Source organism: Paenibacillus sp. KACC 21273 (genome assembly GCF_028736095.1).
GTDB lineage: Bacteria > Bacillota > Bacilli > Paenibacillales > Paenibacillaceae > Saccharibacillus > Saccharibacillus kyungheensis.
On sequence record NZ_CP117876.1, the window covers coordinates 1067672 to 1125342 of the forward strand.

The 57671-nt window shown below is 39.5% G+C and carries 53 protein-coding genes (1 of these 53 cut by a window edge); 33 read left to right on the forward strand and 20 right to left on the reverse strand.

Features of this window, described 5'->3' with window-relative positions; translation table 11 throughout:
- Together PQ460_RS04985 and mqnE are read right to left on the reverse strand one after the other, a co-directional pair.
- A protein-coding gene (locus PQ460_RS04985; RefSeq protein ID WP_273613503.1) for an NAD(P)/FAD-dependent oxidoreductase crosses the window boundary here: on the reverse strand, positions 1-962 show its 5' portion. It extends 115 nt beyond the left edge of the window; only the first 962 of its 1077 coding nucleotides appear in the window; it begins with the start codon at positions 960-962; the stop codon falls past the left edge of the window.
- A 286-nt stretch (positions 963-1248) separates the two neighbouring features.
- Positions 1249-2355, reverse strand: a complete 1107-nt coding sequence (mqnE, locus tag PQ460_RS04990; protein ID WP_273613502.1) for an aminofutalosine synthase MqnE — start codon at positions 2353-2355, stop codon at positions 1249-1251.
- A gap of 456 nt (positions 2356-2811) precedes the next feature.
- Here mqnE and PQ460_RS04995 point away from each other — a divergent pair, with 456 nt between their 5' ends.
- Positions 2812-3174, forward strand: coding sequence for a HesB/IscA family protein (locus tag PQ460_RS04995; protein WP_204826821.1), 363 nt, complete (start codon positions 2812-2814; stop codon positions 3172-3174).
- A 346-nt stretch (positions 3175-3520) separates the two neighbouring features.
- Here the strand turns inward: PQ460_RS04995 and PQ460_RS05000 are convergent, their stop codons facing one another.
- The 3 genes from PQ460_RS05000 to PQ460_RS05010 all read right to left on the reverse strand — a co-directional run bounded on the left by PQ460_RS05000 (position 3521) and on the right by PQ460_RS05010 (position 4754).
- Positions 3521-3703 carry a hypothetical protein gene (locus PQ460_RS05000; protein ID WP_274171931.1) on the reverse strand — a complete coding sequence of 61 codons (183 nt, stop codon included), beginning with the start codon at positions 3701-3703 and terminating at the stop codon, positions 3521-3523.
- 34 nt (positions 3704-3737) lie between these two features.
- Entirely contained in the window at positions 3738-4118 is a 381-nt protein-coding gene (locus PQ460_RS05005; RefSeq protein WP_273613500.1) for a cupin domain-containing protein, read from the reverse strand.
- A 75-nt stretch (positions 4119-4193) separates the two neighbouring features.
- Positions 4194-4754, reverse strand: coding sequence for a TetR/AcrR family transcriptional regulator (locus PQ460_RS05010; protein ID WP_274171932.1), 561 nt, complete (start codon positions 4752-4754; stop codon positions 4194-4196).
- Positions 4755-4888: 134 nt separating this feature from the next.
- On the opposite strand from PQ460_RS05010, the gene PQ460_RS05015 reads away from it, so the two are divergent.
- The 3 genes from PQ460_RS05015 to PQ460_RS05025 all read left to right on the forward strand — a co-directional run bounded on the left by PQ460_RS05015 (position 4889) and on the right by PQ460_RS05025 (position 7610).
- On the forward strand, positions 4889-6136 hold the full coding sequence (locus PQ460_RS05015) for an acyl-CoA dehydrogenase family protein (protein WP_274171933.1): 1248 nt from the start codon (positions 4889-4891) through the stop codon (positions 6134-6136).
- 22 nt (positions 6137-6158) lie between these two features.
- Positions 6159-6710 carry an NAD(P)H-dependent oxidoreductase gene (locus PQ460_RS05020; protein ID WP_274171934.1) on the forward strand — a complete coding sequence of 184 codons (552 nt, stop codon included), beginning with the start codon at positions 6159-6161 and terminating at the stop codon, positions 6708-6710.
- Between the two features lie 126 nt (positions 6711-6836).
- Entirely contained in the window at positions 6837-7610 is a 774-nt protein-coding gene (locus PQ460_RS05025; protein WP_274171935.1) for a hypothetical protein, read from the forward strand.
- 100 nt (positions 7611-7710) lie between these two features.
- Here the strand turns inward: PQ460_RS05025 and PQ460_RS05030 are convergent, their stop codons facing one another.
- The 6 genes from PQ460_RS05030 to PQ460_RS05055 all read right to left on the reverse strand — a co-directional run bounded on the left by PQ460_RS05030 (position 7711) and on the right by PQ460_RS05055 (position 12010).
- Positions 7711-8535, reverse strand: a complete 825-nt coding sequence (locus tag PQ460_RS05030) for a hypothetical protein (protein WP_274171936.1) — start codon at positions 8533-8535, stop codon at positions 7711-7713.
- Between the two features lie 291 nt (positions 8536-8826).
- Complete coding sequence (locus tag PQ460_RS05035) at positions 8827-9423, reverse strand: hypothetical protein (RefSeq protein ID WP_274171937.1); 597 nt, start codon at positions 9421-9423, stop codon at positions 8827-8829.
- 199 nt (positions 9424-9622) lie between these two features.
- A complete protein-coding gene (locus tag PQ460_RS05040) occupies positions 9623-9850 on the reverse strand; it encodes a hypothetical protein (RefSeq protein WP_204826813.1) in 228 nt (75 codons plus the stop codon).
- Positions 9851-9999: 149 nt separating this feature from the next.
- Positions 10000-10632: a TraX family protein gene (locus PQ460_RS05045; protein WP_274171938.1), complete on the reverse strand. Its 633-nt coding sequence runs from the start codon at positions 10630-10632 to the stop codon at positions 10000-10002.
- Between the two features lie 18 nt (positions 10633-10650).
- Positions 10651-10848 carry a hypothetical protein gene (locus tag PQ460_RS05050; protein ID WP_069326228.1) on the reverse strand — a complete coding sequence of 66 codons (198 nt, stop codon included), beginning with the start codon at positions 10846-10848 and terminating at the stop codon, positions 10651-10653.
- A 163-nt stretch (positions 10849-11011) separates the two neighbouring features.
- A complete protein-coding gene (locus PQ460_RS05055; RefSeq protein WP_069326229.1) occupies positions 11012-12010 on the reverse strand; it encodes an NAD(P)/FAD-dependent oxidoreductase in 999 nt (332 codons plus the stop codon).
- A 564-nt stretch (positions 12011-12574) separates the two neighbouring features.
- Here PQ460_RS05055 and PQ460_RS05060 point away from each other — a divergent pair.
- Positions 12575-13768, forward strand: a complete 1194-nt coding sequence (locus PQ460_RS05060; RefSeq protein ID WP_274171939.1) for an NAD(P)/FAD-dependent oxidoreductase — start codon at positions 12575-12577, stop codon at positions 13766-13768.
- Position 13769: 1 nt separating this feature from the next.
- Positions 13770-14027 (forward strand): hypothetical protein, encoded by a 258-nt coding sequence (locus tag PQ460_RS05065; RefSeq protein WP_274171940.1) that lies wholly within the window; start codon positions 13770-13772, stop codon positions 14025-14027.
- Between the two features lie 67 nt (positions 14028-14094).
- Here the strand turns inward: PQ460_RS05065 and PQ460_RS05070 are convergent, their stop codons facing one another.
- From PQ460_RS05070 to hemQ, 3 genes are all read right to left on the reverse strand, one after another.
- Positions 14095-16116: a methyl-accepting chemotaxis protein gene (locus PQ460_RS05070; protein WP_274171941.1), complete on the reverse strand. Its 2022-nt coding sequence runs from the start codon at positions 16114-16116 to the stop codon at positions 14095-14097.
- Positions 16117-16404: 288 nt separating this feature from the next.
- Positions 16405-18426: a methyl-accepting chemotaxis protein gene (locus PQ460_RS05075; RefSeq protein WP_274171942.1), complete on the reverse strand. Its 2022-nt coding sequence runs from the start codon at positions 18424-18426 to the stop codon at positions 16405-16407.
- 305 nt (positions 18427-18731) lie between these two features.
- Positions 18732-19481, reverse strand: a complete 750-nt coding sequence (gene hemQ / locus PQ460_RS05080) for a hydrogen peroxide-dependent heme synthase (protein WP_273613488.1) — start codon at positions 19479-19481, stop codon at positions 18732-18734.
- A gap of 320 nt (positions 19482-19801) precedes the next feature.
- On the opposite strand from hemQ, the gene PQ460_RS05085 reads away from it, so the two are divergent.
- The 4 genes from PQ460_RS05085 to uvrC all read left to right on the forward strand — a co-directional run bounded on the left by PQ460_RS05085 (position 19802) and on the right by uvrC (position 25127).
- A complete protein-coding gene (locus PQ460_RS05085) occupies positions 19802-21364 on the forward strand; it encodes a replication initiation and membrane attachment family protein (RefSeq protein WP_274171943.1) in 1563 nt (520 codons plus the stop codon).
- A gap of 29 nt (positions 21365-21393) precedes the next feature.
- Positions 21394-22356 carry a primosomal protein DnaI gene (gene dnaI, locus PQ460_RS05090; protein WP_273613486.1) on the forward strand — a complete coding sequence of 321 codons (963 nt, stop codon included), beginning with the start codon at positions 21394-21396 and terminating at the stop codon, positions 22354-22356.
- A 184-nt stretch (positions 22357-22540) separates the two neighbouring features.
- Complete coding sequence (gene trxA / locus PQ460_RS05095; protein WP_069326237.1) at positions 22541-22858, forward strand: thioredoxin; 318 nt, start codon at positions 22541-22543, stop codon at positions 22856-22858.
- A gap of 199 nt (positions 22859-23057) precedes the next feature.
- Positions 23058-25127: an excinuclease ABC subunit UvrC gene (uvrC, locus tag PQ460_RS05100; RefSeq protein ID WP_274171944.1), complete on the forward strand. Its 2070-nt coding sequence runs from the start codon at positions 23058-23060 to the stop codon at positions 25125-25127.
- A gap of 138 nt (positions 25128-25265) precedes the next feature.
- On the opposite strand, the gene PQ460_RS05105 is transcribed toward uvrC, so the two are convergent.
- Complete coding sequence (locus PQ460_RS05105; protein WP_274171945.1) at positions 25266-27065, reverse strand: CPBP family glutamic-type intramembrane protease; 1800 nt, start codon at positions 27063-27065, stop codon at positions 25266-25268.
- A 234-nt stretch (positions 27066-27299) separates the two neighbouring features.
- Between PQ460_RS05105 and PQ460_RS05110 the strand changes: the two genes are divergently transcribed.
- Positions 27300-28640 carry a TrkH family potassium uptake protein gene (locus tag PQ460_RS05110; RefSeq protein ID WP_443147207.1) on the forward strand — a complete coding sequence of 447 codons (1341 nt, stop codon included), beginning with the start codon at positions 27300-27302 and terminating at the stop codon, positions 28638-28640.
- A gap of 11 nt (positions 28641-28651) precedes the next feature.
- On the opposite strand, the gene PQ460_RS05115 is transcribed toward PQ460_RS05110, so the two are convergent.
- Positions 28652-29569, reverse strand: a complete 918-nt coding sequence (locus tag PQ460_RS05115) for a LysR family transcriptional regulator (RefSeq protein ID WP_273613483.1) — start codon at positions 29567-29569, stop codon at positions 28652-28654.
- Between the two features lie 277 nt (positions 29570-29846).
- Here PQ460_RS05115 and PQ460_RS05120 point away from each other — a divergent pair, with 277 nt between their 5' ends.
- The 10 genes from PQ460_RS05120 to PQ460_RS05165 all read left to right on the forward strand — a co-directional run bounded on the left by PQ460_RS05120 (position 29847) and on the right by PQ460_RS05165 (position 38890).
- The gene (locus PQ460_RS05120) at positions 29847-30515 is read left to right on the forward strand and encodes a succinate dehydrogenase cytochrome b558 subunit (protein ID WP_204826800.1); all 669 of its coding nucleotides are present in this window, start codon (positions 29847-29849) and stop codon (positions 30513-30515) included.
- A gap of 178 nt (positions 30516-30693) precedes the next feature.
- The gene (gene sdhA, locus PQ460_RS05125; RefSeq protein ID WP_204826799.1) at positions 30694-32436 is read left to right on the forward strand and encodes a succinate dehydrogenase flavoprotein subunit; all 1743 of its coding nucleotides are present in this window, start codon (positions 30694-30696) and stop codon (positions 32434-32436) included.
- Positions 32437-32487: 51 nt separating this feature from the next.
- Positions 32488-33276, forward strand: coding sequence for a succinate dehydrogenase iron-sulfur subunit (gene sdhB, locus PQ460_RS05130; RefSeq protein WP_273613482.1), 789 nt, complete (start codon positions 32488-32490; stop codon positions 33274-33276).
- Between the two features lie 119 nt (positions 33277-33395).
- On the forward strand, positions 33396-34193 hold the full coding sequence (locus PQ460_RS05135) for an AAC(3) family N-acetyltransferase (RefSeq protein ID WP_274171946.1): 798 nt from the start codon (positions 33396-33398) through the stop codon (positions 34191-34193).
- A gap of 69 nt (positions 34194-34262) precedes the next feature.
- On the forward strand, positions 34263-35039 hold the full coding sequence (locus tag PQ460_RS05140; protein WP_273613480.1) for a DUF3891 family protein: 777 nt from the start codon (positions 34263-34265) through the stop codon (positions 35037-35039).
- Between the two features lie 408 nt (positions 35040-35447).
- The gene (locus PQ460_RS05145) at positions 35448-36275 is read left to right on the forward strand and encodes a metallophosphoesterase (RefSeq protein ID WP_274171947.1); all 828 of its coding nucleotides are present in this window, start codon (positions 35448-35450) and stop codon (positions 36273-36275) included.
- A gap of 34 nt (positions 36276-36309) precedes the next feature.
- Positions 36310-36504, forward strand: a complete 195-nt coding sequence (locus PQ460_RS05150) for a hypothetical protein (protein WP_274171948.1) — start codon at positions 36310-36312, stop codon at positions 36502-36504.
- A 51-nt stretch (positions 36505-36555) separates the two neighbouring features.
- Positions 36556-37299 carry a metallophosphoesterase family protein gene (locus PQ460_RS05155; RefSeq protein WP_274171949.1) on the forward strand — a complete coding sequence of 248 codons (744 nt, stop codon included), beginning with the start codon at positions 36556-36558 and terminating at the stop codon, positions 37297-37299.
- Between the two features lie 17 nt (positions 37300-37316).
- On the forward strand, positions 37317-37958 hold the full coding sequence (locus PQ460_RS05160) for a GNAT family N-acetyltransferase (RefSeq protein ID WP_273613477.1): 642 nt from the start codon (positions 37317-37319) through the stop codon (positions 37956-37958).
- Positions 37955-38890 (forward strand): DMT family transporter, encoded by a 936-nt coding sequence (locus PQ460_RS05165; protein ID WP_273613476.1) that lies wholly within the window; start codon positions 37955-37957, stop codon positions 38888-38890. The genes PQ460_RS05160 and PQ460_RS05165 overlap by 4 nt, the downstream gene beginning before the upstream one ends.
- Before the next feature lie 320 nt (positions 38891-39210).
- On the opposite strand, the gene PQ460_RS05170 is transcribed toward PQ460_RS05165, so the two are convergent.
- Together PQ460_RS05170 and PQ460_RS05175 are read right to left on the reverse strand one after the other, a co-directional pair.
- Entirely contained in the window at positions 39211-40020 is an 810-nt protein-coding gene (locus tag PQ460_RS05170) for a histidinol-phosphatase (RefSeq protein WP_273613475.1), read from the reverse strand.
- A 138-nt stretch (positions 40021-40158) separates the two neighbouring features.
- Positions 40159-41061 (reverse strand): LysR family transcriptional regulator, encoded by a 903-nt coding sequence (locus PQ460_RS05175; protein ID WP_273613474.1) that lies wholly within the window; start codon positions 41059-41061, stop codon positions 40159-40161.
- A gap of 406 nt (positions 41062-41467) precedes the next feature.
- Between PQ460_RS05175 and PQ460_RS05180 the strand changes: the two genes are divergently transcribed.
- Positions 41468-41926 (forward strand): chemotaxis protein CheX, encoded by a 459-nt coding sequence (locus PQ460_RS05180; RefSeq protein ID WP_204826789.1) that lies wholly within the window; start codon positions 41468-41470, stop codon positions 41924-41926.
- 117 nt (positions 41927-42043) lie between these two features.
- Here the strand turns inward: PQ460_RS05180 and PQ460_RS05185 are convergent, their stop codons facing one another.
- Both PQ460_RS05185 and PQ460_RS05190 read right to left on the reverse strand, forming a co-directional pair.
- The gene (locus PQ460_RS05185; RefSeq protein WP_274171950.1) at positions 42044-43180 is read right to left on the reverse strand and encodes a S1C family serine protease; all 1137 of its coding nucleotides are present in this window, start codon (positions 43178-43180) and stop codon (positions 42044-42046) included.
- A 12-nt stretch (positions 43181-43192) separates the two neighbouring features.
- Positions 43193-44506, reverse strand: coding sequence for a zinc-ribbon domain-containing protein (locus PQ460_RS05190; RefSeq protein ID WP_274171951.1), 1314 nt, complete (start codon positions 44504-44506; stop codon positions 43193-43195).
- A gap of 645 nt (positions 44507-45151) precedes the next feature.
- Between PQ460_RS05190 and PQ460_RS05195 the strand changes: the two genes are divergently transcribed.
- The 11 genes from PQ460_RS05195 to PQ460_RS05245 all read left to right on the forward strand — a co-directional run bounded on the left by PQ460_RS05195 (position 45152) and on the right by PQ460_RS05245 (position 57614).
- Positions 45152-45556 (forward strand): hypothetical protein, encoded by a 405-nt coding sequence (locus PQ460_RS05195; protein WP_274171952.1) that lies wholly within the window; start codon positions 45152-45154, stop codon positions 45554-45556.
- A 100-nt stretch (positions 45557-45656) separates the two neighbouring features.
- A complete protein-coding gene (locus PQ460_RS05200) occupies positions 45657-46436 on the forward strand; it encodes an SDR family NAD(P)-dependent oxidoreductase (protein ID WP_273616350.1) in 780 nt (259 codons plus the stop codon).
- A 206-nt stretch (positions 46437-46642) separates the two neighbouring features.
- Positions 46643-48124, forward strand: a complete 1482-nt coding sequence (locus PQ460_RS05205; protein ID WP_274171953.1) for a DEAD/DEAH box helicase — start codon at positions 46643-46645, stop codon at positions 48122-48124.
- A 10-nt stretch (positions 48125-48134) separates the two neighbouring features.
- Complete coding sequence (locus tag PQ460_RS05210; RefSeq protein WP_204826784.1) at positions 48135-48881, forward strand: ABC transporter ATP-binding protein; 747 nt, start codon at positions 48135-48137, stop codon at positions 48879-48881.
- The gene (locus PQ460_RS05215) at positions 48881-50110 is read left to right on the forward strand and encodes an ABC transporter permease (protein WP_274171954.1); all 1230 of its coding nucleotides are present in this window, start codon (positions 48881-48883) and stop codon (positions 50108-50110) included. Before PQ460_RS05210 ends, PQ460_RS05215 begins: the two co-directional genes overlap by 1 nt.
- 404 nt (positions 50111-50514) lie before the next feature.
- A complete protein-coding gene (locus PQ460_RS05220) occupies positions 50515-51729 on the forward strand; it encodes a PucR family transcriptional regulator (RefSeq protein ID WP_274171955.1) in 1215 nt (404 codons plus the stop codon).
- 232 nt (positions 51730-51961) lie between these two features.
- Positions 51962-53098, forward strand: coding sequence for an alanine dehydrogenase (gene ald / locus PQ460_RS05225; protein WP_274171956.1), 1137 nt, complete (start codon positions 51962-51964; stop codon positions 53096-53098).
- Between the two features lie 327 nt (positions 53099-53425).
- Entirely contained in the window at positions 53426-53698 is a 273-nt protein-coding gene (locus PQ460_RS05230) for a DUF6809 family protein (protein ID WP_274171957.1), read from the forward strand.
- A gap of 83 nt (positions 53699-53781) precedes the next feature.
- The gene (locus PQ460_RS05235; RefSeq protein WP_274171958.1) at positions 53782-54942 is read left to right on the forward strand and encodes a winged helix-turn-helix domain-containing protein; all 1161 of its coding nucleotides are present in this window, start codon (positions 53782-53784) and stop codon (positions 54940-54942) included.
- Between the two features lie 65 nt (positions 54943-55007).
- Positions 55008-56273, forward strand: a complete 1266-nt coding sequence (locus PQ460_RS05240; RefSeq protein ID WP_274171959.1) for an MFS transporter — start codon at positions 55008-55010, stop codon at positions 56271-56273.
- A 189-nt stretch (positions 56274-56462) separates the two neighbouring features.
- A complete protein-coding gene (locus tag PQ460_RS05245) occupies positions 56463-57614 on the forward strand; it encodes a YhgE/Pip domain-containing protein (RefSeq protein ID WP_274171960.1) in 1152 nt (383 codons plus the stop codon).
- The last annotated feature ends 57 nt before the right edge of the window (positions 57615-57671 follow it).

Below are 57671 nucleotides of genomic sequence, written 5' to 3' on the forward strand. Positions count from 1 at the left end.
TTACCTAGAGCACCCAGTGTACCTTTTAATTTCAATGGATGTACTTTTGGTTGTTCACCTTTCCAACCTGCGACGATTACATTAGCAATCTGTTCTGCTTGAGCTTCAGCTGCCTGTGCACTAGCTGCGAAAGGAAGAGAAGCACAATCTCCGCATACGAATACTTCAGGACGACCTGGAATCCGGTAAAATTCATCCAAAATTACACGTCCAGAGTTATCTTGGTTGACATTCAATTCATCGATCAATGGAACAGGACGAATACCTGCTGTCCAGACTGTTACATCCGCAGTAATACGCTCGGATTCACCGTTGTAGACACAAGTCCCTTCAACACGACTAATATTGATATGATTGCGAACTTCTACATTATGCTCGCGGAACCATTCTTCTACGTATTTAGATAGACGTGGAGGAGAGGAAGACAATAGACGCTCACCACGATCCAGAATACGCACATTTAGATCTTCACGACTTTCGCGAATCTCTGCTGCAATTTCTATTCCGCTTAATCCTCCACCTACGATATTCACAGTAGCTTGAGGTGGTAAATTATTAATTTTTAAGTACGTATCACGAGTAGCTGTGAACGATTGAATCGTACTGGTATATTCAGCAGCACCAGGGACACCGTGGAAATTATCGGTACAACCTAAAGCGATCACCATTTGATCATAAGTCAGCGGTTCGCCATCTTCAAATGAAATGACTTTATCTTCTAAATTAATCCCTGTTACATCACCATAACGAGTAGTGATTTTGGCATGTGTAGGGAATTTTACTCGTAATTCAAGATCAGAAGCAGTACCTGCTGCCAAAGCATAATATTCTGTTTTAAGCCCCTGGAAAGGCATACGGTCTACTAAAATAATTTGTGTGTCTGCTGGAATCTTGTGATCTAATAATTCGTGGGCTAGTGTAACTCCACCGTAACCTGCACCGAGTATAACTAAACTTTTCATGATATCTTCTCCTTCTGGTAGATAATAAATAGATGAGAATCGTACATGATCCCCGTAGTCATAATGATTTCAAAAATCATAAACATAGAGGCAAGTCATCCGGCGCAGAGAAGGCAAAGCGGTGAGCCGGGTGATGCCTTTTTTGCCCTAAAAGCCACATATTGCCAGCTTCAAGGCGTATAAACGGGCTTTACTTCTAAGATACAGCGATAGGATATATAGTAAGTATCCACTGTATGATTAAGTAAAGCCCGGGGTATGATGAAATGTTGAATAGACGTAAAGACTATTCGTATACTTGAATTTCGTTGTAGAAAGTATCACGTTCTACAGGAATACGTCCTGCACCTTTGATAAGCCAGATCAACTCTTTACGAGTTAGACCTTCTGGAGTCAAAGCACCTGCTGCATGACTGATACGTTCTTTGATAATGGTACCGTGAGCATCGGAAGCACCGAAAGTCAAAGCCATTTGTGTTAACTGAGTACCAATGTTGATGAAATATGCCTTGATATGATCGATATTGTCAAGCATCAGACGGCTGATCGCGATTGTTTTCAAATCTTCATAAGCCGAGTTACGACGCATAATACTTGCATTTTTACTTTTCGGTTGCATAGACAATGGAATAAAGACCAAGAATCCATTCGTTTCGTCTTGCAACTCACGAATTTGTACCATATGACGAATACGATCTTCATAGCTTTCTATCGAACCGTATAACATCGTTGTGTGTGTACGCATACCCATATTGTGAGCGGTGCGATGCACTTCTAGATAACGATCAACATTTGCTTTGTCGACACGCATTTTTTTGCGATATTCGTCAGATAGAATCTCTGCGCCACCACCGGTTAACGATTGCAAACCTGCTTCACGTAATTTGGTGAGGACTTGTTCAATATTCAATCCACTAATACGTGTGAAGAAATCAATTTCAGCCGCAGTGTATGCTTTCAGTACTACATCTGGAAAAGCTTCTTTGAGCGCTTGAAGAGAATCAACATAATATTGGAAAGGTACATTGTTGTTATGACCTCCAACAATATGGAATTCACGAACGCCAGGATGGTAATGTTGTTGAACATAATCAACCATTTCCTGACCACTTAGTGTATAAGAACCTTCTTCGCCTTCATCCTTACGGAAGTTACAAAATGCGCAATGAGCTTCACATACATTGGTAAAATATAGACTCATATTTTCGATAAAATAAACCTTTTTACCATTTTTACGTAAGTTTGCTTCATTTGCCATTTGTCCGATGGTTAGAATATCGTCACTCTCATATAGATATACCCCATCTTCAATAGATAAACGCTCACCAGTACGGACTTTGTGGAAAATTTCTGCCATACGAGTATCGGTTTGCGGTGTAATAATAGTAGACATGCTAGGTTCCTCCTGTTCTCCTTAAAACTTCTGTCTATCTTCTGTGATGTCCGAATCTTGTAAGACGCTCTTGTCATTGTCTTACACCAATAAGGAGTCAATGAATAATAGCAATTAAAAAAAGCACACCATATATGCTGTCAATCCTAACAATAAAAATGCCAAAATAACTTCATCTTTGAACGCATACTATATAATATACAACAAATTACATAACATAGTCACCTGATTTGAAGAATTAATGTGAAAAAAGTTACAACGGCACATAAGGTGTAACGATGTTTTGTTTTTGACAGAATTTCGACATTTCCTGTCATCCTTCACTTACCCATTATAAACCTCTCATGTAACGCGGGCAATACAATTACTTAAAAAATGAAAGATTATACGTAATGAATAAGCCTTGAGTGCAGTGGAACAGAAGAGTATAATGAAAAAGAAAAGGAGGGGATATCATTGATTACAATTAGTGACGCAGCAGCTTCGCGCATGAAAGGCATTATGGAAGATCAAGACATACCCGGTCTATTCGTACGCATCGGTGTGAACCCTGGCGGTTGCAGTGGATTCTCTTATGCCATGGGCTTTGATAGCGAAGAAACGGATAAAGATATATATATGACTATTCAAGATATGAAAGTCGTTGTGGATAAAGAAGATTTGAAATACTTGAACGGTTTGGAAGTGGATTTTGAAGAATCCGGTATGAGTGGTGGATTTACGATTCATAACCCCAATGCTGTAGCAACATGTGGTTGCGGATCAAGTTTCCGTACACGTGAAGAAGATGAAGTATTGGCTCAACCTTGTGAAGATTAAGTGAACACATGACATGAGTATAAGAAGACCTCGAAAGCGTACATTCACGTATTTCGGGGTCTTTTTTTTGTATACAAGATCAAGACATACCTGTAATTAGAATTGAAAATACAGCGAAATTGTACAAAGGAGGATACGATCATGGCGAAAATAGATTAACACGCATGGGCATTTATGGGAGGGGTGTATTTGGCAGCAGTAGGTATGTTTTTCTTGGCTTGGAAAGTGAGCGATCTTTTATTTTTTCAATAAAGGTTAGATTGAACGGGAAAAGGAATTTGAATAGAATATCGAAATAGATATAAAAAAGCGAACCCTAATCTTAATAGGCTTCGCTTTTTATATTTTAAATCTTAGATTTCCGTTTACGGTATTTCTGAACCATCAAGAAAATTCCACCTGCTATCATCACATAAATACTAACAAGCAATACGGTTCTGCCATAAGGATGTTCAGCGAGCATCATACTATTACCAATGATGGATAGAAACGTTCCAATAAGGGCAATACTTCCGTCTTTACTCCACATATGCAACAGCTCCCTGGTGAGTAGTTGATAGGTATTAAGATGACAGTTGATCTTCGATCGACTTGGTTAATGGAGACTCTACATCGCCGGTATGCTTGGTACTTACAGATTCGATCAAGACTAATCCACATTCTTCTTCCGCAAGCGGATTATGCATCGTTCCTTTAGGGACAATATAGAACTCCCCTTTTTGCAAAGTGATGTCTTCAGCATCTTGGAGACGAATCACAATGCTGCCATAGACCACTAAAAATAATTCATCTTCATGATCGTGTTGATGCCAGACCAGTTCACCTTTTACTTTAGCGACTTTGACATATTGATCGTTCACCTGTCCAATGATTCGTGGTGACCAGTGCTCTGTAATTTTGGCTAACTCTTCTGCAATATTGGTAGGATTCAGTACGTTTAACATCTTCAACACTCCATTCTGCAACTATGTATAAGATCAAATCTTATAAATATCGTATATTTTAACACGAATTCGATATTAATCTTTAACGTTTTGTAGTTTGAGAAAATCCCAGTTCATTAGCAATTTTAACTTGGCATGCAGTTCAGATTGATCGATCGGCATTTTATTGTCGATCCACCAATGAAGTACACCTAAGACCGCTCCTACGTAAGCCTCTACAGTAATCTCAATATCGATAGCACTCATATGTGTAGAATGAGCAGTTACATATTCTTTAATACCATTTCCCATATCACGGCGGATAATATTACGTAATGAATCTTTTTCTTCGGATAACAGTTGTGAAAATAAGTTTTTGTGTTTTGTTGTAACCGCAAGTAGTTCTTGAAAGATTTCTGTAGGCGTATGCTGGGCTAATTTGAATTCTTGTTCTGCAATCTGTTGTAGCGTATGCGAAAGTAATTGGAATTTGTCATCAAAATGAGTATAAAACGTAGTCCGGTGAACCATAGCTAGATCACAAATTTGTTTGACGGTTATCGTTTCAAAAGATTGTTTTTCGATCAACTCTAATAATGATTGCTGTAACAACTTATGTGTACGTTTTACTCTAAGATCTTCTTTCTTTTTATCCATACAAATTCTCCTATCTGTATTGTTATTCTACATATTTATGATTTTGATTCTTGCTGTGATTTATTATACATCATACTATTTAAACTACAAACATCAATTAAATATACATGTGTATAAAAAGAGGAGAGATAAATATGAGCAACTTAGATGTACGACATCAACTTACCAACGAGGAAGAACAATTATTACAACGTGCTACTGATTTATTTCCAGTGCTGAGAAAGTTCGGAAAGCAAATCGATGAAGATCGACACATCCCGGAAGAACTTATTGAACAACTTGCTGCGGCAGGATTATTTAAATTAGGAACGCTTAAAAAGTATGGTGGATATGAAGTAAGTATCCGGGCGTTAGTCGAAATTATTTCTGAGGTTGCTAAAGGGAATGGTTCAGTAGGTTGGGTAGTACAGATTATTAATGGCAATAATTTTAATGCAACATTGTCTTTAAGCCCTCAAGTGTTAGATTTGATTTTTGAAGAAGAAGAGGAAGTGCGATTCTGTTCTGTTTTACAAGGGCGTAAAGTTGATTTTCAAAAAGTAGATGGTGGGTATCTAGTGGAACAAGGTGTATGGGGATTTGCTTCCGGTTCTAAACATGCTACTCATGCTTTATTGAATCTAAGAGATAATCGGTCGGTGAAAGACAATGCGAGTATGTTATTAGCAGTGGTTCCGATGAGTGAAGTGACGATTATAGATGACTGGTATACGATGAGTCTGCGAGGTTCGTCTAGTAATAGCATACAAATTCATAATGTATTTATTCCTGATAAATATATCGTGGATCAAAGCGAAAATATGTATACAAATATGAATGTTCTATCCAATGAATCAGAACATATCAACCAATACAAACCGTATACTCTTATTATTTCGACATTAACTACAGGCATTAGCGCTATTCTTGGTTTGGCTAGAGGTGGTTTGGAGTATTTTGTTGAGACAGCCACTCGCAAAGGAATAACAATGACTACTCACAGCATACAAGCAGAAGTAGGGCATATTCAGTATAAAGTAGGGCTTGCAGCGATGAAGATTGAATCTGCTCACCTGCATATTAATCGTTCGATCGAAAGTCTTGAGTATCATATTCAGAAGAAACAGCCATTTACTGAAAAAGAATTTGCCCAAATTCAAACGGATATTGGTTATGCCGCTATGTTATGTACTGAAAGTGTCGATATGTTGATGGTCGAAAGTGGCGGTAGTGTCATCGCTGATTCTAATCCACTTTCTCAAATTTATCGCGATATTCGCGGTGGAGCGAATCATGCACTAACCACTGCATCGACTGGACTTGAATTGTATGGACGTATCTTATTAGGCTTACCCCCTCAAAATCTACTGACTCTTTCGTATCGACCGATCTTAACAGTCTAATTGAGAAAGGTGCAGATGCTATATGATGAACAAAATCACGATTATTTCAGGTAGCCCTAATAAGAAGTCTCGTGTGAACGGACTGGTCGATTATGCTGCAAAATTGTTGATAGATCACGGCTATGAAGTATCTATTATCCAAGTAGCTACGTTGCCAGCAGAAGATGTGATGTATGCTCATTTTGGCAGTAAGGCTATTTTAGAAGCTAATGCACAAGTTGCAGAAGCTACAGGAATCATTATAGTCAGTCCTGTATACAAAACAACATTAACTGGACTGGTCAAAGCTTATATTGATCTGTTACCGCAAAAAGGGTTGGAGCATAAAATAGTGGCTACGTATTTGGTAGGTGGAACGATATCCAATTTGTTATCGATCGATTATGGAGTTAAGCTGATCCTAGCTTCAATGGGGGCCCATTGTTTTGCCAAAAATGTATTTGCCGTAGATCATCAGATTGAACGAATAGAGGAGAATGAAGATCAGATTCATTTTGTACTGAGTGAAGAATTGAAGCAACGTACTGAACAATCTGTCAACGATATGATTAATTATAGAATGATGACCGTCTAGAATAACCAGAAACCTTAAAATCTTTTTAGTAACTATTCACAAGGAGTTCATATGCCTCTTTTACAATAGCTTCACAGCCAGCACATCACTACACGATGGCAGGCTACACACAAGGAGGCAATTGGAATGAAGAAATGGACACTTCTTTTAGGAACTACGATGGCAATCGCTATGTTATCTGGATGCAGTACAAATAGTGAGACTGCATTAACAGCACAGACAACGACCAGTACAGCAGACGCTTCTGCAACTGATTCTACTACACAAGGCACTACTACACCGGGTACAGACACAGAACAAGCAACTGCTGATCTAATGGGCAAAATCAAATCTATCGATGGAAATAGTATCACTTTATACAAATCAACAATAGATCCTTCTCAGATGGGAAAAGGTAGAAGCGGTGGTATGAGTGCACCACCAGAAGGTCAACCAGGTGATGGAGGTGCTTCTCCAGCAGATGGCGGACAAGTTCCTCCAGCTACGCCTGATGGAGAGTCTGCTCAAGTACCTGCTAATGCAGGTTCACAAGCTCCAGCGGCATCTGGAACATCGGATACCACCAATGATAGCGCAACAAGCTCAACATCTTCTAAGCAGAGCGGTATGGGTGGGAAAGATATGTTCTCGGATGAGACAGTCACTATTACTGTATCTGATAATACAGTGATCTCTGCAATGACGATGGAAAATAATGAAATGACGACAACGACCAAAGCACTTTCCGATCTCAAAGCAGATGATGTTATCAATGTCTGGTTAAACACTGATGATTCTTCGTTAGCAGACCAGATTCAAATAGTTAACGGCATGGGCGGTGGAATAAGAGGCGGTCAGATGAAAGATGATACTGCTAGTCCGACATCTTCAACAACAGATAACACAACTACAGCTAACTAATAATATAGCAAAAAAGAGTGAACAGGATTGTTCACTCTTTTTTTTGCTATATTCATATATCGTATTAGCCATCAATAACGATATGATAAATGATCATATTTTATGAAGAAGATTCTTCTGTCGCTACTGGAGCAGAAGCATCTGCTGGCGGAGTAGGCGGGGTACTGCCATCTACAGGTGGAGCTGGTGGTGTAGGAGGAGTACTTCCATCTGCTGGTACCGGTGGAGCTGGCGGAGTGCTTCCATCTTTAGGCGCAGGTGGCGTTGGTGGAGTGCCTCCATTTGCTGGTGGTTGTGGAGCTTCATGCACTTCGATTTTCGTTGCTTGTTTGCTTGTATCTGATGCAAGGATTACAGCAATATGATCACCAACGTTAAGGTCAGATAACGAAATAGTCGTTTCGACATGTCCTTTTTCTGGACTGTGTGAAGTTTTGATAATATCTGTGCCACTATACACATTGATCGTTACACTTGTACCTTCTGGCAACGGTCCTTGTGGTTTGCTATACGTATCTTTACTAACAGATGATTTTGTAGAAGATTTCGTATTTTTAGAACTGGATTTCGTATTTACTTTACGATCTGTTGCCGGTAGTGGTGGTTTTTCAGGCGCAGTGATCGTAATTTGATTGCCACTGATCGATTTAATTTGACCGATAACATCTGCTTTTTCACCTTTCAATCCCGGGCCACCATCTTTACCAGGTGCAGGTGGAGTAGGGCCACCTATTGGAGGAGCTGGTGGAGTTGTTCCATCCGGTAATGCAGGTGCATCTGCAAGCACCGTGCGTTGCTGTGATTGTACAGATGTTGATTTCGACTGATCTGAAGAAGATGCTGCAAATGCGGATGGAGCTGCTACAGCACCTGCAATAAGCGCTGCTGAGAAAGCTACGTTAGATAATACTTTAAGTGTCTTCATGAATATACCTCCTTTGATTTGAAGGACTGTTCAATAGGCACGTCCTTAAACGGAAGTATAGATAGGGATTATGAACTCAATGTGAACTAAAAATGAATAGAACATTAAAACCTTAGTTTTACCATAAAATTGTCTAAACAACAGTAAATGCAAGAAAAAGGCAGCAAACCGCTAGCTTCAACGGTTCACTGCCTTATTGTTTCAACAAGAGATGCTTTACAGTTTGTGGGAAAACAATTTTAAAAAATATTTTTCAAATCATAAATTAGATGATCATTTGCTTGTTATAGTTCATTTTGTTGCGGTTGATTTTGCAGTAGATTTGGTAGTTGTTGCTTTTGGAGTAGTGGTAGCAGGCATAATTTCAATTTTGGTCGCTTTGGTTGTACCTGAAGCTAGTGTTACGAAAATAATATCACCTGCTTTGAGACTGGATAGTGTTTTTTTGGTTTCTGTTGCTTTGGTGCTACCTGCGGCGCGAGTTACACTGACGATACTTGTCGTACTGCTTACAGTGACACTGGTTGTCGTTGTACTGAAAGATTGAGTCGGTGGAGTCGTTCCTGTTCCTGCGGTTGGAGCAGAGCCATTAGGCGGAGTAGCAGGCGCTGTACCACTAGGAGGCGCTTCGCCCGCTGCTGGAGCAGTCGTTCCTTCTTTACCAGCAGGAATATCTGGTTGCGTAGAAGATTTGTATAGTGTAATTTTGCTACCGCTAATCGATTTGATTTTACCAATCAATACATTGTTCATAGCTTTGGCATCTTTAGCCGCAGTTGTTGCCGACTTGGTCGTGGTAGCGGCCTGAGCTGTAGATAGAGTAGAGAGGGAACCTACTAATAAAGCTGCGGAAAGAGCGACACTGGAAAGTACTTTTAATGTTTTCATAAATTTATATTCCTCCTAAAGTTCGTAACACATTTATTGTGATATCTAGCCGAGGTGTTATACCTCTTCACGTAGTATAGATGCGTAATATGAACTTCAAATGAACATCATTTTAAAAACGCAAAAAAGCCAGTTACTCACTTCCTCTTCACAAAGAAAAAGCAGACAACTGGCTTTTACATATACGATCAAATATTAATCAATCTGTTTGAAACATAGTCGATTCACGAGAGTATAAGCTTTTGGTTCCAGATTGCAGATTCCGAACACGAACAGATTCATTCGTATATGCTTCTACATAACCACGTCCAATTTCACAATATACGCCAGCAGGATCTTCCTGCCATACTGTAATTAGACTGCCAGACAGTCCAGCGGTAAAAAAGTCCATATCTTCAGTAAGTGTGTGTTTTTTGTTCGATTTCATGGGGGTTCCCCTTCCTATATTTAAAACTGCCTATACCCGACAGATTACTTCCGGTAACGATTATACTCTAAGATGTACTCATAAGGCGATGGTTTTTTGTATAAAGACAGAAAAAAATCGGGAAGTGATAGATTCCCGATTTGTATTTGTTAAAATACCAAACGTATGATCGCAATAATAGCTAAATGCGCGGGATAAAAGGAACGCCATATCCAGCGTGGAGGTGAATACAGTTTTGTTTTTGGATACAATTGCAGATGAATAGCGATCAAAGCTGTTGCTAGAACGCTAAATATCTGAATATCTGAAAATCCTCCAAACAGTACAAACACAACAGTAAGCGCCAAATGAGCGAAAATTACCCAATAACCGGTCGTATAACGAAATACCAATACTAATAGAACGCCGTACATCCCATAATCCATATGTAGTTGATCTGCCAACCAGCCTACAGCAAGGATCAGAAGAAGTGAAACCGGAAAATATTTCAGTGATAGTTTATCAATTGCGATCATTAAAAGCAAGGAAATAAATAATGTACAGACTACATTTAAATTCGTAATATCAAAAGCATACATAAAAGGAAGTTGCGATAAAGCTGCAATAATCAGTAATCGAATCGTATATTTGCGTACATTGCGTGTACGTTGATAACCAAGTACAAGAAAATAACAATAAATAGGAAAAGCGATTCTACCAATAACACGCAAATACCGTTCATCTGGAAAGAAAGCATACCCCAAATGATCGGTTAGCATCGTAAGCATAGCTAACCATTGCACAGGCATACCTCCTTTTCGTTACTTCATCAGACTAAAATTAAATATCGTTTGTACGATTAGCGAAATAATAAGCAATCCAAATATAGAAAAGCCGATTCCTGCACCTTTACGACTTTCTTTAAAAAATTTGCGACTTAATGCAAACACAAGTCCTGCAATCGCTAACAATACAAGTACGATTATAATACGTAGAAAAATAAATACACCAACGCTCACTAGGGCACCTCCTGCAAATTTTAAATAATCTTATGTTTACTATACGACATATTGAGGGGTGTAATCCAAGTAAAAGATGAACATTTCGCAAAACCACAAAAAAATGCTCTTCTCTCCAGCGGATTCCTGATCCAGTGAAGAAAAGAGCATGTATAAAGTGAAACTACATTTTCATATTACTGCTGTGTCCTGGAGACAATTTCGCATCAGGATCAACATATACTTTAGCGTTGTTGATCGCCGTAGGCGCTTCACCAAAACCAACAGCGATCAATTTAAGCTTACCAGGGTAAGTAGTGATATCTCCAGCAGCAAAGATGCCTTCAACATTCGTTTCCATACGAGAATCAACAACGATCGAATTGCTATTGATCTCAATACCCCATTCAGCGATAGGACCAAGTGAAGAGATAAAGCCGAAGTTAACAATTACATCATCGACTTCGATTTCTTGTGTTTCTTTGGTTTTGACATGAGAAAGAGTAACACGCTCAATCGTATCTTCACCATGCAATTCTGTAATTTCTGTCGGTGTAATGATCTTGACGCCAGAAGCATTCAAGTTCTCTACACTATGTTCATGAGCACGGAATTTGTCGCGACGATGGATCAAGTATACTTCAGCAGCGATCGGTTCGATCATAAGCGCCCAGTCTACTGCAGAGTCGCCTCCACCACTGATCAATACTTTTTTACCTGCAAAACGGCTCAAATCACTTACAAAGTAATGCAGGTTTGTTTTTTCAAAATGGCTAGCATTCGGTAGATCTAGACGACGAGGTTCAAATGCGCCTACGCCTGCTGTGATAATAACAGCTTTACTTTCATGTGTGCCTTTATCAGTAGTCACGACAAAATGACGATCTGCTTTCTTTTCTACATTAAGTACTTTTTCTTCCAAACGAATATCAGAATCAAAATGATTCATTTGTTGTTGTAAGTTGTTGACTAGCTCTTGCGCTGTAATTTTCGGGAATCCTGCTACATCATAAATATATTTTTCAGGATAAAGGGCAGCTAATTGTCCGCCAAGTTGAGGCATACTTTCAATTAGTTTCACTGACGCTTGACGCATGCCGCCATAAAAAGCAGCAAACATCCCGGCAGGCCCTCCACCAATAATAATAATATCGCTTAGTTCGTTGTTTGTTGTAGATGACACTTCACAAGCACCTCCGTAAATTAGTTCGATCTTACCCAATTATATATCATAAAGAGAATGTTTTTAAAACGACAATTCTCAAAACAGCTCCTATCAATCTTATCGCAATTTGCAAAAGTAAACAAAAAATAAACAAACTCCATCTTTCTAATGCACAAAAATATATAAAAAGATAGATAAAAAATTAAATTTACTCTTGATATTTCAAAGAAAAATAGATATCATTTCAGTTGGGCTAATGATGTCATGTGACGAAAATAGAACATTTTTTTCAGAAAACGTAAATTTTTTTGAACATATTCGCTAGAAAGAGTACAATATAATGTGACATATCCTATTGCGCTTTTATGATGAATGTAATCATTTGTCTACTGTTGTGTATATTTTCACAATTTTGTGAAGGTATACGGAGCAATCATGGTTATATATGGGTATCAACTATTTTAACTGATTTTATCGTTTCAGTGCAAAGTCTATTGTTATCGATCATTGTAACGCTTTGACATAGGCGATGTACTTCAATGAAATACATTCTGAGTGAATCATTGGAAGGGGAAAATGAATATGAGTAGCATTCCTAAAATTGTTATTTTGGGCGCAGGTTATGCAGGTATTCTTGCTGCACAACGTTTGCAAAAAGAACTGAATTATAATGAGGCTGACGTAACTTTGGTTAACCGCCACGACTATCATTACTTTACAACACACTTGCATATGCCAGCAGCAGGTACAGACAAATTGGATAATGCGCGTGAGCAAATTTCCAAATTGGTTGATGAGTTCAAAATCGATGTAGTGAAATCGAATGTACAAGAAATCATCCCACAAGAGAAAAAAGTTATTTTGGAAGACGGAACTTTGTCTTATGATCACTTGATCATCTGTCTAGGTGGCGAACCAGAAACTTTCGGTATCCCGGGTATGCTTGAAAATGCGATGACGATTCGCAGTATCAACTCTGTACGCAAAATTCGTGATCACATTGAAGCACAATTTACAGCTTACAAAGTAGATAAAAAACCAGAGCGTTTGACTTTCGTAGTCGGTGGCGCAGGTTTCACAGGTATCGAGTTTGTTGGTGAATTGTCTGATCGTCTACAAGAATTGTGCAGAACTCATGGCATTAGCCGTTCTGAAGTTAAATTGTACAATGTAGAAGCAGCTCCAACAGCATTGCCAGGTTTCGATCCTGAATTGGTTGAGTATGCTATGAAAGTTCTACAAAACAAAGGCGTAACATTCAAAATTGGTGTTGCGATCAAAGAATGTCTAACTGACGGTGTTATCGTTGGTGAAAATTCTGAAAAAATCCATGCAAACACTGTTGTATGGACAGGTGGTATCCGTGGTAACCGTCTTGTTGAGCAAGCTGGATTCGAAGCAATGCGTGGACGCGTTAAAATTGATGAGTACTTGCGTGCACCAGGACACGAAAATGTATACATCATTGGCGATAGCTCATTGATGTTCAACGAAGAAGGTCGTCCTTACCCACCAACAGCGCAAATTTCGATGCAACAAGGTGTACTTTGTGCACAAAACATCGTAGCAGCTATTCGTGGACAACAACCTAAGAAATTTGTATTCAGCAACAAAGGTACTGTAGCATCCCTTGGTAAAGGCGAAGCAGTAGGTATCGTTGGTAAGCGCAAATTAAAAGGTTTTGTAGCTGCTCAATTGAAAAAAGTAATCGATGTTCGTTACCTATTCATTATTGGTGGCGTATCGCTTGTTATGAAAAAAGGAAAATTCTTATAAGATGCGTCATTGTAGCGTTCAGGTACGTGGACTTCTTACGCGTGAAGAGCTGGATCGTTATAACGGATTGATCGAAGTCGGTGGATTTTTGGAAGAGCAGGGTCGTTATGATCTTGCGTATCCGATCCAAAAAGAAATTGATATTTTGATCTTACCAGCGATAGAACGTTTGAAAGACAAAAGTCGTGCACGAGATCGTGATGATCAGGAATATCTAGCATCACTAGAACGTGCTCAGGATTTGTCCGAAGAAGTCTAATTTGAAATGCTCATGCAAAAGCCAGGTCCCTTTTAAGGAACCTGGCTTTTTGTGTTTTACTATACGATTAGTTGTTATGATTCGTTGTAGCGGAAGGAGTAGAAGCATCTTCTTCGATTTTGAATTGACCGATTTCTTTTAACAAATGATCGGCACTTTCAGATAAGTGTTTGGAAGAAGTAGAGATACTCGCAATCGATTGAGTCTGTTCGATAGTAGAAGAAGCGGCTTCTTCAGTAGCAGCAGCACTTTGTTCAGATACAGCGGCAAGCCCTGTAATGACATCAGATACTTGGTTAGCGCTTGATTTTAGAGAAGTCACTCCATCAGATACATGAGCGATCTGTGAAATAATACCGTCTACGGAAGAGCGAATTTGTTCAAAAGAATCTTTGGTCTCGTCTACAGATTGTTGCTGTTGAACAGTTGTATCACGGAACGAAGATAATTCAAGCGAACTTTGTTTGCCTGCTTCATTCAACTGAATAAGCAACGCATCAATATCAGAAGCAGAATGAGAAGCTTGTTCAGCTAGCTTACGAACTTCACTAGCAACAACAGCGAATCCTGCTCCATGTTCGCCGGCACGTGCAGCTTCAATAGCGGCATTAAGAGATAGTAGATTGGTTTGATTACTGATTTCGCGAATAACGTTTGTGATCTGAGCAATTTCATCTAGTTTTTTCAACAAAATAGCGTTGGAAGCTTCTACCCGTTGCGTAGACTCTTGTCCTGCTTGAGCTAGCGATGTTTGTTGAGAGATCGCTTGTGTACCCCGCTGCATAGCATCATTGACTTCACTGATCATATGAGAAGCTTGATTAGCACTAGCCGCTACTTTTTCAAGTGATCCTGTCATATCCATAACCATTTCAGCACCGGATTGGATCGATTCCGCTTGATCGCCTGCACCACGAGCAATTTCTTCGATAACTGTAGAAATCTGTCCTGCGATATCTCCTGAATTGGTAGCATTACGATACATTTCAGTAGAAGCTTGATTGACACCTAATGCAGAGTGAGAAACGGTTTGAATCAAGTTACGCAAAGCGGTGGACATCGTATTAAAAGCAATGCCTAGTTGAGCAATTTCATCTTTCCCTTTAATAGCAACCACAACTGTCAGATCACCTTCAGCCAACTGTTGAGCACTTTTCTTAAGCAAGATGATTGGTTTGACGATACGAACCGCTACCCAGAAAGCTAACAAAGCGAATAATAAAGTAAGAGCAATAATAACAATAATGTATTGATTGCGTAATTGTGTGTATTCAGTAAAAGCTGCTTTTTTAGAAGTAGAAGAAGCAACAATCCAATTGATACCTGGAATTTTTTCATAATAGAGTAATTGTGGATCACCTTTATAAGTGTATTCCATACTACCTGAATTTTGGCTAAGCAGTGTATTTGCTACATTGGTATAATCGGCTTGATCTTTAAGTGGTTTGTTAACAAAAGAAGCATCTGGATGAGACATTACATTTCCATTAGGATCGATCAAAAATGTAAAACCGTTATTTGTTTTGAGAGTATCGATATAGCTAGTAATCGTAGATAATAAAATATCTTCTGCTATAACACCGGCAAAGTTACCTTGAGGGTCTTTTAGAGGAGCACCAATAAAGATGGCTTTATATGTTTTGGTACCAGCATCTTCGTAAGGAGCACTGACAAATAGTTTGTTAGCTTTTTTAGTTTCTTCATACCAAGGTCTTGTACGAGGATCATACCCTGGTGGAGCTTTCCAATCGCCACCATCTAAAAAAGTAGCGTCTTCTAAAGCATAATACATATCAAAAATACTTTTTGCATTACTTTCATCTTTAAAAACTTGTAGATGTTTTAATGTAATTTGATCTAGCGGAACTGTACTGTTGATTAGAGAAGCTAGTGTTTCTACCACTTTACTATTCGTGTTAACCCAACCGTTGATTTGTGTAACGCCTTGAGTCACTGTTTTTTTGACATCGGCATCGACCGATTGAGTAGCTTGTTTTTTAATAATGTACAGAGCAGACCATCCAACAGGAACAGCAATAAGAATAGCAGTAGCTATAACAAGCAAAATCAATTTTACTTTTAACGTCATGAGTACCCCTCTTTTCTATACGTATATAAAAATAACGAACAAGTATGAATGCGGTTTAATTGCTTGTTACTTATATCGTCATATCAACTTTAATTAATTACCTTTTCCGACAAAATTTTTCTTTATATTTACCTTTTTTGTCACAAAAATAATTCTTTAGTCCTAAAAATAAATGATTCATTCACGAAATAAATAAAATTAGAAATGAATTATGAAGATTCTATAAAAAAATATATAACAAAAAAGCTATGTTCTTTTATTAAGAGCATAGCTTTTTTAGATGTGAAATTATTGATTATGATTTGTAGTAGCAGGAGGTAGAGCAGAAGAAGAGTCTTCGATTTTGAACTGACCGATTTCTTGTAATAAATGGTTGGCACTTTCGGATAATTGTTTGGACGATGTTGAAATACTAGCGATTGCTTGAGTTTGCTCTACAGTTGAAGAAGCCGCTTGCTCTGTAGAAGCCGCGCTTTGCTCCGATACCGCCGCCAATCCAGTAATGACATCAGATACTTGATTAGCATTAGATTTGAGTGTTGTTATTCCTTCAGACACATGACCGATACGTGAAATAATATCATCTACCGATTGGCGAATATGTTCAAAAGAGTCTTTGGTTTCATTAACAGACTGTTGCTGTTGCACAGTCGTATCACGGAATGAAGATAATTCGAGAGAACTTTGCTTGCCTGCTTCATTTAATTGAATCAGTAGTGCATCAATATCAGAAGCAGAATGAGAAGCTTGCTCGGCTAGCTTACGAACTTCACTGGCGACAACAGCGAATCCTGCTCCATGTTCACCAGCACGTGCGGCTTCGATCGCAGCATTAAGCGACAATAGATTGGTCTGGCTACTGATTTCACGAATAACGTTTGTGATCTGAGCAATTTCATCTAATTTCTGAATCAAAATGGCATTGGAATCTTCTACACGACGAGTGGAGGCTTGCCCGGCTTGCGAAAGGGCTGTCTGTTGAATAATAGCTTCTGTACCCCGATTCATAGCTTCATTCACCTGAGTGATCATATGAGCAGCTTGATCTGCACTGCTAGATACTTTGTCTAAAGAGTCTGTCATTGTCATAACCATTTCAGCACCGGATTGGATCGATTCGGCTTGTTCTACAGCACCACGAGCAATCTCTTCAATAACCGTAGAAATCTGTCCTGCAATATCTCCTGAATTAGAAGCATTATGATACATCTCAGAAGAAGCGGTATTTACTCCATGCGCTGATTGTGACACCGTCTGAATCAAGTGACGAAGAGCAGCAGACATGGTATTAAAAGCAGTTGCCAGTTGAGCGACTTCATCTTTGCCTTTGACGGGAACATGAACAGTAAGATCACCTTCTGCTAATTGCTGCGCACTTTTTTTCAAAAAGACGATAGGTTTGACGATACGAACGGCTACCAAGAAAGCAAAAACAACAAATAGTAACGTTAGGATAATGATAGCAATCGTATATTGATTGCGTAATTGGGTATATTCTGCAAAAGCCAATTGCTTGGAAGTAGAGGAAGCGACAATCCAATTTGTACCTGGAATTTTACTGTAATAGAGTAGTTGTGGATCACCTTTATAAGTATATTCGGTACTGCCTGAATTTTGACTCAGTAGCGTATCTGCAATCGCACTATAATCGGCTTGATCTTTGAGAGGTTTATTAATAAAATCTGCATTGGGGTGAGACATGACATTACCATGTTGATCTAATAAAAAGGTAAAGCCACCTTTGATTTTGATATTGTTAATATAATCGGTAATAGTTGATAATAAAATATCTTCAGATAGTACACCTGCAAAATTGCCCTGACTATTTTTGAGCGGTACTGCAATTGAGACTGCATAACCATCTGTAGTCGCATCTAGATAAGGATCGCTAATAGATAACCCATTCACTTCTTTTGTTTTTTGATACCACGGACGTTGTCTAGCATCATAACCCGCATCAGGAACCCATTCAGTTCCATCCACAAATTTTCCATTTTCCAGTCCAACATAAATATCGGATATGCTTTTAGCATTAGAAGCATCTTGAAATACTTTTAGATGATTGACTGTAATTTGATCCAGTGGAACGGTGGCATTGATAACAGAGCCGAGGGTTTCGATTACTTTACTGTTGGTATTAATCCAACCATCGACTTGTGTGACTGCTTGAGACACTGTATTTTGAAGTGTTGTATTGACTGACTTTGTCGCTTGATTTTTGATAATATACAGTGCTGACCATCCAATAGGGACAGCAATAAGAATAGCAGTCGCCATTACTAACAGAATCAATTTGACTTTCAACGTCATAAGTACCCCTCTTTTCTATATGATTATCAAAATCTGTTTATGCGACTTTGATCCCTTAATTGTTGATTATATCGTCAATAGTTCTGTATTTCTGTATATTTTTCGACAAAAATTATATGTAAATAAGAATTTTTTTAATTTTAGATAAGTCTTAAGGACTAATTAACAATCATCACTTCTATAATGAATTCTCCCCAAATATAAACAAATAAAAAACCTCTGCATAACGTAGTGTCTAAGACACCGCAGAGGTTTTGAGTGGATATGCTATTTACAATTTGTATCTCTATAGAAGATCAAAAGTATTAAAGTTTGAGCATTTCTTCGAATTTAGCGGTGTCTAGCATACTGCCGACGTAAAATGAACCAAATTCTCCAAAACGAGCACTTGCTTCATCGAAGCGCATTTCGTATACTAATTTTTTAAATTGAAGTGCATCGTCTGCAAATAACGTTACGCCCCATTCCCAATCATCCAGTCCAACAGAGCCGGTAATGATTTGTTTGACTTTACCTGCATAACTGCGTCCAATCAATCCATGACTACGAATCATTTCACGACGCTCATCCATCGGAAGCATGTACCAGTTATCCCCTAGATTACGGGTTTTGTTCATCGGATAGAAACAGATATAACGAGAATCTGGTAAAGCTGGTTTTAGACGGGCAAGAATATGTGGATTTTCCATTGGATCGCCTTCCACATGACTAGCCATATAACTACTAAGTTCTACAATACTCACATATGAGTATGATTTTTTCGTAAAACTAGCGAATGTTGTTTTGTTAAATTCATTTTCGATCGCATTCAAATCTTCTAACGTTTCACGTAAGTGCATCATCATAAAATCAGCTTTTTGTCCAACAACTGTATAAAGAACCGTACTACCACTACCGTCATTGCTAACAGCTTGCCAATCATGAATAAGAGCGTTCAATTCGTCGATCGCGCCAGCACGTTCTTCATCATCTGCTGCTTTCCAGGCATGCCAATCAATTGTACGAAAATCGTGTAGTGCATACCAGCCTTCAAGCGTAGCTACTGCTTCATTCATAAAATCACTCCTATATATTAGTGGAAACTATTGTTATTCATAAGTATACTTACACATCTTGATCTATTGTAACCGAAGGAGTCTACACAGAGCAATTGACTTCACAGTCTGTTCATGGTTGCTTCATCATAATGGTGTAGAAGAATAGAACAATCTATAAAATATATTCATTTCTAGCGTAATGGCGCAAAAGGATGATTGTCGTGGAGATCGAAGGTGTTTATGTTCCAAATTCACCTTTCTTTTCAGCATTGAAATTTCAAGATTTGTGTTAGAATAGAATTCCGCATGCACAGGAGCAAAAAGAGAGGGGGCGGATCATGCGCATTAAGAATCTACTTCATTTTACTGAAAATCACCGATATTGCGTGTACCGCGAATTTGGTATAGGTGCGCTGGATGAACGGATGCTTAGTCTAGTTTATCAACCGTTAACAGGGGCTTTTGCGATTAGTGTATATCGATTATTGTGTGAGCATGTCGAAGCACAGCAAGTAGGTTATTCCCCAATTGAACAACAGCGTCGTTTATTTTTAACGTTAGGGCTTGAACCGGGAGAACATGGACGTAAATTTTTGGTCGAGCAGACTTCGTTATTAGAAGCTGTTGGCTTATTGCAGACCAATCGCGTATATTTCCCTGATCAAGATGATTATATATATGAATATGAATTACAACAGCCGCTATCACCAAGTGAGTTTTTCCGAACACAACATTTAACATTGTTGCTACGAGACAAAATGGGTAAGTTTGCGGTGTTATCTTTGCGTGAGCGTTTTTTAGCCAAAGAACCCGATGGTTGGGTAGACAATACCGTTCAAAAAGAAAATATTTCACAACCGTTTTATGATATTTTCGAATTGAATACCCATGTGATCGATTATGAATTAGAGCAAGCGTTGACAGAAGTAAGTGCGCAACAGCGTAGCAGTCAGCCGAAGCTAAGTGAAGATGATCTGATTAATTATGCAGATATTATTCGTTATTTCCCGCGTGGATCACGTAACCGTATATATGTAGAAAAGTTGCGATTTTTACCAGAGCAGATGAATGTACTGAGCTATATCGCTTATAAATATCGTCTGGATATTCAAGATATTTGCCGGATGCTAGATGAAGATGGCGTATTTGATGCTAAAGGCGAACTGGCGGAAGAAGAAATTCAACGTCGTGCCAATCTGCAATTCCGTCAAGGGAAAAAGCGTCAGGAAGAACGACAGATTCATGAAGCCAAAGTGATCTCGCTTCGAGAAGAGAAAAAAGAAGAATCTCAAGATTTACCTGTAGAATATGCAGTTGAAATGGAGTATTATCTGGAAGTACCGCGTCAATTTACAAGCAAATGCGATATTCATCAATATAATACAATTCTACGCAATGAACCCTATACGCGCGTTCTGGAAATGTTTTATCCGGGTAGCGTGCCTAACAGTGTGAATGATATATTCGAACATGTCGATATTAATTATAAATTGTCTGAAGAAGTGGTTAATGTATTGATACATTACTTGTTAGCGATCAAAATGTCTCAACCGGGTGAGCGCTTGAGTAGTAAATTTGTCGATTGGGTAGTGACCAATATGCTGAATCAACAAGTGGATACGTATGAAAAAGCAGTTCGTTATGTCAGAGAGCAGAACAAGCTCGATCTCAAAATTAGCGATCAAGCGAAGCTACAAGCCAAAGGTGGAGCAACTGGCGGTAACAAACGTACCAATACACGAACGTATAACCGATCAGCTAATGCCAAGCCGGAGATTCCGATTGTCAAAAGCGCACGTGAAGGTAGTAGTATCGTATCTGATGAAGAAATTGCAGAAGCGATGCGATTAGCCGAACAAATGCAATCCGGACAAGATCGTGTCCAAAAGACCAATAGTTGAGTTAACGCAAAAGGAAGGGGCAAACTGCCATGGAATCCCTCGGTGATCTGTTACGGCAGATGAAAAGTCCGCGCTTTCGGGAAGAGTCACAAAAGATTGCCGGGCGTCTACTCAGTGATCCGCTTGTGCTGGAATTAAGAGCACAGCATCCAGAGCTTACCGATCAGGAACTCATGACGAACCTTAGTAAGCTATATCAATATGTAGGCGATCGTGGTCATTGTGATAACTGCCCGGGATTGGATAACTGTCCCAATGATTTTCAAGGGCATTACACGAAACTCAGTGTAGAACCTTCTGAAAGTGGAGCCAAGTTATACGACCGCAAAACACCTTGTCATAAACAATTAACAAGACAACATGAGCAACAGGTCAAACAGCGTATTCATAGCTTTTATATTGATGAACGCGCATTGAATGAAGGGTATAATCCCAAAGAAATTGTAGCGAAAGATTCGAATCGTGTCCCCGCTGTTGTACAGATTTTTCAATATATTAGTGACACCAAGCAAAATGGACTATCTCCGCAAGGGTTATATTTAGAAGGCGGATTTGGAACAGGCAAAACATTTTTGGCGTCTTATCTACTGCATGAATTAGCCAAAGTTGGTCATACCGGCGTTATTGTCTATATGCCTGACTTCGTAGAAGACCTCAAATCTATGTTTCAAGATAACAATCGAATGAAAGAAACGATGGATATTATGAAGCATACCGATCTGTTAATCTTCGATGATATCGGTGCTGAAAATTTAAGTTCATGGGTACGAGATCATGTGCTAGGTTCGATTCTCAATTATCGGATGAATCGCAAACCGACATTTTATACTTCTAATTATTCGTTGGCTGATTTGCAAAAGCATTTGAGTTTTACGAATAAAGATGGCGAAGAATTTTATAAAGGTGAACGTTTGATGAATCGAATCAGTCCTTTTGTAAAAGTCATTCGGGTTGAAGGAGAAAATAAAAGAGGCGGTATGAGCAATAGCTAGTATGCTTATCTCGTTATTTATGATACAATACTTACTAATTGATAGATAAGTATGAATAAATCGTAACATCTGTTTCGGAAACTCCAATGTTGTGTTATAATAAAGGAGTCAGGAATGACAAGACTTGTTTAATGTTTAAATAATATTAATTCAAAATAAAAGTTACTCAAGGAGGATATTTCACATGGCTATCGTTAATGTATCTGATCAATCTTTCACAAACGAAGTTGAAGGACAAGGAACAGTATTGGTGGATTTCTGGGCACCGTGGTGTGGACCTTGTAAAATGCTTGCTCCAATCTTGGACGAGTTATCTACAGAAGTAGGCGACAGTGTTAAAATCGCTAAAGTAAACGTAGATGAAAACCCTGAAACAGCTTCACGTTTTGGTGTTATGAGTATTCCTACAATGATCTTCTTCAAAGACGGTCAACCTGTAGATAAAGTAGTAGGTTTGAACTCTAAAGATGCTCTTAAATCTATTCTTGCAAAACATCAATAATTTGTAATACGTAAATCCTGCCGATTTACTCATCATGAGTCTTTATCATAAGTATTATGAATTACCAATAGACATAAGTGAGTGTATACGACTAGCTTATGTAAAACCTCCGGTCATGCACCGGGGGTTTTTTAATTGTATAATTAGGGTACAAAGTATTTGGCGTTAAAAGTACTATATCGTTAGAAAGGAGAGATTTATGGACTCTCATATGGATCTTATTCAAGAACAAGAACAAGCGATGAACAATATTCGCAACAAACTCGCCTTGTTACCGGATTTATCTGGTTGTTATTTAATGAAAAATCGTGAAGGTACGATTATTTATGTAGGTAAAGCGAAAGTGCTCAAAAACCGGGTTCGCTCTTATTTTACAGGGAGTCACGATGGTAAAACGCAACGTCTGGTTGCAGATATTCGTGATTTTGAATATATTGTGACTGCAAGTAATATGGAAGCTCTTATTCTGGAATGTAATCTGATCAAAACGCATCAGCCTAAATATAATGTATTGCTCAAAGATGATAAAACTTTTCCATATATCAAAATCACCAATGAGCCACATCCACGTCTGGAAGTGACGCGACGTATTCTTAAAGATAAAGCCAAGTACTTTGGCCCTTATCCGAATGCTTTTGCTGCTCAACAAACCAAAAAATTGTTGGATCGTATGTATCCATTGCGTAAATGTAAAGTCATGCCTAAAGAAGTCTGCTTGTATTATCATATGGGGCAATGTCTTGCACCTTGTGAATTTGAAGTGCCTCAACAATCATATGATGAAATTAAGCAAGAAATCAGCAAGTTTTTGAGTGGCGGTCATGAAGAGATCAAAAAAGACTTACAACGCAAAATGGAAGAAGCCGCAGAAGATCTGTATTTTGAACGTGCCAAAGAATTACGGGATCAAATTATCAATATCGATGCCTTGATGGAAAAACAAAAAATCACGATGGCAGATGCGAAAGATCGTGATGTATTTGGATTTGCAGTGGATAAAGGCTGGATGTGTGTACAGATTCTATATATGCGTCAGGGGAAAATGATTGAACGTCATGCTTCGGTGTTTCCTTTTTACGGAGAGCCTTATAACGACTTTATGTCTTATGTGACGCAGTATTATAGTGAAAATCCAGCGATGCCTCAGGAAATTATGTTGCCTGTCGAAGAAATGATTGCAGATGAACCGACCGACGTTAACGATCAAGCTATCGAACATGCCGAAGAAGCAGGGTTGGATAGTAGCGATCGTGAACAAGTCGATGCAGAAGTGGTGAGCGATCGTGTAGCAGAAGAAGGAACAGCTTATGCAGTGCAGACAACAGAGCAGTCTATCCAGCAAGCAGAAGCCGCTAATGCGTCTGTAGTAGAAGGTGCTAACGAGCCAAGTGGACAAGCGGAGAATAACGAACAAGCTGATCCTTCAAGCAGTGCAGCCGCGCTACAGCAATGGTTAGGCGTAAAAGTTCTTATTCCTCGTCGTGGATTGAAAAAGCAAATGACAACGATGGCGCAGGATAATGCTAGAGTATCATTGGATGAGAAATTCCGTCTGATTGAACGTGATGAAGAACGTACTTCCAAAGCAGCAGGTAATCTAGGACAAGCGATTGGACTAGAAAGTCTTGAACGAATTGAAGCTTTTGATAACTCTAATATTCAAGGAACCAATCCTGTATCAGCGATGGTTGTATTTATTGATGGTAAGCCAGCTCGTAAAGAGTATCGTAAATACAAAGTCCGTACGGTCGAAGGTTCAGATGATTATGGTACTATGCGCGAAGTGATTCGTCGTCGATATGAACGTGTAGTTAAAGAAAATCTACCGATGCCTGATCTGATTGTAGTCGATGGTGGTAAAGGACAGATTTCTGCGGCAACCGATGTATTGGAAAATGAATTAGGTTTATTTATCCCTGTCTGTGGACTAGTCAAAGATTCCAAGCACCGTACTTCTCAATTGATGGTCGGTGATCCAGCAGAACCGGTAAACTTAGCGCGTGATAGTCAGGAATTTTATCTGTTGCAACGGATTCAGGATGAAGTCCATCGCTTTGCAATTACGTTCCACCGGGAACAACGTGGTAAATCGATGATTACATCGCAATTGGATAGCATTCCAGGGATCGGAGATAAACGTCGTAAGTTACTACTCAAACATTTTGGTTCACTCAAAAAAATTAGAGAAGCCAGTGTAGATGATTTCCGTCAGTTAGGTATTGGGGATAAATTAGCGAAGCAGATCCTAGAAGCTCTCAAAGAAGAATAAATGCACAAATACAATCAATATGACGTAAAGCGCATCAATCCTTTTTATTAGCCAACGATTCGATCAATCTAATACCTTATGTTGATAGTCTGTAAATTATAATCTAAAAGAGACACAAAAAAAGAGTAGCCGTAATGGCTACTCTTTTGGTTTATTCTCATGTTCAGACGGTGGAACTGGACTTGTATATTGTTGAAATTGTTGCGGATGATCTGGATACTGTTGTTGTCCTTGTGCTGGATCATAATAAGCTTGCGGGATCGGTGCAGGAGGTACATAAGGTGGATATGCATTTTCGACCCCTTTGTTTTTGGTAAAAGTATAGATCACTACAGCTACAATCGCTGGCAAAGCAATATAGAATACACCAAGTAAAATATTCACTATTCCACCCATACTGATGAGACTGAGTGACATTAAAATACTATCGAAAATAACATGTGCGAATACAGCCGCGATAAAGCCGTAACGTAAAAAGATAAAGCTGAATAACAAACCGATAAATAACAATTCAATTGGACGAGAATATACAGGATAGATCGGATATAACGTATGTCCAAGCGCCCAGATCATTGTAGTAATAAAACAAGCTACAAAAGTATTACGTACTATTTTTTTCAGCATCGCAATACCGAATAGACGATAGACCGCTTCTTCGCCAATCCCTGCCATCCATGCTAATAATGGGAATAGTGCTGGATAGATCATATTATAAGGCGAGCTGGTATCATCTGTAGCAGAGTACACACCAAGTGCATTTTCCAAAATTAAATAAATAATCGATTGTACTCCTAGCAAAATGAGAGCATACAAGTAACCTACAGCAACACTATGCAATACATATTTGCCATAACCGATTTCTTTTGAACGTGGCCAGATATTGATTCCGCGTTCTCTCCATAATCCATCTCCACCGACAAAGGAGAAGTACAGTAAAATCGCCATCAATACATTTAAAATCAATTGAAGACCAATAATGACATAAGAAACAATTTTGTTCGATTCACCAAGTGTAATATCGACCAGAATAGGCCACATATTGAGCACACTGAATACTGAAATAGCGCAATAGATAATACTGAGCACAATACCTCGTTTGAATGAAGTATGTCTACGTTTTAGTGAACCGAATACGATAGCGAGTACACCAAGTACAAGCGTAAACAGTCCATAACCGAGTGCGGTTAACCAACCAGCTAATGTTGTCTGTTCTTTGACATAAGCTGTGTACGTATCCGGTGGAGTCAGTACCGGCTGGAAGGAACGAATCTGTCCATACTCATACGTAAACTTGAGTTGTAACTGACTATCGCCTAATTTTCCGTCTTTGGTAGTGTATAGCAAGTCTTGTTGATTCCCTTTGGTCTGTAGATTTAATTGTCCTACATCAAATCCCATGGCTTTTAAAATAGGTTGTGCTTGTTCTTGCTTTTCAGCCAGTGTAACTGATTCGTCTTTTTCAGTTGTAGCTGTAGGATCAAGACTAAATGGCTGTGATGCTCCTGTCTTGTTATCATACATAGAAAAAGCAACCACTTTACCGGTATTCATATGTACATCAATATCGAGTGCATCCCCGGTACCTACATCTGGATAATGAACACGAAACACATCATAAGGAGCTACTTTTTCTAACTTTTGCATATACGTCTGTGTTAATTTCTCTTTGGCTACATAACCGCTTAATTCAGCATTCGTATGATACGTTACTGAAGGAGCAGACAGATCCGGTAATACCAAAGTATCATTGGCAAAAGCTTTGGCACTGTCGATTGCTTTTTCCTGACTAATCACATTTACTTGTTGAACTTCTAATGTGTCTGAAGCTGTAGAAGGAAATACTTGTAAAAGTAAAAATAATACCAATCCGACAGCAGCAAGCACACCAAGAATTTTGTAATTCGGTTTGAGCTGGACGGGTTGTCCGGTGGGGTTCATGAACATCCTCCTTCAATTTTAAAAATACCTATTTAGTAGAGGGATAGATATTTTGTGATACAAAAATCTTTTTTACTTAAGCTGTGGCATATGCATACTACTGAATGTTAGTGTAACGCAATCTTTTTTTGATTGCAAAACGCTATAGCAGTCTCTGCTCAGAGGAACTATAATCAGAAGCAGTTAGACCATTTGAATACGTATTATTTCAAGAATAGAGAGGTTGAATCGATTTTGAAAAATGGTTTTGAAATAAAAGTGTGGACTCCACCTCGTATTCTTGCTATCGGTTATGCAGTCTGTATTTTAATAGGAACGTTATTATTGATGTTACCTGTTGCTCATCGAAGTGGAGAAGGGTTAAGCTTTTTGAATGCTTTTTTTACAGCCACTTCCGCTACTTGTGTAACAGGGCTAGTGGTTGTAGATACAGGAACGTTTTTCTCAACTTTTGGTCAGGTCGTGATTATGTGTCTGATTCAGATCGGTGGACTTGGCTTTATGACAGTGGCTACATTATTTGCACTCGTTTTTCGAAGACGTATTTCTTTACGAGAACGTCTGGTTTTGCAAGAAGCGATGAATCAAGGCGATATGGAAGGGATCGTTCGCTTAATCAAAAAAGTGATTTATTATTCATTTGCGATTGAATTGATTGCTGCTTGCTTATTTACGCTACGTTTAATGGCAGATTTCCCGTTAGGACAAGCGATGTATTATGGTGTGTTTCATGCGGTATCTTTATTCAATAATGCCGGATTTGATTTGTTCGGTCATTATAGTAGCTTTACCCGCTATGTATCTGATCCAGCAATTAATCTGATATCGATGGCTTTGATCATATTAGGCGGGTTAGGGTTTGTTGTATTGTCTGATTTGATAGAATATCGCAAAAAACGTAAACTGTCTCTTCATTCCAAAGCCGTATTATGGATGACTTCGATTTTGCTTGTTGGAGGTTTTTTACTCGTTTTTGCATTTGAATTTACGAATATGAGAACGATTGGTAGCTTGAGCTGGGACGGTAAGTTCTGGGGATCGTTATTTCAATCGGTTACCACCAGAACAGCAGGAGCTAACACATTGGATTTAACACAGTTAAGACAAGCGACTTTATTGTTAACGATTATTCTTATGTTTATTGGAGGTTCACCGGGTTCGACAGCAGGTGGAGTAAAAACTACAACCATTTTGCTCATTATTGGAGCTGTTATTAGTATGGTAAAAGGAAAAGAAGATGTGGTTCTATTTTATTTTCGGATTAACAAAGATCGGATTTATAAAGCGTTAACGATTACGGTCTTTTCTTTATCGTTAGTTATTGTAGCGACAATGATTCTGACAATGACAGAAGCGACTGGATTTATAAATGTGTTATTTGAAGCCACTTCTGCATTCGGAACAGTTGGATTGTCACTTGGACTCACACCTAATCTAAGTACACCCGGTAAATTAGTAATTTGTTTGTTGATGTTTGCCGGACGAGTAGGCATGATTACACTGGTCTATGCACTTGCTCCAAAACAAGGCAAAGAACTGTATCGTTATCCTGAAGGTAAAATCATGATCGGTTAAAATCAGTAGGTTTATTCATCTAATCGTATCGAATCATTCATCGTTTCAAATTGTTCTTTGGTATCAATAATCCATTGTCTGGCTGCTGAACCTAGATCAGAACTTTCACTATACAGAAGACATGTTGTACGGCGGGTCTGTTCCAGTTCAGGAATATGAAGAGAAACCAGTTCATTGCCTGACAATAACTGTTCGCCTACATAAGATTTGGGTAATAACGCAGCAGCCATACAGATCGGTAACAGACGAACAATCGCTTCAAATGAATCGATCTCCATTCGCAAATCGGGCATGACGGTATAACGATGAAATACATCATCAATTAATTTACGATACCATGTGCCTTTTGAGAAAATAATCATAGCCAAACCTTGCAAGTCTTGCATCGTAATATCTTTTTTATCTGCTAGTAGATGATTGCCTGGTACTACCAATTCAAGATGATCGTCAAATAAAGGCACACAAATCAGACCGGATTCATGGATAGCTGAAGCGACTATACCTACATCTACTTTTTTATCACGTACCGCATTGACGATTTCGTGCGTTTTGCCGGTGATCAATTTGAGCTCTGCATAAGGGTGTTTACGTGTAAAGCTACTCACCAATGGAGGCAATGTCGTCTGTAAGGTCGTCAGACTGGCTCCAAAGGTCACTGTCGTCTGATCCTCAGACTTATAGCGATTAAGGCTTTGCAGGAACTTGAGGTTCTGCTGGCGTTGTTCTAAAGCGAATGTATACGTAAGTCGTCCAATCGACGTTAATTCCAGTCGTTTACCATTACGATTAAAAAGGGAGACACCTAGATTTTCTTCTAATTTAGAGATTTTACGAGACAGCGCAGGCTGAGATAAATTTAATAATTTAGAAGCTTGATTGAGACTGGATTGTTCTACAACGACCGCAAATATATCAATATCTTCAAGCATCTGGAATTTATCCTTTCCTCTTATGCGTTTTAGTTATAACAATTAATAATTATATTGCAATTCCATTATAAGTCAAAGTAGAGTAACATAAAAAGTGACACAACTTGTTCACAGGATTTGAGCATTGTGAACAGATTGTAAAGCTACGGAAGATGGGGACTTCCTACGCGGAGATTGACGAAGGTCCGAACATCTCTCGTTAATCCACGTCCGGGACAGCATTAACTAATGACTGTCACTATGAAAACGCTCTTATTATGAAAGGGGAACGTCATTCATGAAAGGGTTTTACGCCAGAAGGTTACACTCATTATTAGGGGTCATTCCGCTCGGAGCTTTTTTTATTGAGCATATGATTACCAACTTTTCTGCATACGAAGGCGGAAAAGAATCCTTCGATAAAAGTGTGGCATTTTTGAATAACCTGCCACTTGTGCTGGTTTTGGAAAGTTTATTCATCTTTTTACCACTGATTTATCATGGAGTCTACGGTCTGTATATCGCTTATCAAGCGAAGCCAAACAATGCTAATTACGGTTATGAACGTAACTGGCGCTATACACTTCAACGGATTACCGGTGTAATCACGTTCGTGTATATTGTATGGCATGTATTTGAGACTCGTTTCCAGGTTGCTCTTGGTAATGTAACTCATGAGCAATTAGGCGGAGTTATGTACAATATCGTGACCAATCCAGTAACCTTCGTACTTTACACTATTGGTGTATTGGCAGCTTCGTTCCACTTTGCAAATGGTCTATGGTCTTTCCTAGTAAGCTGGGGAATTACAGTAGGTCCAAGAGCACAACGTGTATCTTCATACGTATGTATGACACTTTTTGTGATTGTATCTATTATGTTTATTTTGTCTCTTGTCGCTTTCCGCAATATGGAATTCGAAGACCCAACGGTTGCATTGCAAGCGATTCGTCATTTCGTAGCATAAACATGAAGTCATATTAGTGCACAGCACAATAGATATACCGTAATACCTTATATTTGCTTCACTCAGCTCATAGTCGAACAGATGTAACGTGATGAACGGTGGCAGGTGAACCGTTCTGCTGTTCGTTGAAGATAGAAGAGCTATAAGGATCAGTAGGCTAAGGGGAGGGTAAATCGTTATGGCAACATCCAATATTATTGTCGTGGGCGGCGGGCTAGCGGGCTTGATGTCTACAGTCAAAGCAGCAGAAGCAGGCGTTCATGTACATTTATTTTCATTGGTACCGGTCAAACGTTCACATTCCGTATGTGCGCAAGGCGGGATCAATGGAGCTGTAAATACAAAAGGTGAAGGAGATTCACCATGGGTGCATTTTGATGATACTGTGTATGGCGGTGACTTTTTAGCGAATCAGCCACCAGTTAAAGCAATGTGCGAAGCAGCACCTGGTATTATTCACTTGATGGACCGTATGGGCGTTATGTTTAACCGTACACCAGAAGGATTGCTTGATTTCCGTCGTTTTGGTGGAACAAAGTTTCACCGTACCGCTTATGCAGGAGCAACAACAGGTCAACAATTGTTGTATGCACTGGATGAGCAAGTACGTCGCTGGGAAACAGCGGGCCTTGTAACTAAGCATGAAAACTGGGAATTTCTTTCTGCTGTATTGGATGATGAAGGTGCATGTCGTGGAATTTGTGCACAGGATCTTCGCAATATGGAAGTGGTTACGTTCGCCGCAGATGCTGTAATTTTGGCAACAGGTGGCCCTGGTATTATTTTCGGTAAAACAACCAACTCGGTGATCAATACAGGAACAGCAGCAAGTGCTGTATATCAACAAGGTGTACATTATGCGAACGGAGAATTTATTCAAATTCACCCGACAGCGATTCCAGGCGACGACAAGTTGCGTCTGATGTCTGAATCTGCACGTGGTGAAGGTGGACGTATCTGGACGTATAAAGATGGTAAACCTTGGTATTTCCTTGAAGAAAAATATCCATCTTATGGTAATCTCGTTCCCCGCGATATTGCAACACGCGAAATTTTCCAAGTGTGTGTAGATGAAAAATTAGGGATCAATGGTGAAAACATGGTCTACTTGGATCTATCACATAAAGATCCAAAAGAACTGGATGTTAAATTAGGTGGTATTATCGAAATCTATGAAAAATTCATGGGTGATGATCCACGTAAGATTCCGATGAAAATTTTCCCTGCGGTTCATTATTCAATGGGCGGTATGTGGGTAGATTATAATCAGATGACTAATATTCCTGGTCTGTTCGCTGCTGGTGAATGTGAGTACCAATATCATGGAGCAAATCGTCTGGGTGCTAACTCATTAGTATCAGCGATCTATGGTGGTATGGTTGCAGGTCCAAAAGCAGTTGAATATATTAAAGGATTGAAAAAATCTGCTGCGGATATGCCGACAACGATGTACGATCAAATTCGCAAACAGCAGGAAGATAAATACACGAATCTAATGAATATGCAAGGCAATGAAAATGCGTATGTTTTGCATAAAGAATTAGGTGAGTGGATGACTGACAACATGACGGTAGTTCGTTATAACGATAAGTTGCAAGCAACGATCAATAAGATCAAAGAGCTAAAACAACGTTATACGAAAATCAATATGAATGATTCGTCCAGTTGGAATAATCCTAGCGTAGCCTTTACGCGTCAATTGTGGAATATGCTTGAATTGTCTGAAGCGATGACACTTGGAGCATTAATGCGTGATGAGAGTCGTGGAGCTCACTATAAGCCTGAATTCCCAACACGTAATGATGAAGATTTCCTCAAAACGACCAAAGCAACTTGGACACCAGATGGTCCACAGATTTCATATGAAGATGTGGATGTATCTCTGATTCCACCGCGTATACGTGATTATTCCAAAGATTAAGACACATGACACCTATCTCAGTGAAGTGATTAATTTAAGGGGGCATTAGAAATGGCGGAAACCTCAACACAGAGTAACCCAGCTAATGTAACGGCCAAAAAAAACGTCAAGTTTATTATTACCCGTCAGGATAAGCCGGATAGCCCATCATATACAGAAGAATTTGAATTACCTTATCGTCCAGGGATGAATGTGATCAGTGCGCTGATGGAGATTCAACGTAACCCTGTCGACAACACAGGTAAAGCAACAGCACCTGTCTGCTGGGAATCCAACTGTTTGGAAGAAGTATGTGGAGCTTGCTCCATGGTAATCAATGGCAAGCCACGTCAAGCGTGTTCCGCACTGGTTGATAAATTAGAACAACCGGTTCATATTGCGCCAATGAAAACTTTTCCAGTAGTACGCGATCTTGTTATTGATCGTAGCCGTATGTTCGGTGCACTGAAAAAAGTAAAAGCATGGATTCCGATTGATGGTACGTATGATCTGGGCGCAGGTCCGCGTATGCCAGAGAAAAAACGTCAATGGGCTTATGAATTGTCGAAATGTATGACTTGTGGTGTATGTCTAGAAGCTTGCCCGAATGTGAATGACAAAACAGATTTTATCGGCCCTGCGGCGTTGTCTCAGGTTCGTCTGTTCAATGCTCATCCAACCGGTGAGATGAATAAAGAAGATCGTCTAGATGCATTGATGGAGCCGGGTGGTATCGAGGGATGCGGTAACTCGCAGAACTGTGTACGCTCTTGTCCAAAAGGTATTCCATTGACAACTTCGATTGCAGAAATGAACAAAGAAACATCCAAGCATATGTTCAAACGGTGGTTGGGTGTATAATGGTATAGTCGTATATACGATCATACCGGGTTGATAGTAAGCCATTGATCAGGCGGGTTCCGTGTAAAAGCGGAAACCCGCCTTTTATCTTGAACCGGTGGTAGATAGGAGTGATGTGCATGATCAGTGAAAGACCGATAAGTTATGATCAATTAGTAGAAGAATTCAAAGCATTAGGCATTACAGAAGGGATGAATATTCTAGTACATTCTTCGCTCAAAAGTCTAGGAGGATGGATTCCAGGAAGTGCTGAAACCGTTATCCTGGCTTTGGAAGCAGTATTAGGGGAGTCAGGCACATTGATTATGCCTACTCAAACATCGCAATTAACTGACCCGAAAGGATGGATGTATCCACCTGCTGAACAACGTTGGTGGAATCTGATACGTGAAAGTATGCCTCCATATGATCCTGATTTTACAGTGACGACAGGTATGGGTGTTATCGCTGAAACGTTCCGTAAACAAAAAGGAGTCTACCGTAGCGCCCATCCTCAAGTATCGTTTGCCGCATGGGGTAAGCATGCAGAAGAATGGATGAGCGATCATGATCTGGATTTTGGATTAGGCAGTCATTCTCCTTTACAAGATTTATATCATGCGAATGGATATGTCATGATGCTTGGAACGACATATCATACCAATACATCGATTCATCTGGCAGAATATATTGCTGAATGGAACGGCAAAAAAGAGATTACTATGAAAGCTCCTATGATGACGGATGACGGGAAACAGTGGGTAAAGTTCAAAGATTTGAATTTTGATTCCGATGATTTTGATGAAATTGGAGCCGATTTTGAACAGGATTGTCCCCATTTATTTACACAGGGATATATAGCCAAAGCCAAAACACTTTTGATTCAGCAACGTGGACTGGTGGATTATGCGGCAGGTTGGTTGGAAACCCATCGTTAAGGATAAATAATTAGAAGTAGTATTTTATAGGAATAAGTAGACATCGTTTATATAGAGAGGGGAATAGTTATGATTTGGAGAGAGCATGAAGATGCTTTTATTATGATTCGTCAGCATGACCACGCAAAATTGTCAGGGGAATTTGCCCGTCATTTGAATCCTCAGTATATTGAACAAAAAGAGCGCTGGGATGAGGTGCTAATCGGCTGTGAGCAACATGATCGTGGCTGGATTCCTTTAGATGAGATTCCACTATGGGACGATGCGAAGCAAATTCCATTTTCATTTATGCATTTTCCAGAACCGGCGAAATTAGTCTTTTACAGATATGGAATTAAAGAATTGGAAAATATGACGCCTTATGGTGGAATGTTAGCCAGTCTGCATTATGCGGCGTTAGTGAGTCATTATGGGGAAGAAGATCCGTTTTGTATCGCTTTTGTCAAAGAAGAAAAAGAACGACAAGAACGTATCAAAGAGCAAGTCAAACCTAATGAACAAGCGCTCGCATTTCATCGTTCTGTATTGGAATTATGTGATGATCTATCACTATATGTATGCTTAAATGATCCTGGCGTGAGCAAAGAAAATGAACAGGATTGGTGGAAAGAAGGATTTGAAGTAGGGAAAAAATTCGCTTTTACAAACGATCAAGCAATTATGCCCAAATGGGTAGACGAGCATCGTGTGAGTCTGTCTCCATTCCCGTTTGAAGCTCCATTTACACTGGAATTGGTCTATCGCAAAGTGAATAAAAAAGATATTCAACAATCCGGTCTGGCTCAAGCATTTGCCGACACTGAAAAACAAACATGGAACATCGAATTTGTCCCATCAGAATCGTAATAGATGGGGAGGGGTATCTCTTAATGGTTGTGATCATTCTTATACGCCCATTAAGAGATACGTATTTACATAAGCGTTTTGAGTAAAAACGCGATCAGGTTCAATAAAAGTAAGATTTTTGCAAAGCAAAATATCTATTCACTAAGCATTTTGAGTAAAAATGTGACCGAGTTCAACGAAAAAATGGAATAATAACGAAAGTGTAAAATGAGTAGGTCACTATCGTAAATTTGACGATAGCTGTTGGATTCGGCACAATAAGCATAATATGTTCAACCGCCTGCGGGCAGCCGAATCCAAAGGAGGAATTTTAGCCTGAATCCCTATGACTCTTTACACACACTTTATAATCCGATAAGAATTCCTTTCTATTTTAAACATAGATATGATATTACCCGTAGACAATTTTTGAAGCGAAGTACAGTCGTAGTCGCTTCTCTAGGATTGGGAACAGCAGGATATACGTGGCTAGGAGAGCCGAATTGGTTAGACAAAGTCTATATCGATTTACCGCTTCCTCAGTTACCACCCAGTCTAAACGGGATGAAATTAATTCAATTTAGCGATGTCCATCTAGGTATGGGCAAAGAAGCATCCGATCTGGAAAAGTTAGCCGATATTATTATGGCAGAAAAACCAGATATGATTTGTTTTACAGGAGATATGGTAGACGATGATCCAACACCTTTACGTGCAGGAGTAGGCGCACTTCAGAAAATGTCTGCTCCGTTAGGCAAATTTGCTGTATTGGGGAATCATGATTATTTGCAAGATGTTCTGTCTGTGTCTACTATGATAGAACAAGGCGGATTCAAAATGTTAACAAACGAAAATGTACAGATCAAGCAACCGGATGGAACACTTGCGATTATTGGTCTGGATGATCAGTTACTCGGCAAGCCTAACGTAAATAAAGCGACAGCAGATATTGGTAAAGACGCTTGTCGTATTTTATTGATGCATGAACCTGATTATGCGGATAAGATTCCGATTAATTTTGGTTTTCATTTGCAATTGTCAGGTCACAGTCATGGCGGGCAGATTCGATTGCCCTGGTTCGGCGCAGTGATTACCCCTCGTGGCTCGCGTAAATATATTATGGGCTGGTATCAAGCAGGACCACAGCGTCAGCTTCCACTCTATGTTAATCGTGGTATCGGAACGTCTCAAGTGCCGATCCGCTTTCTCTGTCGACCAGAGTTGACGATATTTACACTGAGACGAGCAGAGGGTTAATAGCAGTAAGAAGAAGTTGTATTTGTGAAGCCAAATGCTGGATGAAAGATATTTTGCGGGGCAAAAATCATGTTTGATGAGGTTAGAAGAAATCGCATTTATAAAGCCAAATGCGGAAGGAAAGATATTTTGCGAAGCAAAAATCATGGTTGATGGAATTAGAAGAAGTCGCATTTATGAAGCCAAATGCGGAAGGAAAGATATTTTGCGGGGCAAAAATCATGTTTGATGAGGTTAGAAGAAGTCGCATTTATAAAGCCAAATGCTGGGGGGAAAAGAAATGGAACGTATTGCTTTGGTGTCTGATATTCATGGAAATTATCCGGCTTGGCAGGCGGTATTAGCAGATATAGATCAAAAAGGAATTACACGTATTTTTTGTCTGGGCGATCTGGTTGGTAAAGGGCCGGATGCGGTCAAAATTACCGATGAAGTCGCTTTGCGTTGTGAAGTCATTATTCGTGGAAATTGGGAAGAACTTGTTGCCCGCATGAATGAAAATGATGAATTGTTTGGCTGGCAAGCCCGGCAATTGGGAGCAGAGCGGGTCAAATTTCTGGATGAATTACCATTTCGCCATGAATTTTTATTAAGTGGACGATTGGTCTCGTTAGTCCATGCATCGCCTGAAAATGTTTTTCATCGTGTACAGCCTTGGGATGATCTAGAGCGCCGCATGGGAATGTTTGCACCGATTGTTAATCCAGATACACAAGAATCGCTTATTCCAGATATCGTTGGCTACGGAGATATCCATAATGCATATATGCAACATCTGGAAGGTCGATTATTATTTAATACAGGAAGTGTAGGGAATCCATTAGATATGCCAGCCGCATCGTATGCGATTTTGGAGGGGGATTATTTGTCTGAAGTGATTTCTCCTTATTCATTACAATTGGTTCGTGTTCCTTACGATATTGAGCAGGCGGTACAGGATGCCCGAGATGCAGATATTCCTGCACTGGATTACTATATTAAAGAATTGCGCACCGGTGTGTATCGTGCCATGCAGCAAGACTAACCCGAGGAGGAATGGCGATGTTGAGTAAACAGGATTTGAAAAAGGGCTTTCCTGATCTGTATACAGACCGACTCAAATTACGCCGTCTAACTGCGCAGGATGTGGAGATCTGGTGGGAGTGTGCCAGTGATCCGCAGGTGATGAAATATTTGTACGGAGCCAAAGAAAGCAAAGAGTATCAGTCTTTACAGCCAGACCGTCTAGGTCGAAGAGTGGAAGAAGCTTTTCGTAGCCTGAGTTCAATGCATTTTGCGATTACTTCCAAAGAAGAGGGCACATTATATGGCGTTTGTTCTTTTCAACGGTGGGACGAACGTGCAGCACGTGCAGAGATAGGGTTTGCGCTGTGCCGTAGCCATTGGGGAAGAGGATATGCAGCCGAAGCGTCCAGTAGGATGGTTGAATTTGGCTTTGAAGAGATGGGCTTATCTCATATAGTAGGTCGTTGTCATGCAGACAATGCTCTGTCTCAACGGGTACTTGAGAAAAATGGCATGCGTCCGCAACAACCTTCTTCCAATGCAGGGATTCAGAGCTACTGGGAAGAGATGGGGATCATGATTTATTCTATCGCGCATACCGAATACTTGTTGCGCAAAGAACGTGCAGCTTCACATAGTCATAGTCAAGGCAGAAGTGGAGGCGCTTCTTCTTCATGAATGGACAACAGTGGTTCACCCGTCCGCTTGGTATATGGAGCAGTTCACTGATCGCTACGATTTTGTGGGGAAGTGCACTGCCTTTTATCAAGTTAAGCTATGCTCATCTGGGGATAGAGAGTCATGATATTTTTGCGCAATGGTTATTTGCAGGGTATCGCTTTACATTAGCGGGATTGTTATTAATGGTATTAGCGAAAATATTAAATCCCAAAGGGCAACCTATTCCTCATATTCCTGCTAAACGATTAATTCATTTATCGCTGTTCCAGACATTGCTACAATACATTTTTGTATATGCGGCACTGGGGATGGGATCAGGGATGACGATGTCGATTATTGCAGGATCTGTGTCCCTTTTTCAAATGTTATCGATTCGTTGGATCGACAATACGGAACGATTATCGTTGCGGAAATGGTTAGGATTACTGCTTGGGTTTACAGGAATTGCAGTGATGGGGTTTGGTCAAAGTGGAGGCAATGTCCATTTTGGCTTTGGACTGGGTGAACTGCTGATGTTGTTGTCTGCACTTACTGGAGGATGGGGTAATGTGTTGGCAAGGCGTGAAGCAGGAATTGAGCCGATCCTAAGTCTAACTGGTCGTCAGATGTTCTGGGGCGGTCTAGGCTTGATTGTTATCGGTTCTTTAACCGGGCATCCGTTTCCTTTCCAATGGGATCTAGCGGCTGTATGGATGCTTCTGTATCTGGTTGTACTGTCTGCTGGAGCATTCGCACTATGGAACACAGTGATGAAATACAATAAAGTAGGCAAAGTATCGATGTATCTATTTTTGACACCATTATTTGGCGTTGTATTGTCTGCTCTGTGGTTAGATGAAAAGTTATCGATCTGGGCAGCACTTGCGTTACTTCTGGTCGCAAGTGGGATTATACTGGTCAATCGGGAACGGATTGTACATAAAGGGTAAAATTTTGTTATACAACTGCAACAGTGTTGCAACTCAATCCCAATAGAAAACAGGTATGATGTTCTCAAGACCCCCTTTTTGAATATATGATGGACCTGCGTGAGTGCAGGTCTCTTTTTTTGCGCCTATATACCTTTATACGTTAGCAAATACAAAAACTCTAACCTTTGTGCCTGTAAACCACTTCAATAACGAAGAGCTAGACAGTCAAAGGTTAGAGCCATATGGTATATCTATTCGTATATTCACCGAGAGCATTCAATCGCAATACAGTACATCTTCTCTAAATGGCAGTACAAGCACCTATCACTACAAATGATTTACAGGGCAACAGCTTGACGTTGTTTTTGCTTATAGTAGACCCATTCTGTAAAGCCGATATCACGTAACTTTTGAGCGACTTTATCGAAATCATCGCCAACTCGTTGTGGAATATGAGAATCGGAACCAAATGAAATGTCTACACCGAAATGATGAGCACGTTCAAGAATTTCATCTACAGGATGCCATAGTCCACAGACTTTAATCTTACCCGAAGTATTCACTTCAATCGCTACGCCACACTCCGCAATAACTTGTAATGTACGGTCTATCGCTTGTGGAGCCTCAATTTGAGTGAAATCAGGATAATTACTTTTGATAGCATCAATATGTCCGAGAATCTGGAACATCCCGCTACGAGCAGATTCAGCGATCATGCGGAAGTATTCTTCTTTGGTAGCAATCTGGTCTGCTGTATTCATGCCTTTCCAGCGTGAACGATCAAAAATACTATAACCGCTACTGTAATGAACAGAACCGATAATATAATCAAAAGGATATTGAGATAACGTTTCATGATACAACTTGGCATGATCCGGGAAATAATCTGATTCGATACCAAGCAAAACATCGATTTTGCCTTCGTATTCTTTTTTGAGCTCTAATACTTCGTGTACATAATGTTGAAGCTCGCTTTTACCCATGGCTATCTTGGGAAAAGCTTGATCGAGGTCACTGCTGAAAAAGGGAGTATGATCTGAAATGCCGATCACTTGAATATCAGCAGCAATCGCAGCTTCTATATAATCGCGGATATCACCATCCGCATGTCCACAACGATAATGATGGGTATGAAGATCGAATTTCATAACAATCGCTCCTTAAGCGCCTGGTTAGTTCAGCGCAACTTCTTATAGTTAAATCAAACATAATAGATGCACAGCCAAATTACGTGACAATAAGTGCTTGGCAAGATAAGTATTAGTTCTTTATCAACTTTTTAGCCATTATTCAGTGCTAATAAATTGATCAGCAGGCATACCTTTGAGATCGTCTAAAAATTGACGCATAGCCGAATTCAGATACCTGCCTGATTTATAAATCAGACCTACAGGATGACTTACCTCAAATTCAGGCATAGGAATCATCACCAGTGTACCGTGGCGTAATTCACTTGTGATTGATTGTCTCGAAATAATCGCTACCCCCAGATCAATCTCGACCATTCGTTTGACTTCTTCACTACTGGACAATTCCATTACAATCTGAGGTTCAATATGATGTTCTTTGAATACTTCATCTACAAATCGACGACCTACCGTATCCGGAGATAACATAATAAGAGGCAGATGTTGCAAATCTTGAATGTTGGCTTTTTTGGTACGAGCTAAAGGATGCTGTGGAGAAACGACTAACTCAAACATATCATAATATAAAATAGAGGTATTTAAATTCGGATTGCGTTCAATCAGATAACTGATTCCGACATCGACCAGCCCATTTTCTACACTATGATAGACCTGTGAAGATGACATCGAATGAATCATCGTTTGAATCAGTGGAAATTGATCTTGGAAATAAGAAAGTACTCTCGGTAAAATCTGAATCGCTATAGAAGTCGGCGTACCCAGCGTAATGCGTCCTTGAGGCGTCTCATCCAGATCAGATAACCGTTGCTTTAATTGCTCAACAATCGCTAACATCTGCTCAGCATGCTCTAAAAAAACAACACCCTGATCGGTTAACGTAACGGGTTGGTTACGATCCACCAGTACCGTTTTAAATTCATCTTCCAGACTTTTAATCTGAGCAGAGACTGCAGGCTGAGTTAGATTTAGTAGTTCTCCTGCTTTACGGAAGCTCATTGTCCGCGAAATGGTCAATAAGGTTTCCAATTGACTGATATTCATGAGTTCCTCCTTATGTATGCCAAATTGTTAAATACTTGCATAGAAGATAAAGTATTCAACAATCGATACCTATCTAAATTATAGGGGATTACACAAAAAGCATCAATGCAGGAAGAAATCTTTAAAATCTATTAACATAAAATGTACATAATTCAGTGCTTGCGACCGATAATAAGTAAAGACAGTTAAAAAGACCTAAGATTTAGAAAAAAGAGCAACAAATTTACCAGTAAATGTCGATTTTTAAGATTATCAACAGTAGATTTGCAAAAAAAATTAAAAAATGGAAGATACATCAATGATTCTAGATGATTTGAACTAGGTTATAAGGTATAATATCCATAATATCATAGGTCAAAAGTTGTATTTAAATATGAACCCAATTGTAAAGGGGAGTAAACGAATTATGAAAGCGGAAGTAATCAATCCATTTTTGGAAGCTGCGCGACTCGTTATTGGACAAGTAGTACAAGTGGCTCCTTCCACAGGAAGCCTGGGCATTAAAGATATCGAGCTAGTTGACGGTTATATCTGGATTCAGATCGGAATGACCGGACAAATGAGCGGAGATATTATGTTTGGTATTGAAGAAGCAGTAGCGTTGCGTATGGTTTCAGCAATGATGGGTGGCTTTGTGATTACAGAGATGGACGAAATGAGTCAAAGTGCTATCTCAGAATTAGGCAATATGATTAGTGGTAATGCAAGTACCATTTTATCCAACCAGGGCGTTACAGTAGACATTACACCTCCAAAGGTAATGAAGACTAGTGCCATGACTGGATTTGTGTCCGCCAAAGCATTAACAATTCCTTTGTTAATGGATGGAATCGGAGAACTCGATATTCAAGTAATGATCTCTTAATCGGCAAAACCATCTGTATACTTCCAAAGAGTACGATAAAACCTCTTCTACCTGAGCGTAAAGGTAAAAGAGGTTTTGTTGTATATTCATAGAGGATGAGCATAACCAAGCATAAAGTTAAGAGGTCAATTTCTTACCTTCACCACTTAATATTTTCAGAATATCATTCTCATAGCCTAATACATAATCAAGCTTATACGAGCTATATACTGTTCCTGAATCTTTGCGTTCTTCGGCTGTAATCTCAACGGTTACTTTAACTTGATCTCCATCTTTGCTAGCAATAATCGAATCAATCGAGACTTCGCCTGTCTGAATATAGCCTTGACGGAAATCGGCATAAGACAGATTGCTTTGCCAGCGACTCCCCAGCAAAGAGTATGCGGTAACATAATCTTGCATACTTAGACTTTCATAAAAGTAGCTGACGATATACTGAGCATCATCTTGTACAGAAGGTGCATCGGATACCGTATCGGTAGCTGGCTTGGAGGTTTTAGGTAAATCTTTACCCGGATTCTTTGACCATTTCTGTACCGTTTCTTGAATCTCGGATACAGGAATACTGAAGCCAATCGTATTCGCTTCGCTTGCCATCGCTGAATTAATACCTAACACTTCGCCAGTGTCGGCATGAATGAGTGGCCCACCGCTATTCCCTGGAGCAATAGGTGCGCTGATCTGATAAAGATTGGTATAGACATAAGGATCTATCGTAAAATCACGCCCCACGCCACTAATAATGCCAGTGGTGATCGTATTTTGTAAGCCAAGCGGGCTACCGAGAGCTAATACATTATCACCTACATCGGCATTACTATTTTGCGCTAATGCTAAAGGTTCTGTATCAGCTAGCTCTGGAACTCTAACTACAGCAATATCCATATCTGTACCTATACCGATCACTTTGCCATCTAGCGTACGGGCATCGGCTGTTTTCACTTTGACGTTCAGTGCTCCTGCGACAACATGGGCATTGGTAATAATATCGCCTTGTTTGTTATAAAGAAACCCTGATCCAAGAGATCCATCATCTAACTCAATCATCACTACTTTTTTCTGAGTATTAAAAATAACATCTTTTAAAGCTGGATTCCCTTTGGAAGTTTGTGTAGCTTTGGTTGTAACCGTTGCGACTAAAGGTTTATTTGGTAATTGAGCAGGAACGGTACGATTGATATACATAAAGGAACCTATACCTGCTGCAACAATGACTACGCTGGCAATACTGCTTACTATCCATGCTTTATTCATATAGGCTCCTCCTTAATCCAGATACCATGTAATATTATCAATCTGTATCGTCACTTCTTCATACCAATCATATTCATACGCACTGTAAGATCCTGTAGCTCCGATCGCCAGATCATAAGGTTCGACAGATGCGGAAGAAGAAAATAGATAATTACCAGCGGCATCATAACCGGAATAATAAACAGTGATCGAATAAATAGGCTTGGTAGCTACATTTTTGACTTCACCGTAAATTTCGATATCACCATATTCATTAAGCTGTACATCAAGATTCGATAATTCAACACCGGCTGTTCGGTTTTTTAAATCTTCTTCTTCGGCTTGTTGAATAGCTCGTTCGATGCGCTGTTTTTCAGCAAGTTCGAAGGCTTCTTTTTCAGAAGTGATCCGTTTTTGTAGCGATAGTAATTTTTCATCTTTGCTAGAGTACTGTAGCCCGGATTTGACAGCTTCTGTAGCCTGGCTAAAATCATTTTGTTGGAGAAGCTTTTCGGCATTTTTCATACTGATCGTTATAATCTTATTAATAATCAATTGATGAACTTCTTTAGCTTCCTGATTATTTAGTCGATCTACTTCATCAAGCTTATAAGCGAGTGCATCAATCGTATCCAATTGGTCTAGTTCTTTTTTCACTTGAAGAACAGCCAGCAGATCTTGATTGCGATTGGCTAACGTTTTTTCTTGATCAAATATCGGTTCCTTGCGAGCATCTAAAGCTTTTTGCAGGGTGGTCAATGATTGTTCCGCAGGTTCTAGCTGATTTAACTTGAGCTTGGAAGAAACGGTTGTTAATTTGGTATGGATACGATTCGCGGTCTCAATCATACGTTGATCTGTATTTAATACTGTATAGGTCGGGCGTAAAGTAGTGGCTTGGGTAAGCTTGGTCAGAGCAGGTTCATACTGTCCTTTAAGAGCAAGCGTACTTGCTTCTTGATGTAACTGGGTGACTTGTTGATTGATATCTTGTTGATGCTGATACCACCAAAATAAAGTACCTGCTATACCAAGTAATAATACTGTTGGTATGATCCATGTTAGATGACGTAAAGGAGAAGCAGGGGGTTGAGGTGGTGCTCCTGAAGATGAAGTCGATGATGCAGATGCTACAGAATGAATATGTTCTGTATCACTAGACTGCGAATCAGCATGAACTGAAGACGAATCTGAACGAAGTTGATCGAGAATATCTACAGGAGGCTGTTCGTTAGGGATTTCCTGTGTATCAGGTGACGGTTCTGTCGGTGTCTGAAGTTTAGCTCCACATTGACTGCAAAAAACAGCATTATCCGGCTGATTTGCCCCACAATGGTTACAATACATCATAATCCTCCTTATCAAGCGCTTGGCAGTAAAAGCGCGACTTCTTCTAGTAGAATGAAAAATGATTTTTACGAAGTAAAATATCTTACATCAAGCGCTTGGCAGTAAAAGCGCGACTTCTTCTAGTAGAATGAAAAATGATTTTTACGAAGTAAAATATCTTACATCAAGCGCTTGGCAGTAAAAGCGCGATTTCTTCTAGTAGAATGAATAATGATTTTTGCAAAGCAAAATATCTTACATCAAGCGCTTGGCAGTAAAAGCGCGACTTCTTCTAGTAAAATGAATAATGATTTTTGCAAAGCAAAATATCTTACATCAAGCGTTTGGCAACATAAACGCGACTTCTTCTAGTAGAATGAAAAATGATTTTTGCAAAGCAAAATATCTTACATCAAGCGTTTGGCAGTAAAAGCGCGACTTCTTCTTAGAAGCGCTTGGCAATATAAACGCCATAATGAATTCTGAGTTAAAAGTAACCAAATAACTGAATAAAATATAACATGTTTTCTTGCTTTTGAGGAAATAATTTCCTATAAGAAAAGCGTGAACAAAAGAGTTTATTTGGCAGTTCAGACCTATCAAAGTATAATGAAAAAGAATTTTATAGATACGTGTGCTGGCAATAGATACAGGAGGACGCCAATGGCAAATCAAGCGAAAGATTCAATCCCTGTACTGATCTACCGTTATCAAGGGCCGAAAAGAAATATAGGTTTTACATTATCGCCTTTTCTTATCGAAGACGATCAACAAGACATTTCATTACAAGAAATGTTGTTTATATATAATGAGGATTTTGATTATATCCGTCCACTGTTGGATAAGCATTTTCCGTTAACCAATCCATATACGATGGAGACGATGAATGGATTAGATCCTTGTTGGGATAATCCGATCGGTAAAGAAATATGGGTGGCTGTATTAGAAGAACTGGATCAACAGCAAGTAGAAGATCCAGAATTGGCAGTATTCTGGCAACAATTCAAAACATGGATCAGTACACATGTACAGAATGCTGACGGTATAGAAGTGACAGGCAATCTGTAAATGTATAGGCAAATATATCAATTCATATGTTGTAGATAAAGTAGAATTCATTTCTGGGTAGGTACAAAAGGGAGGAATGCAGTATGATTACTGCGATACTATGGTAAAACTGACGAATAAAGTCGTTCTGATCACAGGAGCTTCTAGCGGACTTGGAGCAGGAGTAGCATCCTTATTAGTAGAAAAAGGAGCAATTCCAATTTTGACTGCACGTTCTGAAGATAAACTAGCTACATTATCCAGACAGTTAAAAGGCGAGCATCAAGTGATTCGTATGGATGTACAACAAGATGAAGATGTGAAGCGTGTAGTAGATCAAGTGATCCAGCAATACGGTAAAATTGATATTTTGCTAAATAACGCTGGTTACGGACAATTCAAAACGATCACCGAAATGCCTATCGAAGATTATAAAATGATGATGGACGTCAATTATCTAGGGATTGTCCGTTGTACACAGGCTGTTCTTCCACATATGTTGACCGCTGGAACAGGGCAGATCGTTAATATCGCTTCACTCGCAGGTAAATTTCCAACTGCCAAATCGACATCATATACAGCAACCAAGCATGCAGTACTTGGATTCACCAATGCATTACGACAAGAGTTAAGAGAAACGAATATCAAAATTTCTTCGATCAATCCGGGGCCAATCGCGACCGCCTTTTTTGATCGTGCTGATCCTTCAGGAGATTATGTTAAAAATGTAAGTCAATTTATGATGACTCCTGATAAAGTGGCACGTGATATTGTTAAGGTGATGGAAAAACGAAAAGAAGAACTGGATTTGCCACGTATTGCGATTCCAGGTATGCGTCTGTACGGACTTTTTCCACGATTTATTGATCGGTTAACCTATCGTTTATTTGATCGAAAATAAAGAGATATTACGCTTTATACAATGATCCAGCCGGTTCGAATTGAACCGGTTTTTGGTGCGGTATGATTATATTTGGTGTAGTCTCTGTTTTCGCATATAATAGTAGAGTGTTGTACTCTGTCTGTTTACTCATGTATTAGAATATAAACAAGTGTTGAATAGTTTGTACTTATAAAATGATTCAAGGGCTTGAAAGGATGAAATGTATGGAATCAAAAGTGAATTTTCTCGGACTAGGCATCAATGAATGGTTAAATGATGTACTAGAACGTTATGGGATTACGGAGCCTTCTCCGGTGCAAGCAGAGGCTATTCCTCATTTGCTCGAAGGAAAAGACGCTATCGCTCAATCGCAAACAGGTAGCGGTAAAACGCTAGCGTATTTATTGCCTGTATTGCAACAAGTCGATCCAGAGCGCAAGCAATTACAAGCGATGATCTTAGCACCTACACAGGAGCTAGCGATGCAGATCGTACGTGAAAGTGAGCGTTATGGCGCAGAACGTGGCATTATGACACTGGGTCTGATCGGTGGAGCAGCGATGAAGCGTCAGATTGAAAAGTTAAAACGTCATCCACAGATTGTAGTCGGAACTCCTGGACGGATTAGTGAATTGATCAATCTGCGTAAGCTCAAAATGCACCTTGTGAATACACTGATTGTCGATGAAGTGGATCAAGTGATCGGACTTGGTGGTGGCAGTGATGTGAAGAAGATTATTCGTAGCACACGCAAAGATCGTCAACTGGTCTTTTTATCCGCTACAGTGAATGAAGAGATTTTGACACTGGCGAATCGTGAAATGAACGACTTGTTAGAGATTGGGATCGAACCGGATACCCGCACATCGTCAGGGATTGAACATGTGTATTTTGTAGCCGAAGAAAGGGATAAATTAGAAATTCTACGTCGTGTATTACGCCATTATAACTCTCCACGTTCACTCGTATTCGTCAACGATACGAATGATATTGCAGAAGTGGAAGCGAAGCTGAACCATCTGGGTCTATCTGCGCGTGTATTGTATGGTGATGCAAATAAAGTAACACGTAGTACCGTATTGTCTCAATTTAGAGAAGGCAAAATCAAAGTGCTTGTCGCTTCCGATGTAGCTGCACGTGGACTGGATATTGAAGGATTGAATCTGGTGGTAAGTCTTGATCCAGCCTTTGATACCGATCATTATGTACATCGCAGTGGACGTACAGGACGTATGGGCAAAAAAGGCGTAGCTGCTTCGATTATTACCGAACGTGAACGATTTATTATGCGTAAATTTGCCGATGCTTTGCATATTGATTTGCAAGAACATGTGTTAAAAGGTGGAGCAGTCCTGACACTGGAGCAACAACAAGAACGTGAAGAATCATATCGTGCTTCACGTGCAGAAGCGGCGGCCGCTCGTTCTTCTCGCCCTGCATCTACACCATCTGTCAAAAAAGAAAAAGGATCATCAGAAACACGCTCAACGGTCAAATCTGATGTGAATACAGAATCTTCTGCAAAAAGTAATCCAGATTCAACTCGTCCGACAGAACGTGAGTTCAAGCCAAGAACAGCGTCACCTGCGGCTAAAGTGAATCCGAAAACAGATAAAAAGAAACGCAAACCAAAAGTAGATACCAAAAGTAAAGGTGCACCGAAATGGTTAAAAGAAAAACGGGCTGCATCTCAAGACGAAAAGTGAGGTAACAATAATGGAACAGGTAGCTATACTTAACGTGGATCACCTCAGTGGTGGATACAGTCGTGGTAAGCCTGTCCTGCATGATATCAGCTTTGAAGTCGGTCGCGGTGAGATGATTGGACTGATTGGTCTGAATGGTGCAGGAAAAAGCACAACCATGAAGCATATTTTGGGATTAATGACTCCGCAACAAGGGGAGATTCGGATTCAAGGATCTACACTGGCACAAGAAACTGAGCAATATCGGGCTTCACTTGCTTTTGTACCGGAATCTCCGCAATTGTATGAAGAAATGACAGTGCGGGAACATCTGGAATTTACCGCACGTGCTTACAATGTGAGTCAAGCAGATTATGAACAACGTTCTGCTCATTTGATCAAGCTATTCAATATGGGGGACAAAGAAGATAGCCTGTCGATGCACTTATCCAAAGGGATGAAGCAGAAAGTGATGATCATGAGTGCTTTTGTAGCCGCTCCTCCATTGTATGTAATCGATGAGCCATTTCTAGGGCTTGATCCGCTCGGTATTCGGTCGTTGCTTGATTTTATGGTACAGACCAAAGAAAGTGGATCATCGATATTGCTAAGTTCACACATTTTGTCGACGATCGAAAATTATTGTGATCGATTTATTGTGTTGCACAAAGGAAAAGTTATTATTCAAGGGACATTGGAGCAGATTCGTGAGCAGACGGGTCAGCAGAACGTACCACTCGAACAGATTTTCTATGATCTGGTTCAGGATGGACTGTAATGATGAATGATCTGCTCAAGTTACGTCAGCAGAGGCAACAAGCTTTTTGGGGAGAAGTGCTTCCTTATCTACGCTATGTGATGCAAAGCGGACTCGCAATCGTCACTTTTTTTCTGCTCATTGTATTTGCAGCATGGTATACGACCTTTTTGCAAAATGTACCTCAAGGTCTGCCTGTACACTGGATATTACTGATTTTATTCACACCGCTATCGATCTATGGCAGTGTGCGTACGTATATGCGAACAGCCGATATTGTATTTATGTTGCCACTTGAAGTGCGTATGCGTGAATACTTTGCTCCGGCATGGCGTAGCAGTGTGATTGGGAAAACGATCTGGTTGTTGATTCTAGCACTGGTTGCTTTTCCATTTTACGTACGTGCAGATATAAATGCCAAGTCGTTAAGTCTACTTGTGATTGTACTGATTATTGCCAAATTACTCGGTAGTTACGGAAGCTGGCAAGAATTGCGGATGAATACAGCCGCTGCTCGTGTCGGTTATCGTCTATTGCGCTATGTATTGATTATTGGGTTACTAGCGGCATTCCTTTGGTTGCCACTGATGACTGCTCTTATTGCAGTCGTTGTAATTGCTCTTGTCTATATGGTGCTGTTGCGTATTCCCGGTAAAGCTTCTGTGCCGTGGGAACGATTGATTGCGACAGAAAGAAACCATGCCGCAGGCGTAATGCGTATGCTCGGTTGGTTTGTCGATGTACCGAATGGCGAACGCAAAGTCAGTCATCGCCGCTGGTTATCTTTTGTCGGCAATCGTGTACCCTGGATACCTGCCAAAGCATTTCGTTTTCTCGTTTCCAAAACATTGGTTCGTGGAGAGTTATTACCGATCTTGATTCGATTTGTAGTGATTGGTATTGTATTTGTATTGATTACTCGTGAGTCGTGGTTCGGCATTGTGGTATATCTGCTATTTATTTTACTAGCAGGGATGCAAATGACCAGTTTGCGTAAGCAACATACCGATACACTCTGGTTATCAATCTATCCGATTCCTCCTGAATCGCAACGTCTGGAAACGGTCAAATTAATCACACAGACACAGATATGGATAACATTGCTACTGTGGTTACCTCTTGCAAGCGCAGGGGACCCGGTGCGAATGATTCTTACATTTATCGCAGGCTTAGTAGCGGTCTGGTTATATCGCCGTTCATTGAATCGCAAATGGCTTAAAGATATCGAAGCGGAAGCGGAATTTGATTAAAGTTCAAATCTTGACACTATAAGTGCGACTTTTGCTATTACATTTTTCTATTACAAGGAAAAAGTGATGTTTGCCAAGTGAAATAGCTGGCGTTGAACTTTCTTCAAGCATATTTGATATGATGTTATATTATTTGCAGTCCAAATGGCTTGAGATCGCTTATATCTGCTGTAGGATGATATCCTATCTGTATGTATGGAATGTATGATCTGAATATATGATTTTGTAATCAACCTGTTGATCGATCTGCCACTCTTGATGTGGTTGATTATGATCGACAGGTTTTTTTCATATTTAACACCAAGTTGATTATCCATAATTGTAAATTCCAGAAAAAAACAGTATATTCAATAAAGCCTATAATGTATTGAACGGGTAAAATTGCTTATTACAGGTGGTGCGCTATGATCCCCAAAATTAACGAAATGGATATCGATAATTTACAAACATTAGTCGAAAAAATAAGTGAAGTCATGGAGACACCTGTAACGATAGAAGATGCAGAACACCGCCTGCTAGCCTACAGTTCGCATGATCCGAATAGCGATCCTGCGCGCATCGCTACCATTGTCGGACGCAAAGTGCCTGAAGATGTAGTGCGTGCACTGTATGAATCAGGAGCGATGCAACAATTGCTAGAGACATGGGAACCTGTGCATGTAGAGGGCATGAGCCAAGTGGGGTTAAATAACCGAATGGCGATTGCGATTCGGCATTACGATGAAGTGCTCGGCTATATCTGGTTGCTTGAAAATAAAGGTTCTTTCACCAATGAGCAAATCCAGCAGTTAAAATACAGTGCTACTCTAGCTGCATCCAAAATGATCCAGATGCAAAAGCGCAAACAAAGTATCGATTTTTTTAACCGTTTATTAAAAGGTCGATTTACTTCGGAACAAGATGCGCTAGCACAAGCTCGTGAAGTAGGTATACAAATGCCTGCTTATTCGTACATTCTAATGATTGAACAAGACGGCAATCATGATAACAACGATTGGTTAGACAAAGCCATGCAAGCCGCTACCGAGTATGCTGTACGAATTGTGCTTCATTTGCGAGAACCCCATCGGTTGATTCTATTATGCAGTACTGCCAAAACAGCCTCTTCAGTCGCACCTGTCGAACACACGATTGTTCCACTGGTGAATCGACTTTCTACGTTACTACCTTCATCTCCTATTGAATATGGAGCAGGGAGTGTAGTGTCCTCTGTGTTAGCGATCAGTCGTAGCTATACCGAAGCGCAATATCTATTGATGTTACATCACCGATTGCCTGAAACGACTTCTATTTTATATTATCCACAAGCAGGATTTTACCGGTATCTTTATGCGATGAAGCAAGAAGCTGTACAATTCCCGGCGTATACGTCTCCGCTGGACAAGCTTGCGGCGTACGATCAAGAGCATCATAGTCATTTACTGCATACGTTAGCTGTATTTCTCGATCATAACAGCGATGCCAAATTAGCTGCCGGGCAACTGCATGTGCATACCAACACACTGAATTATCGGCTCAAACGAATAGCCGAAGTCGGACAGATCGATCTGAACAATATGGCGCAAAAAGTAACATTGTATCTGGAAATTAAGCTTTTACTATTAGAAGAATCAGAATAAGGGTATATATGTAGTATAAAGCTTCTCTTTGATGTGAAATTTATTGATGAAATATTCTATTTATAAACCTTTATGAGTTAATGAGTTAGATTATATGACATATTTAGATAACCTTTTGTATTTTTACACAAATAAAAACCTTCAAATTTGGGGAATTAGACGATTACATGACATTTTATCTATCCTATAATGATGACGTAGAGCAAGAACGTACCTTAAAGGAGGAACTGGCATGAGAATTGGAGTCCCGACAGAAATTAAAAATAACGAAAATCGGGTAGCGATTACACCAGCAGGTGTGGCTACATTAAGCGGAGCAGGGCATGAGGTCTATATCCAATCTGGCGCTGGTGCAGGTAGTGGATTCACAGATAGTGTCTACGAACAAGCAGGAGCGCAGATTCTGGTCGAAGCGGCTCAAGTGTGGAGTACCGCAGAGATGGTGTTGAAAGTAAAAGAACCATTGCCATCCGAATATGTGTATTTTCGTGAAGGCTTAATTCTATTCACTTATCTCCATCTCGCCGCAGAACCGAAGCTGGCTGCTGCTCTCATCGAGCATAAAGTCATCGGGATCGCTTACGAGACAGTAGAAGTGAACCGGACGTTACCATTATTGACTCCAATGAGCGAAGTCGCTGGACGTATGGCAAGTCAGATTGGTGCACAGTTCCTTGAAAGCCCTCATGGTGGTAAAGGTATCTTGCTCAGTGGTGTACCGGGTGTGAAAAAAGGAAAAGTAACTATTATCGGTGGTGGTGTAGTCGGAACAAATGCTGCCAAAACCGCAGTCGGATTGGGAGCAGATGTAACGATTATGGATTTGAATCCAGATCGGTTGCGTCAGTTAGAAGATATCTTTGGCTCATCGATCCAGACGTTAATCTCCAATCCTTACAATATTGCAGAAGCTGTAGCCGCTTCGGATCTAGTGATCGGAGCTGTACTGATTCCTGGGGCCAAAGCACCTAAATTAGTCACCGAAGCGATGGTACAATCGATGTCACCGAACTCTGTTATTGTCGATGTAGCGATCGATCAGGGCGGAATCGTCGAGACGATTGACCGGATTACAACGCATAACGAACCGACTTATGTGAAGCATGGTGTTGTCCATTACGCTGTGGCGAATATGCCGGGTGCGGTGCCAAGAACATCGACGATGGCATTGACGAATGCGACATTGCCTTATGTAGCACAGATTGCAAATCAAGGGTTGAGAGTAGCACTTGAAAGTAATCCTGCTTTGAAATTAGGAGTGAACACAGCGGCAGGTCGAATGACGTATGCGGCGGTGGCGAGAGATTTGGGATATACACATGTGGATGTGAATGAAGCGTTGGTCGAGACTTTTGCGGCGTTGAATTAAGAAAGAAGTAAATAGAAGAAAGAGTTATCATCATTATGCGATGGTAGCTCTTTTTTTGTGATTAGGTATAGATATCTAACTTATATAAAGTAATCAATAACATACAATATAAACTTTTAAAACTATCATGCCAAAACAAGGCTTACATAATGGTGTAAAAATAATTCTACTTCTAAAGATAGAACAATTTTTTATTTAGGATATTTTATATTATGCGACTTTCGCATAAATCATTAGGTTAGCTCACTCTGTAGTATATGATGATTATAATGTATTCAGTCAATCACATTGAAGTGATATCATCAACTACAGAAAGGATACAAAATCATGAGCAGTCTGTTAGAAAGTATCTACTACGGCAACTTGCGTCCAGATGAGAAAGCAGTATCTCAGAATGATGAATATACACAAATCAGCGAACAAATATCAGCTAAAATGACAGAGTGGAAAGTGAAGCTTTCTCCTGAAGAATGGTTAGAACTGGAAGCCATATGGGACTTGTATTACCAGTTGAACAGTATGGATCGTGCAGGTTCATTTACATATGGATTTCGATTAGGTGGGGAATTAATGATAGAGGTATTGAAGGGAGAACAGTAATCATTTACAGTAAAAGATAATTTGTCGGGCACATAATCAACCCATTCATGATGCTATCGTAGATACAGAAATGAGGAAAAGAGATGTCTTTAGATTTTGACCCATCTACCTATAATGTCTGTCATAAAGGAGATTGTATTTCTTTGCTTGCAAAAGAATTTGCTCTGCTACAATTTCTCTATACATATCGTAATCAGTCCTTTCATCGAGAGCAATTATTAGATCAGGTATGGAAGATGGAATATCCTACAGATCGAACAGTCGATGATCATATTTATCGATTACGTAAAAAGTTAAAAGTATGGCAGGATGTGCAGATTCATACCATTCATGGTTATGGATATAGTTTAACAATTCAAGAACAACGGCTTTTACCAAATTTTCCTCTAGCAGATCAAGAAATTCAAGAACATATGACAAGCTTACTTAAAAGATACCATCTATTAGGTAAAGGGAAATCATTAATGACTTTAGCTGCTCAACAGCAAGTATTAGGTTTTGAAATAGAACCTTTCTATCATATGTATTTAAAGTTTATTTTGTATGATTTGGATTGGTTTATAGAAGATCAATCATTTTCTATCAATGACAAAGTATACTGGTTATTGTTGCTACATAGTACTCTACAGCAAGATATTACTCCAACATTAGAACTTTGGGAAAAAGTATTAGATGCACATATTTTGTCTGCTGACCAACAATTAGAAATGAAAATTTTGAATATTGTTGATTTGTATATTGAGACAGAGCAATGGGAACGTGCTTGGAAACAACTAGAAGAAACTTATTGCATTGTAAAAGATCAGAAAATGGAAAGTTTTGAATTAGCAGTACAGCTTGTAAAGGTATTATTATCTATAGTAGATGTAAATACCTCTGATCTTTATATAGAAACTGAAATGAATCTCTTAAATCATATGTTGAATCATAAGCCATATCTTCGTGAAGTAGGACGTTATGAATGTATTAAAGGAATCTGGATGTTATTAAGACAATCTGATCAATTTTATGAAGGTACTATAGCTATAGATCAAGGTTTGGAGATTCTATATGTATCTAATCATCTTGAGCTATATATTGGAAGTCTACGACAGATTAGTCATCTATTAAGCAAGCATTTACCTGAACATTCGGTTACGCAAAAATATAATCGTGCATATGAACAAGCTTGTATTCGGTATAGCCATTCTTCCCATGCCTATAAGATTAAACAGATGATTTTTCAAGCTTTGGGAGCCGTCTGATATTCTTCTGACAATTCCTCTATAGGATAAGAAGTATCTTATTCATTAGAGGGGTGTTATCTATATTGAGTGTAGTATCTCAATCTTCTACTTCATTGCTACATCATCGTATTTTCCGAAAAATGTTAATGGCGTATTCTTCTTCATCTTTAGGGGATTGGTTTGATGTTATTGCAATTCAGATTATGGTTGCTTATTATTGGCAGGTCACTCCTTTGCAATTAGCATGGATTCCAGTTGTTATGGCATTACCTGGTATTTTCTTTGGTTCATGGGCAGGAGTATGGGCAGATCGTTATTCCCAAGTCAAACTTATGCTTATTAGCGATATATCGATTTTAGTATTAACGAGTCTACTTTTATTAATCTCCAATTATTATGTCTTACTTCTCTTATTGGGAATACGCTCATTGCTAGCTGTTGTTCAAATTCCAGCGCAACAGTCTCTAACTCGAAGAATAGTAAAAGAAGAACAATTGTTACAGGCTTCTTCATGGAATGGAATAGTGAAGCAATCTTCCAAATTAGTAGGTCCATTGATTGGTGGTATGATACTAAGTATGACTTCATTTAGTGTGTGTATTGTAGTTAATATGGTGATGCGGTTAGGATCATTTTTATTATTATTATCAATCTTAAAAACGAATATTTCTTTAAAAACTGTAGCAGACGCTACTTCTAACAAACCTAATTCGGATAGCAAATTAAATGAAAATACATGGCAAGCATTAGTAGAAGGTTGGTTTTTTGTAAAGAAGCAAAGCTTACTGTTAGCTACTTTATTATTTGGTTTTTGCGGAATGCTTATAATTCAAATGGTTGATTTTCAATTCGCATCTTTATTTCGTGTGATTGCTCCTGATCGTCCTTATTTATTAGGATGGATGATTACAGCAGCAGGATTAGGTGCTTTAATTACAATGAGTTATAAACGTAAACAAAAATATATCTATTACGGTAAGAATTTAGGCGGAGCGTATATTATTATTGGTGCAGGTATATTAGGTATGGGATTGGTTACTTCGGGAGATATTGTTACTCTTATCGTTATTTTTTGTGGACTATTACTAGGGGTAGGAAACGGATTATTTATACCTATTTATACTTATATTTTGCAAAAAGAAACATCTTCTACTATGACTGGACGAGTATTTGGAATTGAAAATATGTTATCTAGTATTACGATGGTCATTGCACCTTTACTAGGAGGTTTATGGATTCAGTATACCGATCCTTCAAGTGTATTTAGCATATTAGGTATTATAGTTAGTTTGTTAGGAATAAGTGGTTGGTTTTTTTCTGAAAAAATATGGAGGCAAGAAATAGATTAAATCACTCAAGCACTCGTTAACATAACGGGTGCTTTTTTGTTGTTTTACAGACCACTATATGTAAAATTTAAAATAAAGTTTGACAGTAATCGTTTTCAATCATTATATTAATCAAACAGTCGTTTAAAACGATTGTTTGAATTTGGTAAAATCAAGGATACGGTAGAGTTAGCCGATACGGGAGGAATTATGAAATCTATTTTTGCAGCATTTATGAAGTTGCCTACGACCAAAGTAGGGATTGCGACAGCGATTTTATTTCAGCTTATTTTTACCATTGTGTGGATGACCGGTTATCAAGGCATTACAGAACGGTTAGATCACTTGAATGTAGCTGTTGTTAATGAAGATAAAGTATACGGAGAACAGTTGATTACCAGTCTGCAATCTTCGTTACCTGTAGGTGTTCGCACAGGGATGACGTTAGCTCAAGCTCAGCAACAATTGCAAGAACGTGATATACAGATGATTATTGAGATTCCAGCAGATTTTGCAACGACTGTACAGTCTCAGAATCCTGCACAATTGCATTATTTTATCAATGAATCCAATCCAATTATGATCAAAAATATGATGACTTCGATTGCAGATAAAGTTACTGCTAATGTTAATAAAGTCGCTGTGGAAAGTGGACTAAAAGGTGTATTTGCAGGACAACTTCCAGAACAACAAGCACAGACGGCGGCGACAATGATGTCTCAGCGGGTGGTGTCTGATATTCAATCGGTCAATCCCGTACAAGGGATGAACAATCAGATGGTGCCGATGATGATGATTCTGGCTTCCTATGTCGGTGCGATGATTATGGGACAGAACTTCCAGATTTCGTCCAAAGCACTGGCAAGTCGGTTCGGACGCTGGTCACGTATGTCTGTTCGTTTGTTAGTGACAGCAGGTGCATCGATTGTCGTATCTCTGGTAGGGACTTCACTGGTGGCATTATTCGGAGGACAGTTAGGGCATGGATTTATGGCATTGTGGGGCTTTCAAGCATTATTCTTGTTAACTTTTATGTTAGTTGCACAGATGTTTTTATTTGTATTCGATATGGCAGGAATGCTATTTAATATTTTGATTTTGTCTGTACAATTGGTTTCGTCAGGAGCGATGATGCCACGTGAATTGCTACCAGACTTTTACCAGTGGATTGGGTCGGCGTTTCCAGCGACTTATGCTGTACAAGGGTTAATGAATCTATTGTTCGGCGGTACAGGTGTAGGCAAAGATTGCCTAGCACTGGTATGTATTATGATTGTTGCTCTTATTATTATTGGAATTGCCACTGCACTACGCAAAGACAAACTGCCTGTCTCTCCACTGGTAGCGATAGCCGAGTCTTGATGATATGATAAAGACAGTATGGCTGGAAAAGATTACTATTCCGCATCATGGAGATAC

Excerpts from the sequence above, each read along its gene's own strand:
- PQ460_RS05235 (WP_274171958.1), top strand. The coding sequence starts at position 53,782 with ATGTCTTTAGATTTTGACCCATCTACCTATAATGTCTGTCATAAAGGA.
- PQ460_RS05165 (WP_273613476.1), top strand. The coding sequence starts at position 37,955 with ATGAATGGACAACAGTGGTTCACCCGTCCGCTTGGTATATGGAGCAGT.
- PQ460_RS05185 (WP_274171950.1), bottom strand. The coding sequence starts at position 43,180 with ATGAATAAAGCATGGATAGTAAGCAGTATTGCCAGCGTAGTCATTGTT.
- PQ460_RS05135 (WP_274171946.1), top strand. The coding sequence starts at position 33,396 with ATGATCAGTGAAAGACCGATAAGTTATGATCAATTAGTAGAAGAATTC.
- PQ460_RS05200 (WP_273616350.1), top strand. The coding sequence starts at position 45,657 with ATGGTAAAACTGACGAATAAAGTCGTTCTGATCACAGGAGCTTCTAGC.
- PQ460_RS05220 (WP_274171955.1), top strand. The coding sequence starts at position 50,515 with ATGATCCCCAAAATTAACGAAATGGATATCGATAATTTACAAACATTA.
- PQ460_RS05175 (WP_273613474.1), bottom strand. The coding sequence starts at position 41,061 with ATGAATATCAGTCAATTGGAAACCTTATTGACCATTTCGCGGACAATG.
- PQ460_RS05115 (WP_273613483.1), bottom strand. The coding sequence starts at position 29,569 with ATGCTTGAAGATATTGATATATTTGCGGTCGTTGTAGAACAATCCAGT.
- ald (WP_274171956.1), top strand. The coding sequence starts at position 51,962 with ATGAGAATTGGAGTCCCGACAGAAATTAAAAATAACGAAAATCGGGTA.
- PQ460_RS05140 (WP_273613480.1), top strand. The coding sequence starts at position 34,263 with ATGATTTGGAGAGAGCATGAAGATGCTTTTATTATGATTCGTCAGCAT.
- trxA (WP_069326237.1), top strand. The coding sequence starts at position 22,541 with ATGGCTATCGTTAATGTATCTGATCAATCTTTCACAAACGAAGTTGAA.
- PQ460_RS05025 (WP_274171935.1), top strand. The coding sequence starts at position 6,837 with ATGAAGAAATGGACACTTCTTTTAGGAACTACGATGGCAATCGCTATG.
- uvrC (WP_274171944.1), top strand. The coding sequence starts at position 23,058 with ATGGACTCTCATATGGATCTTATTCAAGAACAAGAACAAGCGATGAAC.
- PQ460_RS05085 (WP_274171943.1), top strand. The coding sequence starts at position 19,802 with ATGCGCATTAAGAATCTACTTCATTTTACTGAAAATCACCGATATTGC.
- PQ460_RS05230 (WP_274171957.1), top strand. The coding sequence starts at position 53,426 with ATGAGCAGTCTGTTAGAAAGTATCTACTACGGCAACTTGCGTCCAGAT.
- sdhB (WP_273613482.1), top strand. The coding sequence starts at position 32,488 with ATGGCGGAAACCTCAACACAGAGTAACCCAGCTAATGTAACGGCCAAA.
- PQ460_RS05180 (WP_204826789.1), top strand. The coding sequence starts at position 41,468 with ATGAAAGCGGAAGTAATCAATCCATTTTTGGAAGCTGCGCGACTCGTT.
- PQ460_RS05120 (WP_204826800.1), top strand. The coding sequence starts at position 29,847 with ATGAAAGGGTTTTACGCCAGAAGGTTACACTCATTATTAGGGGTCATT.
- PQ460_RS05070 (WP_274171941.1), bottom strand. The coding sequence starts at position 16,116 with ATGACGTTAAAAGTAAAATTGATTTTGCTTGTTATAGCTACTGCTATT.
- PQ460_RS05160 (WP_273613477.1), top strand. The coding sequence starts at position 37,317 with ATGTTGAGTAAACAGGATTTGAAAAAGGGCTTTCCTGATCTGTATACA.
- PQ460_RS05105 (WP_274171945.1), bottom strand. The coding sequence starts at position 27,065 with ATGAACCCCACCGGACAACCCGTCCAGCTCAAACCGAATTACAAAATT.
- PQ460_RS05075 (WP_274171942.1), bottom strand. The coding sequence starts at position 18,426 with ATGACGTTGAAAGTCAAATTGATTCTGTTAGTAATGGCGACTGCTATT.
- PQ460_RS05035 (WP_274171937.1), bottom strand. The coding sequence starts at position 9,423 with ATGAAAACATTAAAAGTACTTTCCAGTGTCGCTCTTTCCGCAGCTTTA.
- PQ460_RS05190 (WP_274171951.1), bottom strand. The coding sequence starts at position 44,506 with ATGTATTGTAACCATTGTGGGGCAAATCAGCCGGATAATGCTGTTTTT.
- PQ460_RS05195 (WP_274171952.1), top strand. The coding sequence starts at position 45,152 with ATGGCAAATCAAGCGAAAGATTCAATCCCTGTACTGATCTACCGTTAT.
- hemQ (WP_273613488.1), bottom strand. The coding sequence starts at position 19,481 with ATGAATGAAGCAGTAGCTACGCTTGAAGGCTGGTATGCACTACACGAT.
- PQ460_RS05020 (WP_274171934.1), top strand. The coding sequence starts at position 6,159 with ATGATGAACAAAATCACGATTATTTCAGGTAGCCCTAATAAGAAGTCT.
- PQ460_RS05150 (WP_274171948.1), top strand. The coding sequence starts at position 36,310 with ATGCTGGATGAAAGATATTTTGCGGGGCAAAAATCATGTTTGATGAGG.
- PQ460_RS05010 (WP_274171932.1), bottom strand. The coding sequence starts at position 4,754 with ATGGATAAAAAGAAAGAAGATCTTAGAGTAAAACGTACACATAAGTTG.
- PQ460_RS05060 (WP_274171939.1), top strand. The coding sequence starts at position 12,575 with ATGAGTAGCATTCCTAAAATTGTTATTTTGGGCGCAGGTTATGCAGGT.
- PQ460_RS05065 (WP_274171940.1), top strand. The coding sequence starts at position 13,770 with ATGCGTCATTGTAGCGTTCAGGTACGTGGACTTCTTACGCGTGAAGAG.
- PQ460_RS05015 (WP_274171933.1), top strand. The coding sequence starts at position 4,889 with ATGAGCAACTTAGATGTACGACATCAACTTACCAACGAGGAAGAACAA.
- sdhA (WP_204826799.1), top strand. The coding sequence starts at position 30,694 with ATGGCAACATCCAATATTATTGTCGTGGGCGGCGGGCTAGCGGGCTTG.
- PQ460_RS05155 (WP_274171949.1), top strand. The coding sequence starts at position 36,556 with ATGGAACGTATTGCTTTGGTGTCTGATATTCATGGAAATTATCCGGCT.
- PQ460_RS05245 (WP_274171960.1), top strand. The coding sequence starts at position 56,463 with ATGAAATCTATTTTTGCAGCATTTATGAAGTTGCCTACGACCAAAGTA.
- PQ460_RS05030 (WP_274171936.1), bottom strand. The coding sequence starts at position 8,535 with ATGAAGACACTTAAAGTATTATCTAACGTAGCTTTCTCAGCAGCGCTT.
- PQ460_RS05205 (WP_274171953.1), top strand. The coding sequence starts at position 46,643 with ATGGAATCAAAAGTGAATTTTCTCGGACTAGGCATCAATGAATGGTTA.
- PQ460_RS05000 (WP_274171931.1), bottom strand. The coding sequence starts at position 3,703 with ATGTGGAGTAAAGACGGAAGTATTGCCCTTATTGGAACGTTTCTATCC.
- dnaI (WP_273613486.1), top strand. The coding sequence starts at position 21,394 with ATGGAATCCCTCGGTGATCTGTTACGGCAGATGAAAAGTCCGCGCTTT.
- PQ460_RS05040 (WP_204826813.1), bottom strand. The coding sequence starts at position 9,850 with ATGAAATCGAACAAAAAACACACACTTACTGAAGATATGGACTTTTTT.
- PQ460_RS05170 (WP_273613475.1), bottom strand. The coding sequence starts at position 40,020 with ATGAAATTCGATCTTCATACCCATCATTATCGTTGTGGACATGCGGAT.
- PQ460_RS05215 (WP_274171954.1), top strand. The coding sequence starts at position 48,881 with ATGATGAATGATCTGCTCAAGTTACGTCAGCAGAGGCAACAAGCTTTT.
- PQ460_RS05210 (WP_204826784.1), top strand. The coding sequence starts at position 48,135 with ATGGAACAGGTAGCTATACTTAACGTGGATCACCTCAGTGGTGGATAC.
- PQ460_RS05005 (WP_273613500.1), bottom strand. The coding sequence starts at position 4,118 with ATGTTAAACGTACTGAATCCTACCAATATTGCAGAAGAGTTAGCCAAA.
- mqnE (WP_273613502.1), bottom strand. The coding sequence starts at position 2,355 with ATGTCTACTATTATTACACCGCAAACCGATACTCGTATGGCAGAAATT.